Origin of the sequence: Methylocapsa sp. S129, from assembly GCF_009765995.1 — a bacterium.
GTDB lineage: Bacteria > Pseudomonadota > Alphaproteobacteria > Rhizobiales > Beijerinckiaceae > Roseiarcus.
On record NZ_LMUI01000029.1, the window covers coordinates 90,736 to 139,920 of the forward strand.

Sequence of the window (49,185 nt, forward strand, 5' to 3'; positions counted from 1 at the left end):
ACCCAACAAAGCGGTTCGCAATGAAATTGCGATCGCGATGTTGCTCACGGTCGCATTCTGCAACGGCCTATCTCCTGTTGCGTTTCGCGCCGTCGTGAACAGCATCCTGCCGCCGGGCTCGGTTCCGAGCGTCGATCAGCTGAGCCCGGAGTTACGCGACGCCTGGAACCTCAGCGATCAAGCGAACCGGAATGCGAAACGCGATCGCGAGCCCTTGCCGAGCTGGGACGACTTGATGTCCGGCCGCGCATTCGATGAAGCCATGGGACTCGCCGGCATCGTCGCCAGCGAGAAACACGTCCGTTTTGGAACGGCGTTCCGCGAAATAGACGTCCCTGCACTGCTTGCGTCGAGCCATGTCGGCCTGATTAACGCGGCCTTGAGTTCGGCCGTGCGGCGCGCGTCAATCCTCGATCCGGCGAATACGCACTTCGTTAAGACAGTGGAACTCTTCTCCCGTGTTGAGGCAAAGTATCCTGGGCGCGTCGATCGAAATAAGATGATCGAGGCGCTGACCAATACGCCGCTGGATTTGACATTCGCATTCCAGCGCCGACGAATGATGGAAGCCCACGTGGCCGTATTGAGCGCCGGCGCCGATCCTGGTCTGGCGACGGAGGCCGCAGAGGCACAAGCCGCAGAGCTGGACAGACTTGAGCAGCAGAGTCGCGACGCGCTCGACAGGGTGGCATCCGAGAGATTTGGTTCGATTATTCAGTCGCTGTTCGAAGCTTCGCCGCCTACCGCGGCAAGGGACGGGTTCGCTGACAGGATTATCGAGGAACTGACCAAATTGTGGGTGAGTGAGCGCGCTCAAGTGTTGATGAATGGCATGCTCGACGCGATGCGCCGAGCCCCAGAGGCGTTCATAGACAGAATTTGGCGTCTATTTCGTCACCTTTTCGAGCGGCTTGGCGACGGAAAGCACAGCGATTCTGAAGGAGGCCTGGGACGACGAGACGTTGTGCAGGGGTTCGAACGATTATTTCGGGAACCGAGCAACAACGACCTCGAGTTCGTTCGAACTTGGCTCATTGCATGTCGCCGCCCATGCCCTGACAATCTCACTTGGGACGCCATACAGATCCTCGCTCACGAAGGGATGGTTGAGGTCGGCATTCGCTGGGTTTCGCGGCCGTTCAAGTCCGGAAGCCGAGGCGATTTGTTGGCGAAAGTCTTGCTGAGCGACGAGGGCGACGGCGCGGACCGCAAGGAGGCCATTGACGGCTTCGTGGTGCGGTTTTTCGGCGACTTGGCGTTGGAGCGCGCACGCGCTTTGGAACGATTGGCGGCATATCGCAAGCCTTTTGGCGCGCTGTTTGAGGCGCGTCTTCGAGATGTTTTCTGGGTGCTTCTTGATGGCTCGGACTACCCTCGTTTCGACAGCTCGCACGCCCTCGTTGCGCGCCTTGTTCGAGCTTTCGAAGTCAAACTGGCCGTGCAGTGTCGCGCCCCCTGCGAGGCGGAACTGTCGGAGCTTGCCAATTTCGTCGTCGAACAAGCCGTTGAGTTCGACCAACACGTCACTCCCGCCAGTCCGACCAAGATGGCTGCGGCGACGCACATTGCGGAGTTGTTTCGCGCGGCGGCGCTTGTCCACTGGCGTTTTGAGATGGCGGGCGTCGAACGACTGGTGAAGGGCGCCCCTGTCACCGTGCGGCTCCGAATGCTGCTCGATCGGATCGCCTCGGTGCGCCGAGACCATGGATCCGGGCTCGCCGACGCGCTGGGAAGTCTCGCCGCGCTTCAGAGAGAACTTCGATATGTCGCGAAATCGGCGGGCGAAAAACGTCTTGCAGAGCTTTTCGACGATAAAGCCGACGCCATCGAGCAAATTGAATTGGCGATGCACAAACGAAGCATTTCACTGAGATCGGGATCCGACTATGCCAAGTGAACTCGATACGATTTTTTTCCAGGTTCCGTTGAGCCAAAAGGCGGCTCCTGACCGGGTAACTGTCTATGTCGATACGAAGACGCGAGTGGCGGTCGAGGCCGCAACTTTAAATATCCTTGATAAGGCGCGGTGGGCTGGCCGTGACAAGATTCGCTATGACATCTGGCCCGATCAATCAATTATTCTGAAAAAACTTCAGGAGCAGATCCCAAATTTTCTTACTTTAGAAGAGATGCCGGTCGATTATCGCATGCGCGTCTCTGTTCAGCGGACCGACATCCTGAAGCTGGCGCGAAGTCTCTATCAGCCGAATAAGCCGCCGGAAACGGTGCTGCGTCAACGAGTCGGCCAGTTCCTCGCTCAGAAACTCGAGTTGCAATCTCGCAAAAGTCGAGAGGCGATGGCGATCCATCTGAGCGCCAACGCGAAGAAGTGGGAGGACGAACTTGTCGTTTACATTTATGACGCGTTCGGCCTCAACGTCGAGCTCATATTGCAACCGACGAAGGATCTTGAGCTCGAAACTCGGGTGGCGTTTGGCCCGATTGACGTAAAGCCTCAGGATGCTCCGCGCGAGGGTGGCATGAGCGTGACGGGCGACGCCGTTATCGTCCGATCGGCGACGGTGGAGGCAGTTGAGGAGCCGCCGCTGACAGAGCAGGGATGGGCGGAGCTGGTTCGTCGTAGCGTTGAACGGACATACCGCGACCGCATAACGATGCGCGATCATCTCTATCAGGCCGAATCTGTTCGCATCGAACTATTGAATAATCTTGACGAGCGCGTCAAGAAATTCGGGCGGGAGGTGAAACGAGACAGTTTTTTTATTCGAACGCGAACCACGGGAGACAAAACGCCGGACAGTGAAACTCGGGTTGCATCCGACCATGAGTGGACAAGCAAACGCTGGGGCCGCAAAGTTCTTTTCCGGGCTGAAGCGCGTATGACCCTGGTGAGGCCAGCAAACTGGCCAACAGGGCGGGACCGTGACCTCGACGCATGGTTCAAGGCCGCGATCGGCCCCGCTATCGAAAACACCATGCATGGCCGCGATTTCGATAGCCTCGAAGTGGAGGACGATGACGCATTCAGGAGCGAGGTCGCCAAGATATTGACCCCAAAGGCCGAAGCTGTGGGCTATAGGCTCGAACTCTTGATCTTCATTAGTCAGAATGAACCTCGCGACGGGCTGAAATGGTTTTCTGTTCTGATCCCGCCAACGATAAACGACGCTTGGGTTGGCTACGATACAAAGCGGCCAGGGGTGCGGGCCAAGTTCCAGATCGAAGTCCGGATGCGTCTGAGCACGCTCAAAGGACACGCGGAACGATTCGCCGGCAATCGGGGACTTGAGACGTTAAAGGACGAAGTGGCTGCGACGTCGAGTGACAGCGCGCGTCGGTTCATGCGGCTTGTAGCGGCCGATGATTACGTGAAGAACTGGGAAGAGTGGCCCGCACATTTCGACAAGGACGAGAAGCGTCCAAAGCTTGCTTTATACGGGGAGCTTCAGGATCATATTAAAGTCGATCTCAAGGCGGATTTCAGTCCCGCAGAATTTGAGATTGGGCTATTTCGCGACCTGTCGCCAATGAGCGACTACAAGGCGAAGGCGACTCGCCTTCGCCTTCGTCCGATTGTGGTCACGCCCAAGATCCGCGACACGGACTTTGACGCTCAGGAAGCCGACTACACTTTGCGTTTCAGCGTTGCGGACATTGATCCGGACTTTGTCGTCGAAGTCATGGCGACCGGTCGCGACACTTTGGAAAGGGAGCCGATTGAACAAGATATCAGGGAAGCGTCGGAAGCGGCGTTGCGGCGACTTTCCTCGCTGGAGCTCCAGGATCTCAATTACGAAGACGTGACTCGGCCTGGGTATTCGCCGTTGGCGCAACGTGTTCTCGAGCAGGTTCAACGCGGGATTGGCGAGAAGTATGCGCTGCGCCTTCGGCTCGATGGCGTTACGCGAGACCGCAGTCGAGCGGAAAGAACTGAGCGTGGAGAATTAGGGGCCGAGATTCGCCTGCGTGAAGCGCGTATCTTCGTACTTGGTGACACAATCGACGGACTGCCAAATGAGGCCAAGAAGCGAAGAGCATTTGCCCTGGAACGGGTGGAGGCGCTTGAAAGAGCGCTACTCGCTGCGGAAACACAGACCCCGCCCGATAGCCATCTGATCGAAGAGCGGCGCTTGTTGGTCTCGCGCGCGAAGCAAGATCTCGAGGACCTTAACCGCCAATGGCGCAAAGCGATTATCGAGGCGCGCGAGGATGTATCAGAGGCCTCGCCACAGTCTCCTCGTCTTGAAGCCCCGCGCTCAGGCGAGACAAGCGCGCGTCGGGACGACGGGCCAAGAAGGAACCGTGAGCCTGACGAGCTCGACTCATGAGGCATATCCGCTTTCTGATCACGACAGCGAGCTTTTGGCTGCGCCTTTCTGCGATCTTGAGCGCTATCGCCGGCATAGCATTTGTCAGCGCCGCGGCTCTGCCATCCTTTCTGGTCGATCGCATCTCATTCCTGCGGTCCTTCGCAGCGGATATGTGGTCGGTTTGGATCACCGCCGGGGTATTCTTCGTCACTGTCGGGTTCGGGCTCCGGGAGGCCATTCATGCCGAATATATGCTCGCGCGAGAACGGCAAATTGGCGATGCGGTCGCCGAGGCGATCCATTCCGATCGCCAGGACCTAGACATCGGAAAGCCGCTTGGCTGGTCGGTGGATCGTCTTGCCACGCGATTTGTCCAAGCCGCGAAAACGGCGCCGATTGGTCGCGTCGAAGATCCCGAGTTGAGTGTTCACTCGCGAGTCTTGCGAGAGGTGCAGGATCAGGCTTCAAATTTCCGCTATGATCCAGTGCCCACGATGGTCGAGAGGTTCGCTGGCGAAATCATGCGTGGCGGCCCTCAAATCAAGGTTTGGCAGAGCGCGGCTGTCCGCCTCGGAATCTTATTCACCTTCGTCGGCCTGATCGACTCGCTCGTTCCGGTTCGAGACCTCATGAGCGGCCGTGGCACACAAACTGCCATTGACGCGGCCAGCATCCGGGGTCAAGTCGAATCGATAGTCACAGGCCTTTCCATCGCTTTCGGCGCGTCGATCGCCGGTCTCTTGTCAGCCCTCCTTCTGCAGCTTGCGCTTGGCGGGGTGTCGAGGCGGGAACAGGATCTCATGATCGCGATCGCTAACCTGATCGCAGATCTCCAGTTTGTGGTCAGCCGGGTGCGAAACGACTCGGTGCTTTCGGGGAGCATCGATGCGCTTAAGGCTGGCTTGGATGAGCACAAACGCGAAGTCTACGCCTCAGCGAAGGCTGTCAGCGAAGAGGTGATCGGTCTCGCCAGGCGTATCGCCGATATTAGGGATGCGCATGCTGGTATCAACGACGTGCTCCAGCGCCAGACCGAAGCTCAGGAGCGCGGGTTGAAACTCGCGGACACTCTGTCTACAGTTGATGCGCGACTGGCAGCGCTGTTCGACCAACGCCTTGCCGCGGCGGCGGCGGCGACCGAGTCCGTCGCCAGCCAGACCATCGACCTCGTCCGGACGCTCGGACTCGACGTCATCACTGAGATTAGAGGGGGATGGGGTCGCGATGCGCGTTCGGCCCTAGAGAAGACAATCGCCGACAAGCTCGATAAAGCGCTCGAGCGGCTGGAGGCCCGTGACGAAACACGCGTCGCCGCAACATTGCGGATCGCCGCATTGCTAGCTGTCGCCGTCGGGTTATCGCTTCTTGTTGTTGTGATCGCCGGCGCATTCTTGGTTGCGCCGACGCTTCGCATTTGGTGGGCCGGAAAGTGAGGAGAGGATATCAGCTCGCCGACGACGATGATCCTTACGGCCCGGGCACCGACCTCGTCTTATCTCTTTTCGCAATGGCGATCCTGATTGTCGGCCTCGTTGGCACCGGTGACGCCATTCAGAGCGGAAGTGATGCTGGCCGGATCGGCCAGGCGCCGACAAATACAAATATCCCAGATCGTGATCTGCTAGCGGCGAACCAACGCAATCAAGAGTTGCTGTCTCGAATAACAGCGCTTCAGAATGAAGTTCGCGACTTAGGTCGGCGCGGGCCGCCCCCTCCAAATCTCTCGCCACAGAACCCAACAGCCGACAACGTTCTGACACAAGACCCTGCGCAGAAGGCGTATGAAGAGTTCTTGAATTGCACTGCGGGTCAAAGCGGCTGTCCAGCTAAGGCGTGTGCTCAGACCTATCTCACATCTTTCCCGAGCGGCCAACACGCGGTCGAAGTCAACAAGGACGAAGAAGGGGCTGAAAAAGTTTGTCAGGTTGAAAATCTGGCGAAAACGGCCGCCGAGGATTTCTCTTCGTTCCAGGGATGCATGGCCCAACTCTCCGTTTGCGACCAGCATCTTTGCGTCGAGCGTTTTCAAGCGAGATTAGCGATTGAGCCATACGTTTCAATGCTTCGCAAACTCGGCGCAGACGCCGCCAAGACATGTGAGACGTCGCGGCAAGATGCGCTCTTCGCCTCATTTCAGCAATGCATCCAGTCCAGCGCACCATGCGACCGCGCTGCATGCGAAGAAAAGCTCAACGGCGCGTTGATGGGGCCGCGCGCCGTTGAAATCACGCGAACCCTCGACGACGCAAAGGCCATCTGCGAGGTGCAGAAACGACCTAGCCCGCAGTTCGCCGCACGCGAACTCCTGAACGAGTTTTATCGCACACTTGGCGAGAAGGGGCAGGGCCCGGATAAATCATTCGCGGAACTCTATGCGCCGAAAGTGGCGTTTTATGGCCAACCCATAACGCGTGAAGCGGCGGTCGCCGCGAAAAATGAGACGTTCAAGAAACTCAGCGGTGCCGCTGTGACTGTTCGGCAAGATTCGGTCGAAATCAACTGCGACCCCGACGGCGCGACTTGCAACGTGACGGGTTGGGCGGATGGCGAATTTACGAACTTGAACGGATCGACGCAGAACACCTCGTTCCAATTCAGATTTGTTTTTTCCAATGTGCTGACAAACCCGCAAGTCACCTCGGAGGCAGTAACGAACTTAACTAAGAAATAGCCGTGACTTCGGTGAGGCGGGTACAGGTCCCTTGACTTACGACGCAACGCTTGGACTCGACAGCATCAAAATCGGGCGCGCGGGCCGCGCACTGGATCGCGCAACGGCTTCCCGGACTGACGCGATGGCCCTAAGGCTTCGAACCGATACGAGTTAGCTGCCAACGACGATCGCGATTGAAGATCGCGGTGCCGAACTCTTGCTCGACGACGCTGGGCGGTGGTCGAAACAGATGACGCTGTTCGAGGTCGAGCCGCCGCCGCACAGTGCGGTTCGCCTTGGACCAAAAATTGTCAACACTATATCGCCCGATACGTCGATTGCCGTCAGGCGCGCGGACGGCTCATCTGCCGGCAACTTGATATGGCCGAGCGTTCGGCGTAGCGCTGGCCACAGTGAGGAACCTATTCTGCTCGGCGCGGAGATGCTTGCGGGATTTCGGCGCGCCGAGCCTGCGCCCTCGCAGTAGCTGCGACCTCTCTTGCCGCCGCGCCGTCTGGCGACAGTCCGGGAAACGCCGCCGCCACGAAACGAGCTCCGTGGCTCGCGGTCGCAGCCTTGGCGATCCTTGCCGCCGCCATCACAGGGGTCCTTCGGCAAGATTCTCGCCTTCTGCGTCGAGGCGCTTGAAGAAGCCTTGGCCAAGCACGGTCGGCCGCAGATATTCAACACCGATCAGGCAGCCAGTTGACCAGTTTCGATTTCACGGGCGTGTTGCTCAAGCTCGGGGTCGCCATTAGTATGGACGGCAAGGTGCCTGGTGTGACAACGTCTTCGTGGAGAGGCTATGGCGCAGCGTCAAATACGCCGGCCGCGTTCGAGCCTTGACGGACGCACGCCCGAAGAGGCCTACTTTGACACGTCGCCGCGCGCGGCGGCGGCTTGAATTTTTCGCCGCGCTGGACGTGACTACGGTCGGACTACGCCCTCCCTCCGTCACGCCCAGCGCGCCAAATCCCGCAGACCATCAACCCCGGCAGGACGCCACTTATCGTTCGCAGGAGACTGTTTAGACCACCGGAGCCGGCTCTCTTTTAGGGCGTCGTCGGCGTGCAGCGTAGCAAAAGTGGACTGGCGTGTATCCTTTCAGTGCTTGGTAAGTGGCAACGAAGGTCTCGTTGAAATGAAACGCATCGTATCGCTTTCGGCATTAACCCTAGGCGTCGTAATGGTCTCGTTTATTGCGTTTCGTTACATTACCGAAGAACCCCCCAATAGCGCTTGGGAAATGCACAACGCACGCAACCGCGATGCGAAGCCGGCAATAGAAACGAAGTCGAGCAATCCCGAGGTCGGCATTCTCGCCACTGCTTCGCGCGAGCAGGAAGGAAAACCCGAACGGACGCAACCGGAAAGGGTGAAGGATACGTCCGTTGTGACGAGGTTTCTAGGCGATCCAGAGCCGACCGTCGTGCCGGAGCATATCCCCGACTGGCACCCCGATGTGCCCGTCCCAGCGCCTCCGCCGTCGATTGCGCCGGCGCCGCTCTCCACAACGCCATCGCCCTCGCCAAACGCGGAAAAGCCTCTCGATATTTCGCCGACGCCCACGTCACGGCCGGAAGCGGAGAGCCCAGCCTCTTGCACTTTTTTCCCGTCGAGGACCGTGGGCCAGCAGCAAGAGACGAGGGTCAAAGACTATGTTTCGACATTCCAGTTGTGCGAGAGTAAGAACGAGGTGCCGAAAGTCGCAATTCGCAGCATGAAGATCGGCGGTGACTCCTGGTTTTTGCTTGCGAATCCGGACAGCTTGACAACGAAAATCGAAAAGGCTGCGTGCTGGAGCTGCCGTCCGGTTACCGAGGACGTTTTGAAGGAGACGCGGCTTGTTAGGGCGATCAAGCGCGCCGCAGAGATGCCGGGTCTGACGCATCGTACTTTTCTTGAAAATGCGGGCTTGGTGCGCGGGTCAGCGCCGGGCGAATTCGTCACCGGCGATCTTTGTCCCAGCGAACGCCCGCTCGACCGTCGGTTTTTCGAAACTCTTATGTCCAACGGGCCAGGAACGCCCGTCGCTCTTTCGATATCCGGTCTTTGGCTGAAAAATCATGCCGAAGATTTCCAGTGGCTCATGCGACTGGCCGCCTCCGGGGCGCTTGATATCATTTGGGTCAATCACACCTATCATCACCCCTATACTCCCAGGACGCCGTATGACGAGACTTTTATGCTGACTAAGAATTTGAATCCGGAGTATGAAATTCTTGAGACGGAGCGATTACTAATTGAGAACGGAGGCACACCATCGGTCTTCTTTCGTTTCCCTGGCCTGATTTCCTCCTCCGCATTGATGCGGACGGTGCTTCAAAATCATCTAATTTCTCTGGGTACGGACGCTTGGCTCGCTAAAGGGCAAAAGCCCCGTGCGGGATCAATTATTCTTGTCCATCCGAACGGAAATGAAGAAGTTGGTCTCGACTTATTTATTCGCTTCTACTCGAATGGAACTATTGACCGGCCATTGGAGCCTTTAGTTGCTGCACCATAAGATCAACCGGTGTTGTCACGTTAACCGACTATGAGCGATTGGGTGCGTAGTCGCTGCGGCATGATCCTACCTCCTGTCAGCTACAAGCCTCATCGTTTCCCACCGCAGATCATCGTCCATGCCGTATGGCTGTATTTTCGATTTCCCTTGAGTCTGCGTCTGGTCGAAGAAATGCTGCTTGAGCGCGGCATTGTTGGTATCCTACGAAACGATCCGACGCTGGGCGATCAAATTCGGCGCCGACTACGCGTGTCGCCTTAAGCGCAAGGCGCCAAGCCGTGATGATATCTGGTATCTCGACGAGGTCGTCATCTCCATCAATGGCGAGAAACGCTATCTCTGGCGCGCTGCCGATCAGGAGGGATATGTCCTCGATGAAATCGTGCAAATCCATCGGAATACAAAGGCCGCGCGGCGTTTGCTGGCAAGGCTTTTGCGGAAGCAAGGACGCCCGCCGAAGCGGACTATAACTGATAAGCTCGGCTCCTACGCCGCCGCCAGGCGCAAGATCATGCCGAATATCGAGCATCGCCAGCACAAGGGGTAGAACAATCGGGCGGAGAATTCTCACGTGCCCGTCCGAAAACGAGAGCGGATGATGCAAGGTTTTCGATCCTGGCCGGGATTGCAGCGGTTCGTCTCAACCTTCTCCGTCGCCCGTGAAGAACGCAGATCAGATGGCGACAGACTGATTTTGTGATGCGGCCGGTCGCGCCATCGCGAACAGGAATGCGAACAATAAGAGCGCCAACCAGGCCAACAGCAGCCGGAAGTTGTAGCCGGCGGCGGCGAGGACGGCGTTGATCGCGTCACCGGTTGGGCCGGCGAGGTAATTGCGACCCATCCGATGCTCGCCTTTGGCGTGGCCGATGACGGGTTCGACGGCGGAGCGGCGGCGCAATTCGCGTTTGATGTGCTCGGTGACGCGCCGCTTCTGGCCGGAGATATAGACCTTGAAGCGATGATCGGGCGGCGCGTTGTGACCGCGGTAACCGCGGTCGGCGATGATGCGGGTAAGATTGACGCCGATCTGCGCCTCGATCTCCGGAATGACGGCCGCCAGCGTGCGGCCATCATAGGGATTGCCCGGCAGCGCCTTGGCGTGGGCGATGAACTGGCCGCCCTTGGAATGGTGAAGGGTGGTGGCGATGCTCACCTTGACGCCGAACTCGTAAGGACGATGCGCTTTGCCCTTGCCGATGCATTCGACCTCAGGGGCATGCAGCGAATAGACTTTCGGCCCCCGCTGGTTCTTGCGCTGCTCGCGCACCCGCTGCGCCAACATCAGAGAGAGGCCGAAGATCTCCTCCAGCGCCGCGTCGCTCTTGATCCTACGCACGATGTCTCGCGTCACCCGGCCAAGATAAGTGCGAAAGGTCCGCAGCGCCCGGTTGGCCCGCTTGAACTGCTTGGCGTGGGCGTAGCGCTGATGGGCGATCAGCGCGCGCTTGCCGACGCGCTCGTAGGATTGGCGCAGAGCCACGCCGTGCTTCTTGGCCAACCTGACCAGCCGCTCGCGGGCGCGATGCATCAGCTTGGCGTCGGTCGGGAACGCCACCGCCTTGGGCTGCACCGTGGTGTCGACAATGACCTTCGAGAAGCCGGCGGGCTTGGCCGCGCCTGTGCGGGTGGCGACGTTCAGGCTTTCCTGGATCAGGGCGACGAGCTTTTCCTCGCCCATCCGCTGGCGCCAGCGCGTCAGCGACGAGCGGTCGAACACCAAGGCGTGCCGAAAGAACTCCTCGCCGCAGAACAGTTGGTAATACGGATTCTCGATCCAGCGCTCGCACAGAACCTCGTCGGAGAGGTCGTGCATATGCTTGAGGATCGCCAGCCCCGCCATCTCAAGGCGAATGCGGAGCATTCGTCCGGAGCCGCGTCGGCAAGGGCGGATGCCCAGGTTTGTCCGTGTAGGCCGCCCCGAACCGCTCCTCAAGAAAGCGCCAATCCACCGTCCGCGCCAGCTTCGCCAGCGGATGGTTCAGATCGACGATCTGATCGAGCCGCGCCTTGAACAGATCGTTCTGCCCGCTGTCCCGCCGCTCCCTTGGCCGCATCGAATCACCCTCCATCGCGCCGACAGAGGAAGAGAATCACGCCCAAAGCCGCCGTTCAATTTGCAAGAAATTAAGCCGCACAAGCCAGCTTTCTTGCAAACGCAAATACTTGCCGACCCCCGCAAACGCCCACAAAACGAGGGGGTTCAGGAGACTTCACGGGCGACTTCTCCGCCGTGAGAAACCATTTCGTCCCGCCTCGCTCCCAACGCTCCGCCCTCTCAACCCACCTTCATCGCCTGAACGCAATGACAGAGTGAAAATCCGTCACTGTCGTAGCCTGAAAATTGACCCGGTGGCGCCGTTGCGTCCGTCGTGAGTTAATGTGACATCGCTGTCCGACGCTCTAGCCTTTCGAGGGCGGCTTATCGTAAGGTAAGGCATCATCCAGGCCGAACAGAGTGCGATCGGCGGCGCGCGTGAGCGCGCCATCCATCATACGACGAAAGTCGGCCTCGTCCCAATCGCCGCAGGCGAGGCGATGCAGAACCGCTGCGCCGACAAGGCGCAGTTTACGCTCACGATCGGCCCGGCTCTCCTTGATTGTTTGACGCCGCGTCTTGGCGTCCGCTTTGCGGGCCTCCCTTAACGCCGCCAGCTTCTCGTTCGTCGCGGTCAATCGGCGGTTCAGCAGCGTCATGTTCATGCCTCCTTCGCTTTGGACAATCGCCGATCCCGCTTTGGAAGTCTATCAGCGCGCCGCGCGCTTGGACGGGATCACACGGAGAAAGATGACGCCTGCGTCAATAATCATCTTGGATTTGCTTCAAGGCGGCGAACGATTGGGGGTTCGCCATGCCGGTTAGATTACGGATGGATTGGGACGATATGACGGGCTCATGATCCTTCGCCCTGTTAGTTACACGCGCCACCGATTTCCCCCCGAGATCATCGCACCACGCAGTCCGGCTCTATTTCCGTTTTCCGTTGAGCCTGCGTCTCGTCAAGGAAATGCTGCTTGAGCGCGGAATCGTCGTCTCCTACAAGACCATTCGGCGTTGGGCGATCAAGTTCGGTACCGATTTCCGCCTGCGCAAAGTGTGCACCTAGAGCCTTCTGCATTTAGGCGCACGCATATCCTGAGTTTCTGAGGTAGTTGGTGCATTCTTGGGGCGAGATGGCGGTTAGGGCGGTTGCGATGGCGTCTGAGAGGGATTCGAGGGAGCGTGGCGCGGCCTTTCGCACAAGCGTTTTCACCTTGGCGAACGCCTGCTCGATCGGATTGAGATCGGGCGAGTATTTGGGCAGAAACAGCAGACGCGCGCCGGCGGCGCGAATGGCGCGGCGCACCGCCTTTCCTTTGTGCGATCCGAGATTGTCGAGCACGACGATGTCGTTGCGCTTGAGGGTCGGAACAAGGAACTGTTCGACATAGGCCAGGAAGTGCTCGCCGTTGATGGGGCCGTCGAACAGGCAGGGCGCGTCGATACGGTCGTTGCGCAGAGCGGCCAGGAATGTCGCCGTCTGCCAATGGCCGTGTGGGACTTTGGCGACAAGCCGCTCGCCTCGCGGCGCCCAGCCGTAGAGGCGGGTCATGTTGGTCTTGGTCCAGGTCTCGTCGATGAAGACCAGCCGCGAAGGATCGACGCTCGGCTGATGGCTTCGCCAGCGCAGCCGATGGCGCTTCACGTCCGGGTGGTCCTGCTCGCGCGCGACGAGCGTCTTTTTTTGAGCGTGACGCCCAGACGGCGCAAGAACCGGCTCATCAGCGAAGTGTCGGCCTTGACGCCGCGCTCAGCCAGCAGCCGGTCGCATAACGCCTGCAGCTGATGTCGGATTTCTCGGCTCGCAAGCCTTCGAGGAAGGCGCGGTGCGGCTCCAACTTCACGCGCTTGTAGTCGCCCATTTTCGCGGCCGTGCGCGAGCCGCTTCGCTCGAAGCGCTCCACCCATTTGATCGCCGACGATTCGCTGACCCCGAACCGCGCCGCCGCAGCACGGCGGCTCATCCCCTCAACCACGACCGTGTTGATCACCCGATCGCGCAAATCCTGCGAATAAGCTCCGGCCATCCCTGCTGGCCCCCGCCCAGCCGGCAGGTTGAATCAGATCATCCCTGATTTGGGAACCCCCTTTGATTCAGCCTAAAGGCGGAGCGCTCTAGTCGGCGTCACAGTGTCAAACTTTGGCGAAAATCAAGTGACGGCGCGCCCGAGCAGTTCGATCTCGTTCTGAGCGAGTGAGTGTCATGGATCGACACGCGTTCAAATCTCTGAATCGCATGCGCACTCTCGGGCAAGCTATTTGCGCCCGTGTGTAAGGGGGCTTGGAGCGTTTCCACAGTTTGCAGATAATTTTGGTTGAAGTAATCTGGGTCAGTGTTTCTTACTGTTGGCGAGTCGTATTCCCGATGCGGAACCCGAATTCCTGCTCGCTCTTGACACGTTCCGGCCTGCGGCCGTCGCTATGCTAACGTGTCTCGGGGTCGCTGTTTCGGAATTGCGGGCCGGCGAGTGGCCCTTTGGCGGCTGCGCCACGTCGGGTCCATACGCCTTTGTTCGTGTGGGTCGCGCGCTTTGCGCGCTCCGTTAAGCGGGGTAGGCGAGGCTCCACCATTCCGCTGCCGCCAAGCAAAACTTGCGGTCCTCCAGGTTTTCCTTTGCTCCGTTTCGCTTGTGCGGACGTTGGCGATCGCAACGTCGCCTTCCCGTTACCCCTCGGACGCGGCGACGGATTCCATTACGGCTGCCCCGGCCTCGATTCTCGCGAGCAGCAACGCGAGGGGTCGACGGCGCTCGATATCTATATTCCCGCGTCCTCCAGCGACACGACCAAGGCGACGAGAGTTTCCCGGTGATGTCGGTCCTCGCGGCGGCAACCTTCCACGTTGGCGTTGCTCGATCCAGTTGTGAGGTCCCTTCAGCGTGAAGCCCCGGCGATGTGACGAGCGATCGCTGCGGGTCCTTCGTATTTTGGCGGGACCGAGCCGGCGCGGGAGGCAGTGCGATCAAGGGGCGCGCGCTGATTTTGGCTGCCGGCTTCGTCCGGTGTCGTTGGCCTATGTGGCCGGAGGCGTCTTCTTCTTCTCGGCTGCTTCGAAGAACATCCCCTTCTCTTTGCCGCCTTTGTTCGGGTCTCGGCCGCCTAGCGCCGTCAACCCCGCAAGGGGGTTCCCCTCCGCTGCGCTCCGGTGACGGCGGCGACCGGCCCCTTCCTTGGGGCGTCATCGGGGATGTCCCCCGAGCAACCTAACGGAGAAGAGACAATGGCCACGATCGCAACGCTCACCCAGAAGGCCGACGGCAACCTTGAAGGCACGCTCACGACCCTTAGCGTCACCGCTCAAATCGCGCTGATCCCGAACGCCCGCAAGGCGAAGGAGAACGAGCCCGACTATCGCATCATCAGCCGCAAGAACGGCTTCGAGCTTGGCGCCGGCTGGAACCGGATCTCGAAGAACACCGGCGAGGAATACATCTCGGTTTCACTCTCGGCCCCCGAATTCGGAATCATCTACGGCAACGTCGCCCCGGCGCCCGGCGATGATGCGAGCAAGAAGGTCATCATCTGGAACGCCGTCAACTGAGACCAGGAGCCGGCCTCGCGGAATTCGCGAGGCCGGCTTTGTCCATCGATCTGAAAAGGAACAGCACATGTGCCGCGTCTTGAACGCAAAGCAGGTCGGGAAGACCGCGTCAGCAACCCGCGTCTATGTCGGGCGACCGTCGAAATGGGGCAATCCCTTCGTCCTCGGCCGCGATGGCTCGCGCGACGAAGTCATCGCGAAATATCGCGCTTGGATCGTAACGCAGCCGGTGCCTATGAACGCGCTGCATGAACTGCGCGGCAAAGATCTCATCTGCTGGTGCGCGCCGGAATCGTGCCACGCGGATGTTCTTGCGGAGCTGGCTAATCCGAAGCGCGAGGACTGACCTCGGTCACCCGATCAGAAGGCCTTGATCGCCGGTCCTGACGACCGGCGATAAGCCTGTTCGATTGACGGGCGCGCTCTATCTCGAGTCTGCGATCTCAGGCGTGTAGCGAGCACCGTGCGATGCGAGCATCGGAAACAGGTAGAGGATCAATTGGCTCGCCGATGCGCGCTCTATCTCAGCGCTTCTTCGCCGGCGCTCGTTTCCTGGGCTTCATACTGAGCGAGATGCCTTCGATCGTCGCCTTGCGGCGCGTTGCGCCCTCGGTCCGCTTCAGGGATTTTGCAATTTTGGCGAGCGGCTCCTTGCGAGCCATGCCTTTGAGAACGCGGAGGTCATCTTTCGACCACGGTCGCCTGACGGGCGCATTCTTGCGACGTACTATAGCCTTAGCCACATCCGCTCCTGTTCGATAAGTCTATCGTTATGAACCGCGTTATGCATGCTTTGCAGTGACTTGCAACGTTTGCAAGTCATGACGGATCTACCGGCGGTCTGCCGGACGCGCGCGACTTGAATGGTTTTTGAGGAGCAAACTTCGTCGACCCAACCATCAGTGTGCGATGGATTGCGAGTCGGACTGTGTCGAAAGACACCTGGGGGCGCGTCCGGCCGATGGCCGGTCGAGCTCTACTCGCGGCTTGTCGCCGCTCCCCGAGCCGGCATTGCCGTCTCGGCCTTCGGTGACGATCTCGCGCGCAAGCGGCGGACGCCTCGCTGTAGCTTGCGTCCTTGCCGGGGTTCTCTCGTTCATTAGATTGGCAATGGCGGCATTGCGGCATCGCCCGCGGTCCAGACCCATGCGGTCATCTCGCTCTCATTGGTGAGTTCGGCAAGCGCGGCGCGGTAGGCGTCGTCCGCGTTCGGCGGAACGATATACATCGCCACAGGCGCCCTGCCGTCTTCGCGCAGCAAGACGCTGGCGAGCGGCCGCCCTGCGGATAAGTTGTAGCGAAGGCCCTTGAGGTAGCTTGCGCGCCGACGCGTCAGCACGTCGAGCAGCATGGCGTCGTAGCTGTGCTCGAAGGGAATCCAGTTCTCGTTGACGACCATCAGCGCGATGGTCTCGACCGAGGCGACACCGGTCGCGGCCAGGCCGAACGTAGCAACGGCGATCAGATGCGCCTCGGGCGTGGCGTCCCATAGCGACAGCTCATTAGCGAACTTGACTGTCATCCGCCGATGGACGTCCTCGTTGAGCATGAACGGGAACTTGGGGAGATGCTTCACGACAATCCGATGCCCGAACCGGGCAGGGGCGAGCTCCTTCATCTCACCGATGAGCACCAATAGTGGCCGCCGGCTTCCCTCCGTCGCGGCGATTCGGTTCATGAAAGCGATGCGGCGCTGCGTGATCTCAGCTTCCCTCTCCGAATTGAACATCTCGGGGATATAGAGGACGTCGAGCAACGATCTGCCCTTCGTCGTCTTTCCCTCGGCTGCTTCGAGCAAGAACTTCCGGATCACTGCCCAATTGCGCTTACCCGCCATGCCCGGCCGCCAACGATTGAACTCGGCTTGGTCCCAGAGATAGTGGAGCAGAGACCGGAGTGAAAGTTTTGAGCCGTCCGTTGCAACGCCGCCCGCGTCACTTTCATTGGTCTGCGAAGGGGCCGATCTGGCGCCGGTCTTCGACAGGCTGAAATCGAGCTTCAAGATGGTGACGCCGTCTTCGGCATTCTCCTGGATCGCGCTCCCCGCGACATGACCAAACCCGGAGAGCTCGTAGGGCGCCTCGTAAGAATCGCAGCTCGGGTCGTGCTTCGGCCCCGTTTCCGGCATGCGCTTGAGAACATATCGGTCGCCGATCTTGGCGACATACATCGGCACACCGGGAGAGCAGCACTGGCATAGGGGGCGGAGATGTAGGGCATGGGCCTGCTCGAGCCGCTCCTTCAGCTCGGCTGCGTCGAGCGGAAGCTCTGTCTCTCCGATGCGGATGCGCTTCATATGATCCCTCGCCTCGATCGGTCAAACCTACGCGATGCACGGTCGAATATATTGCGAGGGCGCGTCTTCAAAATCGTGCGACCCCACCGTTTTAGCCCCTCCAACGCCGTGGCGTCTCGCCGCCCGGTCATTGGGCCGGCTCTCGCCGGCATTCGGACGCAGCCCCTTCGGGGCCGCGGTTCTCCTCTCTCGATGACATCTGAGCATACGGCTGCTCGGCCCGCGTCAAGGACGAATGGTTCCCCCAATTTTGCCGCAAGAGGCGACAAAATCGGCTCCCCCATTCGCCGGCTCCGCCGGTCGCTTCGCGATCTCTGACCCGGTCCTCGGGCGCTCGTGATGCGTCGACGTCATCAAGACGGAGGCGATCATCATGTTTACTGTGGATCATATCAACGAACTGCGCGCCGAACTGGCTGAATGCGTCTTCACGAAGACCGAGCGCGCCAAGCTCAAGGCCGAACTGGCTGCTCTCATCGCCCAGCGCGACATGGGGGAACAGGACGAAGCGGACGCTGCCTTGCAGGTTCTTCGCAACGAAGACGCAGGCCGCTGAAGCGAAACCGGGCGGGGAGGGCGTCTCGGCGTCCTTCCCTTCCAATTCATAGCGGCCACGGGAATGGCGTGAGCCACGTTCTCGGTTCAGCCGAAACGGTTCCACACCCGACACCGATCGCTCCTTGGCGAAGATGAAGAGTACCAAGACCCCAAGGCGCCCGCACTGCGGACGCGGCTCGCGGTGCTTTTCACCGAGCACGCCGGACACATGATTCAAGTTTCCGTGACCTCAGGCTCCCTCTTGTCGATCGGAGCGATCCTCAACGACGTTCAGGTTATTCGCCCTGAGAGCCTCCAAAACCTTCACAGCCTTGTGATCGCTTTCTGCGTTGGTCAGGACGAGCTGTTCGCGCGTTATGCCCGGCACGAGCAAGGGATCGTCAACACTGGCCTTTTGGACAGCGGAGGCAATCACCAGCAGAATTTTTCCGTCATCCATATTTCGCTCCCTGCGTTAGGCGGAGTGCATATGAACATGCATGCCGGCGCTAGCGTGACGTCACGATGGCCAAAATTCACGTTGACCCCTACGGTTCCTGTTTCCGCAGATAGGCCGCGATAATCGCTCTCATCAAATCGGGGACCGACTTGTCTTCCAGAGCCGCCTGAATCCGCAACTCCCGCAGCATCTCTGGCGGCACCGAAAAGCGAAGCGGCACCGGATCCGAATACGGCGCGTTCGCTTGCTTACTTCTCGGCGGCGCCCTGGCAGGCCCAACTTTCGTCGACGCCGCCGGTTCAGGGGCGGCCTCCTCGCCCACTGCTTCGCCAATGGGCTCGCTTGCCGGTTGCAACACCACAGTCGCTTTGGTGGCTTCGGCGGAGCGCCTCTTCAGTTCGTCAATATCAATCGTCGGCAGCGGCTTTCGGTTTTTGAGGATCGCGGCGTAATCGGGCTTATCGTCGCTCATTGTTCGGCGCCGACCGCCGCGATCGTCTCAAAAATCTCGTCGGCAAGCATTTCGCCATTGACCATCGCCTTGCGGATTTGTTCGGCATCCCCCGGCATTGTTCCGAGCGGTCCCCCGTCCATCATCATCAATTGCAGGACGGGGCGCTCGACGACGATTGTTTTCGTCACCGGGATTGCATGATCCTCGATATAGGCGGCGGCGACTTTGAACGCGGCGGTGTTCTTGGCGATGCCGCTGACCCCGTTCAGGACGCATCGCGTCAGGAAGGGCTTGGCGCCCTCATACATCGCGTCGAGCCGGGCAAGCAGGCGGACGACCTCTGGCAAGTCGGCGCCGCTGGCTCGCGCCGGGATGAGGACCATTTCGGAATGGGCCGCGGCGATGTTGAGAATTTCGTCGACCGTCCCCGGCACGTCGATCAGGATGACGTCCGCGCCGGAGGCCGCAGCGAGCGCCTTCGCCAGTTGGTCGGCTCCCTGGACGACATCCACCGCGATATTTTCAAGCTTCCGGCCAGCATCGAGGCTGCGCGCATACCATTGTATCGCGGTGGCCTGAGGGTCGGCGTCCAGAATCCGTACCGAGAATCCCTTCGCGGCGAAAACGGATGCGAGCAGGACGCAGAGGGTCGTTTTTCCGGACCCGCCCTTGGTCGTGCCGATAGTCAATAGCAGAGCCATTTCACCCCCTCAGATGAGCGCCGATCCGCCTGCGTCCGATGAGGGCGATGCAGCCAACAACAACGCGAGCCACAGCAGATATAAAACCTATATATGGCGATTTGACACACGAACAAAAAGGCACGCGCTGCCAATTGGCGCAAGTGCAAAAACGCCGCGCACGGCGAAAAGCCGTCTACGGCTAAAGGCCGTTGGAAGACAAAAGCCGTTGACGTCCAAACGCCGCGCACGGCGAAAAGCCGTCTACGGCTAAAGGCCGTTGGAAGACAAAGGCCGTTGGCGTCCAAAAGCCGCGCACAGCGAAAAGCTGCCTACGGCTAAAGGCCGTTGGAGGACAAAAGCCGTTGGCGTCTGAACGCCGCGTGCGGCGAAAAGCCGTCTACGGCTAAAGGCCGTTGGAAGACAAAAGCCGCTGGCGTCCAAAAGCCGCGCACAGCGAAAAGCCGTCTACGGCTAAACGCCATTGGAAGACAAAGGCCGTTGGTGTCTGAAGGCCGCGTGCGGCGAAAAGCTTTTGGAAGACAAAAGCCGTTGCCGTCTAAAAGCGACGCATGGCGGAATGCCCCCGCGCCGCGGCGTCATCGAACCCTCCAAGGCGTCTGGCCGCGCCCGTCAGAGCCCGCACGCGATAGTGGCTGCAAACAAGCGGAGCGGCGATTGAGCTGAAATGGATGGACGCGATCAGCAAATGGAGGTAGAGCTGTGGAGTTGTTAGGCAGGATAGCATGTTTTGTGTGACAAAACATGCTTGTGCCCTGACCGGGCGGCCGTTCGCCCAAACCGGGGCGAGGTTTTCGGCGCGGACAGTCCCCCTTCGGGGTCTCCGCGCCGCGAAGAGGCGGGCGAAAAGGACCAATGACAAAGGCGATAAGGCGCTCGGAGATCATCCACGTCCGGCTGACGGAGGAGGAGCTCGCGCTGTTTTCTTCCGTTTGCGCGCCGGACGACGCGCCGATCAGCGAAGCGGTGCGTCGGTTGATGCGGGAGGCGGCGGGGCTTGGGCCGACGTTTGACGGCGAAGTCGCGGATAAAATCGGCGCGCTGACGGACCAGCTCAAAGCGATCGGGGTCGACATCACCCAAGCGGTGCGGGCGATCAACGTCGGCAACGCGCCGGAGGCGGCGGCGATGCGCACGACATTCGAGGAGTTCGCGGAGTTGTTGTGGGAGGTGGAACGCTTCTATCGGTCGCTCTGCACGACGGCGCGAGAGCGTCGGCGGCCGGCGGCGGGCGCGTCATGAGCGGCGCGGCGAATCCATCGGCTGGGATATTCAGCACTCGCGAATTCATCGCGAGGAGGCGGACCGCTTCCTCGGACGGGGAGGGCGCCGCCGTGCCGGATGGTGGCCGCGGTACATCGGCCAATGCAGCGAGGAATTCGGCGGGAAGGGCCTTTGAGTCCCCGAGGTCAGATCTGACGCCGTCGATGACGCCCTCGACGGGTTTTATGGTGTCGAGCGGTTTTGGCGCCGTGGCGCCAGTGGAGGACGACGAGCCTTTTCGTCGCGCGCCAGGGGCAGGCGGGGCGGGCGGCGGTCGAGGCGGCCGGAAAGGGAAGGGTAGCTCCCTTACCGTCGGCGCCACTCGATCGCAGGCGACGCAACCTTCTGGAACTAGGAGCCCTAGCGACAAGACGCGGGCGCTCGCGTCGGGATCGCAAGCGGCGGTCGTCAAACTTGCGAGCTTCGCGTCGGGCCGCAGCCGGATGGGCGCATTGGTGCGATATCAGAGCCGCGAGGGGGAAATCCCGCTGGAGCGGGAGGACGGATCGAAGGTCGAGGGCATGGCCGCGCTGAACGCGCTCGTTGCCCAATGGGCCAGGGAGACACCCAGCCAGGAGCCGTCGAAGGACGTGATGTCGTTCACGGCCACGGTCGCTGAGGCGTTGGAGCCCGACGCGGTCCAAGCGGCGTTGGGTCTGGCATTGAGTGGTCATCGCTATGTCTGGCGGGTGGAGGAAGGGGAAGGGAAGACCCTTGTTCATGTCGTGACCTCGGCCGCCAGCACGCGGCGCGACGAGGACGGGCGGTCCCAGCGCATCTTCGACAACAATAAATCGGTCGGCGCCCTGCATGATCGTCTGGACGCGGCGTTCGGCTCGGACGTTGAACTCAAGGAACGAGGCTGGGGACACGGGGTGGAGGGCGTGGCGCGCCATCTTCGCCGCTTGACGCGCGATGGCGACAAGCCGGCTGCGGCGTCCGGCGGGCGGGTCCTGGACGGCCGCGAGGCCAACCTGGAGGAAGCGAATTCGTGGAAACGATCGCTTCGATCGCGGGAGCCGCGTGACACGGCGCATATCATTCTCAGCGCCAAGGCTGGAACGCCGCAAGAGACCTTCGTCGACGCAGCGCGGGCGACATTGGCGCGGGAGTTCGCCGGTCACAAATACGCCTTCGCCCTGCACACGGACAAACGCCACATTCACGTCCACGCAATCGTGCGCATGGACAATGCCGAGGGAAAACGGCTGCATCCCAATATCGCGGATTTTCGTCATTGGCGCGAGACGCTAGCCGAAGAAGCTCGGCGCCGTCACATTCCGATGGAGGAACTGCGACGGTTCGAACAGGCCAATGCGCCGGCCTATAAGCTCAAAGACGTCAGCATGACCGAGCGGGGCGAGGCGACCGAGGCGCAGCACAGACGCCTGGAGGCGGCGGGTCGCACTTGGAATCGCGCCAAGGGCGGCTGGGAGCCGGTCGAGCGTAGCGTTCACATTCCGAGCCGGGCGGAGGGACGTCGGCGCGCGCACGAAACCGCGCATCAATGGCGCGCGATGAGCGACGGTCCGCAATTTTCGCCGGAGCCGCCGTTGAGTTCGGACGCGTTACGTCTTTACCGTGCCGAGAAACCGGATCAGCCACGACGTGCCGCGCCGCTATTTACGAACGATCGGGCGAAGGCCGAGGCCATGGCGGCGTCGCGAGACGCGAAGCTGTTCTACGTCGACGTTCCGAAATCTCGGCTGGAGGAGATCAAACGGTCGCGCTCCGAACCGACAAGCGTGTTTGTCGTCAGCGCCGCCTTGGCTTCTGATGCGCGTGAATTTGTTCGAGCAAGCGACAACAAAATCCGTATTATCGCGACCGAGCGAGCACGCCGAGCAGCCATCGAAAGCACCGGCGCTGAGATAGGCAGATTGGGTCGAACTTTAAGGGATCCCGAAATGAGAACTGTCGAGAGTTTGACCGCCACCCGAGCTTCGCTTGAGGCGCTCTTCAACGAGGCGCTGCCTTTGCTTCCCGAGGCCGACCAAACGGGCTGGGTCAAGCAGAAAACCGACATGCTTGCCTCGACCGACAGGCTGATCGAGACGAACCGACGCCTTGAGGCCAATCGCGCCGACATCCGGGGTGAGACTTTCGACGAGCCGAAGCCGCGGGATGTCGGGCTTGGATTCTCCTCCGAATTGAGGGATGGCGAGGTCCGTTATATCAGGCGCGACGCGGCGACCGATCGACACGAGGTCGCTTTCGTCGACAGAGGCGATCGCGTTGACGTCCGCGACTGGACCAATCGCGAAATCGTTTTGGCGGCCTTAACGCTTGCCGCACAGAAATGGGAGACCGTCAGCGTCAACGGCGCCGAAAGCTATAGGGCGATTGTCGTCGAACTCGCGGTCGAGCACGGCTTCTCTATAGGCAATCCCGAGCTGCAGGACAGGCTTGCAACGGAGCAACAGCGCATCGCCGAGCGTCGGGAGCGCGGCGAGATATCCACCGAGGGACGCGCACCCTCTTCTCCACCCGTCCGCACGCCGGGTGAGACACAAATCGCTCTCGATGAGGTTCGCCACGCGACGGAGCGCGAGGCCGAGCGCGAAACCCGGCAGGCGATTGAAGCGCGCCACCTTGGTGAAACGACGCCGGCATCGGGGTCGGCCGAGCATCCGTATCGGTCGGCTCAGGAGGCGCGTACAGCGCGCGATGCCGCGCGCTCGATGGAGAATAATCCGGACAGGCCGACGCCAACGGAGCCTGGACAGAGTCAAAGGATTCAGGAGCTGGCGCGCGAGCAGAAGTCCTATCTTGAGCAAGCGCGTGCTTTCAACGAGGAAGAGACGGCCAGAAGCCGGCGCGAGGACAAAGACAAATCGGATGAGGAAGAGCGCTGAAAGCGAAACTTGCAGGCGGCCGAGCCATTGCCGGTGCCCAAACCGGTTGCGAATTCGCAAAGGTTGTTGAGAGAACCATGACAACGCCGGATCGATGGTGCACGTGTTTGGCCCACTGGCAATGCTGGCTCTCCCACCGATAACATCGGCCGTATCTTGACCGAGATCGGCCGACTTCGCAAAGCTCCTTAGCCTCGCTTCGTTGGCATGGACTCGCGGAGCGTGGAATGGTCGTGCCAATATGTAGCCGCGCGTTGCCATTCAACACGCGGGTCTTCGATGTCCGGTGATTCCTTCCGAGGTCCAATGCGAAGCGGCGAAGTCGTTCAAGACCCCTAACAGGCGGATTTCATATGCTCGACCTTTTTACGCCGCTCCGCCCTGAAACAACTCTTCACCCGAACTTCGTGAGCTTGCGAGATTCACATATGTCGGCGCCAGCCCGTGGCATGATGGCGAGAATTTGCGAAGACTTCGTAGACCCAGATGGCAATTTTGTTGAGCAGTTTCAGACCTTCGGTTTTGACGCGCGGACCTTCGAGATGTTTCTCTACGCGATGTTTAGAGAGAGTGGACACGTTGTAGACCGATCGCACGCGCGCCCGGATTTTGGGCTGGCTCGAGACGGCATCCGAGCGTGGGTCGAAGCCGTGACAGTCGGGCAGCCGCCGACAGGGGTGATCCAGCCATATCGCATTTTCCCGGAGCTAAGGGATACCGACCAGCAGCAGGAATATCTGCGTAACGAGACCGTCATTCGCTTCGGTAGTCCGCTCTACACGAAGCTTCGGAGGAGGTACTGGGAGTTACCGCACGTCGCAGGCCAGCCTCTCGTCCTTGCGATCCAAAGTTTCCACGGTGCTGGCTCACTTGCTATTTCGTCGTCTCCGCTCGCGACGTACTTGTTTGGACTCGACGGCAAGTGGTTCCACGATGCGGCGGGCAATCTTGTCATCACGAACGAGCCAGTGGTCGAGCATCGGTTGGGCCTCAAGAGAATACCCTCCGGCTTCTTCGCCCAACCCGACACGGAAAACATATCGGCCGTCCTCTTCTCCAACACGGGTACGCACGCCAAATTTAACCGCATGGGGCAGCAAGGAGCCTTTCGAAGTCCAGGGTTACGAATGCTCAGGTGGGGGACCTGTCACCGCCATGATCCCAATGCGACAATACCCGCACCGTTCCTGATGGAGGTTGGGGACCCCGACGAAGGTCAAGAGACATGGCGCGAAGGTACAGTCCTCATTCGCAATCCTAACGCGCTGCACCCGTTGCCCCCTGAGTGGCTTGGCGCAGGCGCTGAGGACGATCTTGACGACGGTCAAGTCGTCACTACGTTCTCCGAGCCGTTCCTCCCTTTCTTTTCAATAACTGAGAACTTCGACTCGACCGTGCCTGACACTGCGGTACGTGCGCGGGCTAGGGACATCGAGGCATCGTTGATCGAGACATTCCCGCCGTAGCGGCTTCCGTCCCTTGAAATGTCTTCGATCGCCGAAGACGCTTCGTGCAGGAGAGTTGTCGGAGCCGTTCGCGCTTGCTCTCTCACCTGGCACTAATGCGCAGTGTCAAGCGTCCAGCCAGCGTAAGAGGCGCTCGCGCGTTGAGGCTGCACGAGCTGTAGGGGCCGATGTGCCGCGAAGCAGGCGCTTGACGCGGGCACGTTGATCGGCGGACACTTGCACGCTGTCGCCGCGGTGCAGTGCCACGCGCATCAAACCAAGCCAGAGCTGGATTTCATGTGTGCCGAGTTGCCCCGCCATATCTTTTCTGACGCGGCTTGCGACGAGCCGTTCGAGCGTCTCCGACGTCGGCCAGCGCAAATTCGTGGGCGCGTCCAGGCTGGGCAGGATCTCCGCCGCGGACCCAAATAGCGCAATCGCCCGAACCGTTGGCTCGGATGCCTCGTCCATCGGGGCAGAAAGAAGTTGTCTCTGCACGCGAGAGGCTATGTCTAGGCTTGGGAGAAGTTGGAGAAGTTCATCCGTCAAATGATTGCTCAACGAAAGAAGAGCGCCGGAGAGATCGCCCACATGTGTTTCAGCTATTGCTCGGGCAAGCCATGACGAAAGCGATAGCTGCTGCATCATGAGACGAATCGCGACGGCCCGCTCCTCCTCGGCACCGATGCCGCAAGTTCGCAGGATATGCGAGAGATGCGCCATATCGGCGTGAATCCATTGACGGGCATCGGCTCGCAGAACTATCGCATCCGCCGGACCTCGCGCCAGCTCTGGGCGACCGTGACGTTCAAAATAGCGGATCGCTCCGACGGTCTGGGTTGCCCATGCAATGGGTGCGAATCGCGACTGTGTTGTATTCCAAGCGTCGGCGTCGATCGCTGCGAGTATTGCACTACCCGCGGGATGCGCCTTCAAGAAGGAAGTTGCAGTATGGCATCGCGTCGCGCCAATCATTGAAACAAGCATTCGCACGTGTTTCGGAGCTTCGGCCAGCCGCACCGTCTGGGCCGTGACGCGGGTCAGACCTCGGTTGTGCACCGTATTGAGCAGGGGCAGCCAACTATCCGCGCTTCGCGCGTCCGTGAGAAGTTGTTCGAAATAAGGACTTTCAGCGAGCGCGTCATCGACTTGCTGCGATGGTAAGGTTCTCGTCGCGACAAGCCAGCGCGCAACGGTCACAATATCCTGAAGCGAATAACATGAGACGATCCACGAGCCGTCGATCCCCAATTCCGCCACCAATCGCTCCAGTTTGGTCCGTTCAGATTTGGTCGGAGCCTGAGAAGCAAGCCGAAGTCCTAGCGCGGCGCTCTGAGATCCGGCGGTTAGCCGCTCTCCTTCGCCTCGGTCCCGCATTCCGGCCGCCGTAGTCAACAAAGCGCCAAGTGCCGGGTGAGCGAGCCTGTGCTGCTTTCGGCGCTCCATCCCGATCCAATCACTCAGGACCAAGCCTTCCAGGTTGCATACGGGAAAGCCCTTTTCAGGGTGAGGTAGACATGCGTCGGGACAGGGCACCTCGACAATCTCGGTGGCGGCAATCCTTAGGAGGTTTGCTCTTTCGCAATGATCGGCCAACACATTCAGATAGCGCGCGCGTACTCCTTCCACAGCGTCAGTCTCTCGCAGGGTCAGGTCCCCTGCAGCGAGGGGCGTCAGTCGATTTGCCACAGCAGCGCTAAACGCGATTAGGTCAGCACTTGTGTATGGTTCATCTGGAGGACCACCAAAGGTTGCGAGCCACTCGTCGGCCTGCGACTCGGAAATCGGTGGCACAGCGCGCCCAGCGCGCTCCAGCAATCGACGCACGACTCCGCGAAGCTCGGGCCCACGCGCTCGCAGCATAAGAGGTAGGATTCCACTCACTGAGGTGCCGATGTTTGATCGCCGCTCGCGCCCCAAAAGGACGAGTCGCGAGCTCATGCTTCTGCTGGTTGCCCGCCATTCTATGAACAGTTCCTCAACGAGACCCTCCGCGAGGTGGATGTTGTCGAGTGCGAAAATGACTCCCGGACCCGCCAGCGCTGCAAATTCGTTGATCACGTCGCTCCGAAAGAGATCGGAATTCTCCTCAGCCGCGATGATATCTGCGTAGAATAGTGGGAAGGGCACAATCTGAGGGTGAATCGCGAGGAGTTCGATCAGCGTTGTCTTGCCGGCAGCGCCGTGACCGCGGACGAGAGCAACACCGTCGAGCTCAAGAGCTCGTATCATGTCGAGCATAATCGCCGGCGCAAAGACGCGATTGTTCTCGAAATCCTCGAGTGTAGGCTGCCAAGCGTTGTGAGCTAGTTGCGCAGCCCCTGGCCGCAAAAGCCGAAAGCGGGTAGGCGCGCTTATGTGGAGAATGGTTTCTCGAATCCGCGCGCATTCGGCGCGCAGCAAGGCTGTGACGAGGTGAATCCCGACTAAGATGGCAATGTCTCGAGCTTCAATCCCAAGCGCTTGGAATTTCGTTTTCCAGGAAGAGAGTTCCTCATCCGTTACCGAGTGGTCCGGGTAGCCGCCGACAAAGAAATAGCCTGCAAGCTTGCGCCCGACAGCGCCGCAGCCTTTTTCATAGTCTTCTGCAATGTGGCTGGCCCAGCTTGATTTCTGTCGCGTAGCCTCGATGGCATAAATTCGGCCGTTGGGCGCCTCGGCGTACGCATCGGGCCAACCCTTTGTGGTCTGGTCCTCGATGTTTCGTCCGCGAACGACGAGAGTGGAGGCGTTGAAAATGTCGGGTCTTAGAACGAGCGCGAGTTGTTCGGCCAGTTTCTGGAGGTCCACGGCAGAAAGACGACGGAGCCCGGCTTCTATCGCTGTCTGCAAAGCTCTTTGATCTTGTGCCACCTTTGTCCTTAACCTGCGTGGCAGAGCCCTGGAGAGATTATTCAACTACAGAGCAACTACTCGTTTGCTATGCCAAAACCACGTTCCGGCGAACACCGCGATCGAAATAATCTGCGCTCGGGCAACCTGCCAGAATTCTGCGCGTCTCGAGGTGCAGAGTAGCAGTCTCCCTCAGGGAGACCAATGACGACCAGTCGCGATTCCGGGAATCAAAGGCGCTCTTCCGGCTGGAGCCCGTGAACCGGAGGAAGCGATCGATTCCGGTTTCGTGCCCTCGGGCGCTTGGCACGGCCAGGACCGCTCAGCGTATTCTCCCGGCGATCCTCATCGGAAAGGGAGGCGCGCGCCTTCGCAAAGGCTTCGCCAATCCGCGTCAGTGCGGCCTTCTTGGCCATCGAGTCGGCCGCCTTCGCTGCGGAGGCAAGCGTCATCTCGGCGGAAGCGACGATCTCAACGACGATGGATGATTCTTGCTGGTCCATTTGAATTGCCGCTCTGTGGTGGTCGGGTCCCTCCGATGCGGCCACCGAAGGTCGGTCGGCGTCGCCGTCGGTTGCGGGCGCGTCCCCCATCGACGCGAGAACCGCATTTCCGGCCGCGATGAGCTGGGCCGCAGCTCCTCGTCTCTGGAGAGCCGAACGCGTCTTACGTTCCCTGATCGCATGACGCATCGCCAAGACGTCGCGTCGCACTTCGGCGACTGCGGATAGCGCCTTGCGGCGATGGCGATCCCATCCGAACAGCCCCCGCGATCCTCTGAGCACGCCGTAGATTTCCGGGTTCGTGCGCAGATTGAAGGCGATGGTCGCCGTCTGGTCGTCGGCCTCGGCACGCATGGCTTCGTCCACCACTGTGCGAAGTCGCCAGCCGTCCTCATAGGCAAGCGCAGCGTTGCGTGCGATTCTAGAGCGATCCGCCGAGATCTCAGCGAAAGCGTCTTCCGACGCCCCGTCCTGATCGGCGCCGGCACCTTCGCTGCCTGACGCTCCGGTCAGCGACGCCGTTGGACTGAGGTCGGATTCAGGCCGGTGATCGGACCAAGCCGAATCCGGATCGCCGGACGCGGGTTTCGGCTTGAATAGCGGCCATTCGCGCGCCAGCGGCACGACAGGCACGACGAGCATTCTCTTGAAGGCTTCGCTGGCCGCGACGACCTCACGAAACCGCTTCTCCGTGTAGAAGTTCAACTTGTCGAGGACGACGCCGTAGTGACCGCGAACCAGAAGCATGGCCTTCTTGTCGTCGAGCCGCTTGGTCATATCCGCCGGCATCAATGGCACGGATTCGTAGCGACTGCTGACTGAGCGATTGCCGAACCCCGGACGGTTGCCGGTGTTCCATCCCGAACGCTCGACATAGTGCTTGCCGAAATCCCGCGACACCGAGTCGGCCGTGACGTCGTCGCCGACCGCAACGAACAGCTTCACGTCCATATTGCCAAGCAGAGCTTCCCTTGTCGTCTTGCCATAGCGCTCGTCGATCTGGGGAAAGTTCTGCGCGATAATGGCGATTCGGAAACCGAACCCGGCGACCAACGGCGCACGGTAGACGATCTCGGGCAACCGCTTGAACTGGTAGAACTCGTCGAGCATGAAGAGGACTTTGTGCGGCTCGTCCTCGCCGGGCTCCTTGCGCAATAGAACGTCATGAATCTGCTGGATCAGCAGACGGATCAGCGGCTCGACGACGCCAAAATCCGACACCGGCGCGGCGATGAATATCGAGAAGGGCCTTTTGCGCAATTGCGTGATGTCGAAATCGCTGTGGCTCGTCACATCTGCGAGAAGGCGGTTGTTCCACGCCGCGAGCGCGGTCGTGATATGAGCCTCGAAAGAGCCGCGCTGCTTGATTTCGCGACCGAGGTGCTGGCGGAACGCGTCGGCGATGAACGAGGGAAGCGTGGGTTCGTTCTGGAGGATCGTCTTCAGGACGCCGAACAGGGCTTCCCCCGGCTCTCCAGGCTCGCCGACGCTGAACATGCGCAGCACGGAGCGAAGGGTTCGCCGGCCCGCCATCATCTGGCTGTCCATGACATAGCCGACCATTCCGGCGAAGAGGCTGCGGGCCGTTTCGATCCAGTAGGCGTCGGCTCCTTCGGGCGTCGGCAACAGGGTCGCCGCCAATGTGCCGAGATCGGTGGCGCGCGCCGGCCATGGCCGGATGAAGTCGAGCGGGTTCCAGCAATGCGATTCCGGCGAGCCGGGCGCGAAGAGGAACAGCTCTTGGCCCATCCGCGCGCGGGTTGGGCCGGTCTTGAACCAGTTCTCCATCTTCACGTCGAGAACGATAACTGAGCCTCGCCATTCCAGAAGATTGGTCATCACGAAGCCGCGGCCCTTGCCGGAACGGGAGGGGCCGTTGACGAAGAAATGACTGTCGCCGCTATAGCGGACGTCTTTGCCGGCGAATGTGCCCAAAAGTATCGACATGCCGGGCTGACCATCCAGAAGACCCGCCTTCTTGATGTCGGCTAGAGTCCCCATGCGCGCGCCGTCGTTCGGCGGCTTGATCTTCCATGGCTGGACGACGACGGCGTATCCCGCGCCGGCGGCCAACGCGACCTCAATGGCGCTGGCGGTGCTGGCGATCGTCACCGCCTTGTGAATCAGCGGATGCCCCCAATTGGCGGCGGCCTGCTCGACCGGCAAGGTGAGATCGTGTTTTCCGACAAAAGCGCTCCAGGCGTCCCATCGTTTGAACACCGCGAAGAAGGCGAGGGCATAATTCCAGGACCATAAGAGCCATAGACCGGTGAGCATCGCGACAAGTACGGCGCAACTGCCAACGATGATCAACGTCAACTTCGCCGCGCGCATCATCCAGGCGGCCTTTGATACTTGCTGAAGTAGATTTCGGCGACGCCTCGCGTCGGCGTGCGGCGCAGTTGGACGACGATCGGCACGACGAATCGCGCGTAATCCATGATTTCTGCCTTGGTCAGACCGAGGCCCGCCTGCAAGGTCGCGAGCGCGATACGCTCGAAGGCGCCGCGCGGACTGTCCGCATGCAAGGTCGTCAAGGAGCCGGGATGCCCGGTGTTGATCGCCTGCAGAAACGAATAGGCCTCCGCGCCGCGAATCTCACCAAGGAGCAGTCGATCCGGTCGAAGCCGCAAGCTCGCTTCGAGCAGGTTCTGGATCGTCACGCGCGCCAATCCCTGATCACCCTTCGACGCCAGCAGCGCGAGATGGTTGGGTTGCGGCGGGCGCAGCTCGCGCGTGTCCTCGATCGAGATCACGCGCTCGCCCATCGGCACCTCCTTGAGAAGGGCGTTGAGGAAGGTCGTCTTGCCGGACGAGGTCCCGCCGGAAATCACCATGGTCATGGCGTTGCGAACGGCGAATTTCAGCGCCGTCATCCGCCCCTCCGGCGACGCGTCGCCCATCAATCGCGCAAGTTCGAGATCAAGATCGGATAGGTCGTCCTGGTCGACAAGGCGGGGGCCGCTCGCCCGCACGTCGTTTAGGGCGCCAAACCCGACGAAGTCTTCGAGCCGCAAATCGGAGATGACTTGTTTCCGGATCGAAAAAGCGCCGCCGTCAGGGGCGGCGGGCGACAGCACACCCTGGAATCTCTCTCCATTCGGCATCGCCGCGGAGAGAAGCGGCGTTTCCTCGTTGACGGATTGCTTGGTGAAGGACGCAACCTGCTCGGCAATCCTTCGAATTGCAGTCGACGTCAGCGCCTCTACAGAGAACGAGACAAGCCCCGACTGCCCCAAAGCCTCGACCCAGACGGCGCCAGGCCGATTGACCATGATTTCGATGACGTCAGGGTTTTGCAGCCAGATACGGATAGGCTCGCACGAGAGCCGGAGAAACGTCGGCAGAGCTTCCCACAAGGTTTCCCGACTGTTGCGCGGGATGGGGGTGACGGAGTTCATAGAGCGCTTCCTTCACCGGATCGGGATACCATTCGGAAAAATCGAGGTCGCGCTTTACGAAGACGATGATGCGCGTTCCCTGATCGACGTAGATAGTCGGCGGGATGTTGATCGAGTCCTTCAGAGCCTGGTTGGCGAGGTCCGAGAATGTCTGGGACGCGGTCTGCTGGGCCTGCGTCTGGGCTTGCAGTCCGACGGAGGTTCCGGTCCCCGCCGCCGCTGTCGTCGACTGTCCCGCTGAATTCAGCCCGGCGAGGAAGGCGCTGCCGCCGCCGACAATGCTGAGGAGGATCGAGGAACCGAACCGCTCGAAATAATGCTCGTCGACCTCGCCCGGAAGGCCCGATCGGCCGAGGCTATCCGTGCCATAGGACCCAAGCGATAACGAGATGCCGTCGGCGCGCAATAGTCGCGTCCAGATGACGAAGACGCGGGTCTGACCCCGCGTCAAGGCGGAGCGATATTCTCCGGTCAGCATCGTCCCACTCGGAATCAGAACGCGCCGTCCGTCGAACGAATAGACATCCTCGCGGGTGATCGCCTTGACCATTCCCGGCAGGTCCGACTGGATCGCCGTCTCCAGGGTCGCCCGGATCATCGACCCCTGCGGGACCAGCGCATCGATGCGGGCGATCTTATGAGCGTGGGCTGTCTCAACATCCTGCGCGTTGGCGAGAAAGCGCCGATTCGCGTCTTCCTCCGGCCCCTGCACTTTGACGGGGCCGGCACTCTCGTTCGCTCCGCCAAGTCCGCTCGGCGCGCCGTTTGCGACATCGAGGACCAGCATCGCCGAACGTAACCGCGCATTCTCGCGCGCCTCCGCCTCACGCCGAAGCCGTTCTTCCTCGGCTTTCCGCCTCGCTTCGCTATCATCGACCACGATCGGCATCGGCGGCGGGGCTGGCGGGGCGACGATTGGCGGGGCGACAACCGGCGCCGGCACAGGCGGCAGTTTCAGCCTATTGTCCGATTTGGCCTCTGGTGCATCGAAACCGAGCGTGACGCCGGCGCGGGCGGTGTTGAAGGCCTCATTATTGTTTTTGGGAGCATTTCGCGGGCCAAGCGTCGAAACATACCAGGCGTATCCCAACGCAGCGATGGCGCATCCCGTCAAAAGAATGCCAACCAATCGCCCCGGCCGCCCGCCGCGCGGCCGCACGACTGATTCGGCAATCCGGCTTTCATGCTCAAAATCAACGCCGGGCATTGGAGACTCCTGTTGCCGCCGCATCCGCCTGCGCAATCGTGTCAGGGTCCGTCTCGACCGGCGTCATTGCCTTGGCGGGCGGGGGAGCCTTTTGCGCATGTAGATTAAAGACGCAGGTCGCTTCATCACCATTGCGGAGCGTCCATTGCGCGGCGACCTTGTCGACGACAATGATTTCGCCTTCGCGCCGGTAGTTGATGAGTGTTTCGGCCTTGTCCGACATGACGAGAAATATCCCCGGCACGTCTCCGGTAAACCGAAAATACGTCTTCGTCCCATCGTCAAAGACGGTCTCAGGCTTGTTCAGCACAGAGCCTTTGAAGCCATAATCAAAATTGGCCAGTTCGGGATGTTCCTTGAGCGCGGCGAGATTAGGCATCGCCGCCATTTCTTTGGCCTTGGCCAGCAGCCGCGCATCCTCTTCCTTGTCGGGATAGACAAAGCGCAGCTTGTAGACCGCTCCGGGCCCACCCGGCCGTCCCGCCCGCAGCACGAAATTGTAGATGCGCTTGGTCGTCACGACGTTCATGTTGGTGACGGCATCGCGCTCAAGCGGCTTGATGAAGAGGTAATGCTTGCTCTGGTCTGGAACGGCCTGCCAGGAGAGCGAATCCCCCATGGCAACTGTTGCGATTGTTTCTTCGTCGTCGAATACGATCATGGTAGAGACGCCCATCGTCCCGGCCAGGAACACGACATTGTCCTTCTGAAAGGCGACGGTGCGAATCCGTTCGTCCGCCTTGACCGGACGAGGCGCCGTTTCCGCTTCAGCGGCGCCTGCGAAGACGCTCCATGCCAGGAGAATTGCCACCCATCTCCTCACGGCGGCGTCTCCGTTTTGGCGCCGATCGTTTCCTGGTCGCGGCGATATTCGAGGGCCTGGAATCCAAGCGGATTGTCAAAGCGCCAATCATTGCGCATCGGCTCGGACGTGTAGCGAAACCGGACGTTGGCGACCCAATCGGTCGAAACATTCTCGCGTTCGGATTTGCGCGTCGTCTGGAAACGGACAGCCGCCGTGCGCTCGTTGAGGAAGATGACGGATTTTACGAAGACGGAAATCGTCGTCTCCGGCCCATATTTCTTCATGGGATTGTCGGGGTTCGACGCCGCGAACTCGGCTTGCAGGTCTTTGCTGGCGACACCGCCGGAATAGAGCGAGGCCATATCGAAATTATCGCGTAGACCCTTGGGGTCGTAGGTTTCTCGCGCTCTGATATAGCGAACGATATTGGCTCTCGTGACGGACTCGCGCTGTGTCAGCTCGCCGCCAGCCTCAAGCGGCCGTGCAACCTCGACAAAGCCTGTCGTCTTGTCGACGAGAAGCGTCACGACCTCCACGGATTTTAGTGGGATAAGCGCATACAGCGCCGCCAGCGCCAGGATTAAGGCCAAGCCCAACAGAACCGAGATTGTGCGCCAGATATTGCGCGACCATAGGATCGAACGATAGACGGCCGTCTCCCAACGGACTCCGTCGGCGTAGTAGTTCTTATCGATATCCGGCGTTTCCGTCGGCGATTGCACGCTCATTCAGACCTCTTATTAATTTCTGGCGGCCTTGAGCGCCGCTTCGACCTGCGCGGCGCTCGCAGGCTGGCCGCCCGATGGCGATGGGGGTCCGCCGGAAAGAGAGCCGGGGCCCGAACCGCCGCGGAATGCGCTGATCGCGCGACCGGTCAGGGATCGGCTTCCGCCAAACGCAGCGCCTCCCAGAAGAAGTGCGCCCGCCGCGGCGCCGGCGCCGCCTGCCGCTGCAAGACTGTAGGCGCCCGACGTCCTCAACATGGCGCCGCCGCTGGCAATGCCGTGAACAATGTTGAGGATCTGGCTGAGCAGGAAGAATCCGATCAGGCACATCAGTAGAAATGGCGAAATCACGGTCAAAGCCGTCGTCGAATTGACGGTGGTCGCCTGGATGTTGGTGATGGTCGTCTGGATCAAGACCAGAAAGAAGCCGAGAAAGGCGTAAACGATGACGGGGATCAGCGCGTATTGCGCGCAGGAGCGCATCCAACCGTTGAACAGATGCGACGTGATCTGAAACAGCGCCATTGAGATGAAGAGGGGCGCCAACGACAACAAGACGAACAATGCGATCTTGCCGAATACGATCAGAAACGCCGCAAAGGCAATGAACAGGATCGCGATGATCAGGATGACGTAACTGAGGATCGCCAGACCGATCCCGGTGATGCCACCGGCCGACGAAACCGTGCCGGACACCGTGTTGGCCGCGGTCCAGACATTGGTCAGACCCGCCGAGACCGAGTTGCCGGCAGCATTGCAACTTTGACCGCCAACCGCCGTGCAAACGACCGTTCCCATATCGTTTGGCATGGTCGTCAACACGCTAACGATCAGCGCTGAGAAGTCGCCCCAGGTGAAGGCGAGCCAGTAGATGATCATCATACGGCCGATACGCCAGACGAATTCTCCGGCGGTCAGCGGCGCGCGGCCGAACAGCATTTCGTAACCCCAGAACGCCACGTAAATCGCCATTCCGATCGTGAACACCGGCTGCAGGGAAGTCGCCAGAGACGTGTAGATCGATTGCACAGCGGTCGTGCCGAGCGTATCGACCTGGCTGAACATCGCGCCAAAGATGTCGCTTCCCATTGCCGTCTGTTCCTCAATTGATGGGGCGCATCGGCCCGCATCCTGGTTCGTCGGCGGCGAATGCGCTGCCCCAGCCGGAGTGAGCCGTGCATGGCGCTGTCAGATCCTTGTGCGCGCAGGCGGACAGCATAAGCATTGCGCCGGCCCCCAACGCGACCGCCGCGAGCCGCCCGGTCGCCCTCAAGACCTTCATGGTCCCACCAGCGTCGCCTTGGTGGCGTCGTAGGTCATGATCTGGGTCGCCTTCGATTGACCGGCCAGTTCCTGCATCTGTTGTGCGTTAAGCGAGGCGTTGGCGCCGTTCATCACGCCGATCAGCTCGTTGATCACCAGCGCGGTTTGCACCTGCATCTGCGAGTTCTGTTCGATCGAACCTTTGATATCAGGGGCCGAGCCGATCAGCGCGCCGCTTCCCTGCAGCGCGGTCGTGCGCGCGGCCGCCGCCGTCTGGGCTCCGGCGACGACTCCTGCCAGCGCCGCCGCGGTATTGACCGCTCCCTGATAGGCGGCGTCCGTGCCGGACAACGTGCCGCCCGAGACATCGCCGCTCAAGGTTTTTACGAGGTTGAGGCCATTGACGATTGTCGCGGCGACCTGACCATAGGAGCCAAGGTTGCCCCAGGACATCTGGCCACCGCCAAGGATCGAGCTCAAACTCGGGGCGCTCGACATGGAAAAGCCACCCCCTAACGCGGCGCTCATCATGGAGCCGGTTGTGCGGGCGCCGGTGACGGCCGCCAGGGTCGCCTGCGTCTGCGTCAAGATCTGCTGATTCGTGTTCATAATGGCGGCGGTGTTCGACGCGGTGGTTGTCGCCTGGCTCAACGTCGCCTGGTCGATCACTGGCACTTGCGCCAAGGCGGCCCCTGCCCATCCGAGGGTCACGGCAACCCAGATCGCCAAAATGACGCCGTTTATGGTCTTTCCCATTGCTTCCTCCTATTGCTCCTATTGCGCAGCCGCAGGCTTCGCCTCTGCCAGACTCTGCTGAGGCGGGGCGACGCCTGCCCAAAGAGGCGTCACGGACACGCTTGGAGCTGCTGAAGCGGCCTTTTGCGCCGCGCTGAGGGCTGCGGCGACGGCGGCATAGTTCGCGGCGCCAACAACGCTTGCCGTCGAATTGTCTGGCGCCGTGGGGGCGCCATTGACGAGGACGGCAGTCGCCGCGTTGTAGGTCATCACCTGCGCCTGGCCGCTGGCTCGAGCCGTCTGTTGCAGCAGCATCAGGTTTCTGAGTTGCACCGCCAACGTGCCGATCTGGATGGCCTGTCCCCAGACGGAAGCGCCGCCGATGCGTGCGCTGGTGTTCTGATTCCACGCGGACTGTGCCGCGCTCAGAGTTCCGATCGCCAGGCCGGCGCCGACCAGGGCAGGGTTGTTCGACTGCAATGCCGAGGTGAGGCCGGAAAGAGAATTAGTGGCCTGTCCGACCGTTGCGACGGACGACTGACCGAGCGTCGATACCGAAGGGGACGCCGCGCTACTCGGCGCGCCAGTCAATGCGCTAAAGTCGATGCCGCTCACCGTGCTGCCAGTGAACGAACCAAGGCCCGCACCGGTCGTTCCGGCGGCGGGCGCGGCGCCCAGGACATTTGTGCCGCCGACCGCAGCGGAAGGCGCCGCGGGGCTTGGCGCGACCATGCTTCCCTTGAGGCCTTGGCTCGGCTGCACAGTCGCACTTTTTGCCACAGCCGCCCGAGCCATGCAGCCGGCGGTCTGGGTTTCCTTGGCTTCGCGTGCAGTATCGGCGACGGGCACCTGTGCGAGGGCCGGTGATGTTTCAGCAAGCGCGAGCAGGAGTGTTGCTGTAATCAAACATTGCCTCATCCTCAGCTCTCCGCGCAGAAGTGAGATAGCCAATGCTCCGGCGCATCGCCGTAGCGGGCGCGAAGCGCGGCGCAGCGGGCTGCGCTCTCCGGACTGCCCGAAAGCACCTTGATGACGTCGGGCATGGAGCCGAGATCGAGTTTGGCGATCACGGAATCCTGGTCGTGCTTGATCAGAAACTGTCGCGCTTCGGGGGCGGTTTCGCGCAGCCAGGTCAATTCTCGCGACGAGAGCTTGAAGCCTTCGCGATAACTGAGATCATCGGCCTTCGGATTGGGGAAGAACAGATTGGTCGGAGACTGCTCGAGGAGCGTGTGCGCCATCTTGGAGGCGACGATGTCCTTGGCCGATTGCGTGCCGAACCCGACGATCCCATTCAATTTTCGGATCGTCTTCAACTTGTCGGTGACGAAACCGGAAAACTTTTCATCATTGAGGATTTTCCAGCCTTCGTCGATGAACATCATCATCGGCGAGCCGTCCATCAACCCCTCGACGCGATGGAAGATATAACCCAGCGCGGCCGTGCGGATGTCGTCATCGTCGAGGACTTTGGTGATATCGAAACCAAAGATGCCGTTGCCGGCATCCCATTGATCGACTTCGTTGTTGAACAGCCAGCCACGTGCATTGAGCCAGACGGAAAATCTGGATGCGAGATCGCTGTGCCCGGCGCGCTCGCGTCCGCGCAGGAGGTGCTCGACGTCGGCGAAGCGACGCTCTGGGATGGGTATCCGGAATATCTGCTCGATAGCCCCCTCGATGATCTTTTCCTGTTCGGGGCCGAGATCGGAGCCATCGCGCGGCCGGACGAGAAAACGCAGCAGGTTCTGCAGGAAGTCTCGGTCCTCCGGGGAGCCCGGGAGTTGCAGCGGGTTGAATCCGGTGGGCTCTCCTGGCGCGAGGGCCTCGTATCGGCCCCCGAGGGCACGAATGAACACTTCGGCCCCGCGATCCTTGTCGAAGAATGCGCAACGTGGTGAAGGCGTAACGCGTAAAGCTTGGGACATCAGAAACGACAGGGCGACGGTCTTGCCCGACCCCGTTGGTCCGACGACCGTGAAATTGCCGACCTGCCTGCGATGGAAGTTGAAATAATACGGCGTCTGGCTCGTCGTCTGCAGCAGCGAAATCGCCGGACCCCACCGATTGCCGTCCTTCCGCCCGACGGCGAAATTATGTAGGGAGGCGAAGCCGACGAAGTTGCGAGAGGAAATCATCGCGGCCCTTGCAACATAGGAAAAGTTTCCCGGTAGCTGCGCCCAGAAGCAGGGCTCCGCGTTCATGTCCTCCCGCACGGTGGTGATGCCGAAGTTCTGGAGCTCCTTGGTCGCGTCCTGGACGCAGCGCTCCATATCGCGAACGGTCCGCCCCATCGCCAGAATGGTCAGGTGGTGCTTACCGAGAACCGTGCGCCCCGTAACCAATTCGTCGCGCGCGACCGCGATGGCCCGTTCGACCTCGGTGCCCCGTTCGTCGGAAGCCGCAATCTGACGCTCGACCTTGGCGACTTGGGCAAGCACGGGCGCGCGATCCTGGATCGCGAAGGACTGGGAGATGATGAACTCGCCGGGGATGCGGAGCAGGCCATCGAGCATACCGGGCCCGCTATAGGCGGGATATTCGCGGATCGAGACGATCGCTCCGAACCGCGTATCCGCCTCGGACGCTCCACGCCATTCCATGGACTTGCGGCCGAAGGTTACGCGCATGCGGGGGAGGTAACTGTCCAGACCCATGCGAGGCAGGAGCATTGGCATGGACAAGCCGGCATTCAGCAAAGACCCGAGGAACTCGCAGGGCTCTGAATAGATTGAGCCGTTGCGTGAAACGACTTTCAAGACTCGGGCGCCATAGGAGGAAAGGTCGTTGGCGAGATTGGCTGTTGTTTCCGCCAGCTCCTGGAGCGCCTCGCGATCCATGTCCTCGACCGGCACGCCGGCGGCTTTCCTAAAGGTTCGCGCCACGTTCTCGGCGAGCCCGATCTTGCCCTGGAAGCCTCGCCGAATGATGGTCAAATAGAGGTCGTTCACGAACATCCGCTTGTCGCGGAGCCCCTCGCGATATCTGGCGTCGATCATCGCGGCGAACGGATTCTCAAACGTCCCGCCGATCTCAGGCTGCACCTCGCGCCGGATGATATGCGAGTAAACCGCAAAGCGGCTGTCGTTCATGGCGCGAACAAGCGTGTTGCGTGTCGACAGGCGCTGGTTGATCTCGCTCTGGTCCGCAGTCTGGAAGCAGAATCCGTCGAGCTTGATCGAAGTCAGGAACAGGCCGTCCTTCGTGCGCAGCGTCTGATCGTTGACATGCCTGAGATAGGGCACATGAGTCGCGACGGATTTTTCTCGCGTGGCGATTTGACCAAAGCCTAGCGACGTTGCGACAGCAGTCTGAACCATTGGCCGATCCTCGGGTCAGGAATGTTCACGGGGCGTAGGAATCGCCACCCCAAAATCCGCGGTTGCGCGTCATCGGACACTTGCCGAGCCGGGTCAGAATGACGTCCACGAAGCGGGCGTCCCGCACGGTCAGCCAATAGGCGATCCCGTGGACGGGAACGACCAGCAGGAACATCAGGAGATTTTTCGTATTGATGAAAATAAGAATGACGATGCAGAACTCAACGACGAAAAGGACGTAGGGGATTCCCGCCATCATGGGCGGACGGGTCAATCCGCCGACCAGGGGATCGAGGTGCGGGCGTTCGTCGTCATCCATCGTGCTAGCCCCCGGTTCCCATGCCGGACGACAGAGACTGCACGATCTGGGCGCCGCCAAAGATCAAGGCGACGCCGACCACGATGGAGAAACACCATGACCACGGAATGCGTGACGTCAGCGCCATGAAGCCCGCAGCCACGACGGCGATCGTTGCCGCGGTCGTCGCGAAAGTCCCGGTCATGAAGGAGAGAACCGATGAAAAGGCGGTGTTCAAAGGCTGAAACGACGCTGTCTGCGAATAGGCCGCCTCGACGCCAATGAATGCGAACGTGGCGCCTAAGACCAATGCCGGCGCCAACCTTTTCAAACGCGCAAAGCCCATGATTCACTCCTCCTGTTCGACGTAAAGAACGGACCCGCCGATCCACTTCTGGCCGACGGAATCTGCCTGAGCCTCGGAGGGGTCGACGACGGGCGCTTTCGGAGCGCTGGCGGCGAGAGGATGAGAAGCGTTCAGAACGCTGGCGAAGCCGTAATAAGCGTTCGCGGCTGCGGAGACATATCGGACGGTCTCCGAAATGGGCGGCACGCCCTTGGCGGCATAGACGCGCTTTTCGCCCGCGTTATACGCGGCGAGAATCAGGAAGACGTTGCCGCCAAACCGGGCGCTGAGATCCCTGATGTAGGAGACGCCTCCCCGTATGTTCTCGGGCACGTCGCAGCGGTCAATGACGGCATAGCGAGCGGCGGTCTCCGCGGTGAGCTGCATGACGCCCATCGCGCCGGCCGCTGCCGCTGCCGGCGAATTGACCAAGGCGCCGAAATTGGATTCCTGGGCGGCAATCGTCACCGCGAGCTTGACGTCGACGTTCTGTCCGGCCGCCTCGCGCTCAATCATTTTGCGGACGACATCAGACGCCACTGCGCCATCTTTGCAGAGCTTGGGCGCCGACGTTTCCACGACCGACGGCGCGACTGCGCTTGATCGCGGGGAGCCGCCAGGCACGGCGCGCGTCATGGCGGCTCCAAGGCGGGCCAATCCTGCCGCCAATGACTCGGCGTCGGGCGCGGCAGACTCCGTCGTGGGCGCGCCCTCAATCGGCGCGGCCCAAAGCGGTCCCACGCCCAGCCCGGCCAATTCGATCATTCCGATTGCAATGACAGCCGTTCGGTTCATCGCGCCCCTCCGATTGCAATTCCGTGTATAACGCGATATGAGAGGACGTCAAATAGCAATATATAAAGATTTTGATCATGACCCGAAAATCACGCCTTGCACTGATCGCCCTCGCGCCGTTCCTCCTCAGCCACCCGGCGCGAGCGCAGGACGCCTCCTTCGGATGCAAGGTCTTGCTGTGCGCGGCTGCTACCGCGCCTTCGTGGAGCGGGATTCCCTATTGTGTGCCTGTGATGCAGCAGCTGTTCACTCAGCTCGCCAAAGGAGGCGGTTGGCCAACCTGCGCGCAAGGCGATGCCTCACCGGTTGGCTATCAGCCTTACAGCGCCTGCCCGGCGGGTTCGGTCGCCATTGCCGCGACGCAAGCCAGCGCTTCGGGACGCGGTGGCGGCGATACGACGACGACCTACGGCCAAAATGCCGATGGTGGGCAGTGTGGCGCCCCAACGCCCGTACAGACGGGAAGCTCCGACGGATGTAACGGCGCCTATGTCGGGGGCGTCGAGACCATCACAAACACGCGCACGGACACGACAACGCTGACCGGCGGACAGTGCTACGCGCTCACACCAAGGCCCGCGAATCCTACGCCCTACTACGTCGACATAACCACCGCCAACGGCACATCGACATTCTCCTTCAGCCTCGCCGGCTATTGAGGGTGACGTCAATGTCGAGCGTCACGATCGGGAGTGGGACGAGATGAACCTGCAGCAATCGGACTATGAACTCAGGCTCCAGATGCAGCAGATAGCAGCCGCGGAATCGGATCGCGGAAGCCGTGCGTCGAACCCCTTAGCCGCGGTGCTCGGGATTGGTTCAATCGTGCTGCTGGTTTGGCTCCTCTTCGCGCTCGCGCCGATCTTCGGGCAGCTTCTCTCGTTCGCGCGTGGGGTAGTCGACTTCGCGGTTTCCGTGCTCGGTTCGGTTCATTCCGCTGACCGGCCCCACCAGGCGTCGCTTGGGTTGGTCGTCAGTACCGGTTTTCGCTTCACGATGGGCCCTTCGATCTCTGCGCGCGCCGTTTCGACTGGGCGCGCGCCCGACGAGCGTTTTGTCGACCGGGCATCCGAGAGTCTGGAATGAGCAGATTGCCTCACCACAGTACGCTCCCGTTAGGTGTGGTCGCGGCGCTCGGCCTAGTCGCCGCGCCGGCGGCGCAGGAACTGACGCCAAACCCGGGAGCATGGCGCCCGATTGCTCACGCCGATCTCAAGTCGGAGCTACCGGACAATCTGACTTATATCGACATATGGAAGGACGCCATCGCGGCGAACAACCAAGCCTATGACTCCAAGGGTATGGCCCGCGCCGACGGCCGGAATGCGCCGGCGAGCGATGCCCATGTCGTCGTGCGTAGCCCTGAGCGGACTGTCGTTCTGACCACACTGGACACAGAGACCGCGTGCAAACCGACAGGGCTTAACCGAGGCGCGCTCGTCGCGGTCAAAATGTGCCCGACGCGGCTGGTGATTTTCGAAGGCGCCATCAGCAGCACAAGAGAACTGCCCGCAAGCTGCTATCTCGAAATCGACCCTGCGGCCCCGTCGGACCCCAACAAAGATGGGTCATTCGCAGCTTACGACACCGTTTCGAAGACCATCAAGATGGGCCTGATCGTCAATCATGACGTCGTCGACGAATGCTCACGTTTCATCCCAACCGTCCCATAACAGGCACGAGGAGACTGACCATGCGCGTTCTTGGCGCTCTTGTCACCGCCGGACTTGTCGCCCACCCGTTGTACGCGGCTGCGCAAAGCGGCGTTCAGACGCAGCGTTTCATGGCGACAACGATCTCGCTTGATGCTGGGCCTGCCTCGTCAGCCCTGGCGGCCGTATGGCAGGACAGGTTGCAGGCCGAGCGAAACAAGCTCGCCGCGCTCTCAAAGGCATCGCCTCCCACCGCCAAACCGACGCCGGACGTTGCGGTCCCTATCTTCCAGGCAACCTTCAAGGACGGTGACAAGACCATCATTATTTCCGCACTCTTCACGACGCCCGAATGCCGGAATTTCTCCGGCGTCGCCGCTCAAAACCTCAACAACTGTCCGATGCGCGTTGCCGTGCTCCGGAACGGTCAGGTCAAGGTCGTCAAGTCCGAGGGCGATTTCCCATTTGTCGCGGCGTTCAAAGAAACTTCCGACGAGGAGCCAAGCGAATACGACAACAAATCGCAACGCGACAAGACCGTGGTGGTGTTCAACCCGGCGGCCCACGAAATCACGACGGCTTTGACCCTGAACGGCACGCTCGACAGCGAAAAGGCCGCGCCAATTGAAATCGCCTATTGACGGGGGTCCTCATGTCGGGAAGATATCTTGTGGGCCTCGTGTTCCGCGCGGCGCTCGCGCTCGCGGCTTCCATGCAATTGGCGCAGGCTCAGACCTGCACGCCAACCAGTTACTCCGCGGGCGACATCGCCGCGGCCGTCGCAGCGTCTCCAAACGCAAATTCAATCCTGAAGAGCAGCTCATGCACGTGGGGCGGCGCGGGTCGGTCCGAATCAGCGGGAAATCTGTGCGCATCGAACGGCAATAACTTCGGCGTCCTGCAGCTCAATCGAAGCAACTTGCCGCCGGGAGTGACGCCCGCCGCCTACGAGGCGGAGCCTCTGCAGCAACAGGTCGACACCTGGGCCGCACAGGTCGGTAACAGTAACACTTCGTCGACGGGCTACCAGACGCTTGCCACGGCGCAATCGTCCGGTCAGCCCATTGGGTCGACGCCCGTGACATCCGGCATGATGGCCGCGTGCTTCCAGTTCGGTCCTGCCATCTGTAACAATGATGTGGCCGCCCTACAGAGCGGGCAACCATGCGGCGGCTCCAATCCCATCAACATCAATAGCGTGCCCCGCAATCAAGGTTCGGCGACGACCGACGGCAACGGCCAGACCATTTGCTCCTGGGGTGGCAATATTCAAGCCAACATCAACGCCGCGGCGGCGACCTGCAAGAACGGCACTGGCGACTGCGCCCCGTCCAACATGACCGACTTTCCAACGCCACCAGCATCATCCCCTTCCGACATCGTCGTTTCCTGAAGCAGGATTCCAAATGGCGCGAGCTACCCGCAAGCGTCTGATTTCTTTTGTCCTTGGGACCATCATCGCGACCGCAATCGCGCCGCCGCCGCGCGCGCAAGCCCCATCCACGGCCGTATTCGATATCCCTCAAACCGGCGTCAGCTTTTCGACCGGAGACACCTGGACGCAAAACGGCCAGACCATGCGGCTCTACGGCGTCCAGTCGTGCATTCGGGGGACGAGTTTCACAAATCAAGCGGGCGTGAAGACCGACTGCGGCGAAGCGTCGCTGGCTTATCTCGCTGCTCTGGTTCGAGATGCCAGGCCTCAATGCGCGCAGGTCGCGCAAGTCGGCCAACAGCCTGCTATTCTTGTGGTCTGCTCAGCCCATATTGGCGCGGCGACGCTTGACTTGGGGACGATTCTCATCGCAGAAGGATTCGCATTCGCCGCCTTCAATAACGACGCCAAGCCGGTCTATATGCCCTATCTGGTTGCCGAACTCGTCGCTAGAAATAACAAGGCGGGACTGTGGGCCGCCCCTGACATGCCGCACCCCAATCTGATTCTCTTCGGCGCCCTCAAAGGCCAGAAATAATGGCCGCCGCAGGCAATGCGGCCTGGCGAGCCCGTTGGCGCAAAGGCGCTCTCGCAGAGGGCTTGCGCGAGACCAAAGTGTTTCTGAGCCAACCCGCCTATCAACGAGCGATCGCTATTGCCGAGCGGCAACGCGAGCGTCTTCCCGTCACCCTTGGTCATCTGGTAGAGTTCGCGGTCGCGGCTATCGACGCGACCAAGGCGCCTGTCATGGAAACGCCCTCACCAGCCCCTCCTTCGTCGATCGATCTTGTCGGTCTGACGCAAGCTATTCTTGCATCGCGCTTTCCCGAAGACACGGGTAGCGCGAGGTTTCGTCAGCTCGCTTTCGCGCACCTTGTAGCTGCGGAAACGATGCGCGGCAATCGTCCCACCGCCACAACTCTGGCTCATATTTCTGGCTCGCATAAGTCGCAAATGGACTTGCTGGCCAAAGTTCTTGCCTCCAGAGGCGTCATTGCAAAGACCCATGCGCCTGGTCTCAAAGGTGCTCCTACGGCCAAGATCTTGACGATCGCTGCGGACGCTGTCGACGCGTTGCAAAATTCGCATGTTGCTGCGACCGGGGCTGAGATTGCGTTCTAATTGCCTCAGACTGTCGTGGCGATTGGGTCAGTGCAGGTTCGCCACATCACTGTAGGGATCGCTGGAGAAACTTTTCAACTGACGTTTCAGCGCCACAATCTCCCCGACGTCCATGCCAACAAGCGTTTGACCCCACTTGTCGATCAAGTCATTCAGTTCTGTTTGCGAGCGCGTGTCCGGCGACTCTGCAAGATATAGTTCGACGCGCGCGATCGCCTCCAATGCGTCAGGATTTTCGCGCGAGGCTATCAGGGCGGCCAGGAGCGCCTTCTTGTTCATGGCGCGTTCCTTGCCTCGCGCGCACGCATGGAAGCGACCGTGCAGTCTGCGGAACGCCACAAGCCGAAGCCGACGATTGCTCGAGGTGACAAACTCCGAGCGGTCCACCGCGCGTGGCCGTTGTCGAACTTAGAAAGCAAAGCAAGAACCTCATTTTGCGACGGAAGGCGTCGGGGATGGGTGCCCTCAACTGAACTGTCCATCCACTTGGAACGCTCGTGGCATGTTCAACCCAAACGCAAGGTCGTCTTCCGCAGGGTTTCACAGCCAATTTGTAAACAATTCGGCACGCGCTCGAAATTTACCGCAGCCTAACGGTTTTGCGAGCGCGCTGCTGAAACTGCGGGGTAGCCATTCCAGAATCCGCCATGAGCCGGTTTCGATTTTGGTCACGGCTGCTATGCCGAATCTCGGCGGCTCGGTTCGGCCCAGGTCGTGCATGCTGGTTCCGTCATGCGCGACGCTCAAGACGTGGGACAACGAATCGCTCGATTGCCGAGCGCTCTTCTCGGCCTTAGCGTCTGCGAGGCCGCTCGCTGTATGATCGGTCAATCGGTCGGCCCCCCATCTTTGGTCACGAGTGAATTTTTTACGCAGTGCCTGGCGACGTTACAGCATACGGCATCGTTCACACTATCCTCGTCATCGCCGTTTGGGCGGCTCATGCTGGCGCTCCTGATTCCAACTGAATTCTTCCCAACCATAAGCACATCGGGGCGCATATTCGAAGCGGTCGATTTGAACCATCGATGTTCAAATTTGTTCATCATTTGCCAATAGCGGCCTGGCAATTTAGCGCTCGTCGCATTGCAGGCGGTCAACGTAACCTATGACGACACTTTGCGGCTTTGTTGCACCGATACCGCAATAGTGTCTCCCAGCATTACAGTTGCATAGTTTCTCGATGTCTGAATCCATGGGTCACCATGGATTCAAAGATCATGGATGATAGGCGCATCGATCGAAGCGACGCTTGAGCTTTGGGCGTCGTCGCTGCGAGACGTGAAGGATCGGATGCGGCCTTTGTTCACGCAGGAGCGTGTGGCGGCGTCAGCCGGGTTGTTCCTTGATGGACTTGTTGGCGGCGAGCAGCGCAAGACCGGCTGGATGCGAGCGGAAGCGGCGGGCGATCCGGGCCCCTGGCGCCAGCAGGCGATCCTGGGCCGAGGACGATGGGATGCCGATGGGTTGCGCGACATTGTGCGCGACTATGCGCTGGAGACCCTGGCCGATCCGGACGCTGTGTTGGTTCTTGATGAGACGGGCTTTCTGAAGCAGAGCAAGGCGTCCTGCGGCGTGGGGGGCCAATACACAGGCTCGGCCGGCAAGATCACGAACTGCCAGATCGGCGTGTTCGCCGCCTATGTGTCGCGCCATGGCCATGCCTTCATCGACCGGGCGCTCTATCTGCCCAAGGCCTGGACGGACGATCCGGCGCGGATGGCGGCGACCCATGTGCCGGCGGGCGCCCGCTTTGCGACCAAGCCCCGCCTTGCTCTTGCGATGATCGCCCGGGCGATCGCGGCAAACGCGCCATTCGCCTGGGTTGCGGCCGACACCGTCTACGGTGTTGGCGAGATCGAAAAGGCGCTACGGCGCGCCGGCAAAGGCTATGTTCTTGGCGTGCCGGGCAACCACCTGTTTCGATCATGGGGCAAACGACCGCCGATCGCCGGGATGGCGTCAGAAATCGCGCACGCGCTTGATCCTTCGTCATGGAAATGCTTATCGGCTGGCGAGGGAACCAAAGGCGCAAGACTGCACGACTGGGCTTATTGCGAACTGGCTGATCTCGACGCGGCCGAATATGACGACCAACGAACCGGTCTATGGACGCGGGGTCTGCTGATCCGCCGCAACATCGCCGACGGCGACATAGCCTTCTTCTCCACTTGGTGTCCGATCGGAACCAGTATCGAAGCTTTGGTCAAGGTCGAGGGACATCGCTGGGCGATCGAGGATGGTTTCGAGACGACCAAGAACGAACTCGGGCTCGACCACAATGAAACGCGCTCCTGGCACGGCTGGCATCGCCACGTCTCGCTCGTCATGCTCGCCTTCGCCATGATGGCCGCAATCCGTCATCATGCGAATGCCACGCCGCCCCCAAAAACGAACCGCCGAAACACGACGTCAAAGACCGCAAAGCCTCATCGCTATTGATCCGCTGGTCGGTCCAGGAAATCCGCCGCATCGCCATCCGCCTTGCGCAAAGACGGATCAACCCCGCTCACGTCATTGCATGGTCCGTTTGGCGACGCGCACATCAAGCCATCGCTCGAAAAGCTCACATCAAACAGAATTTGCAACTGTAATGCTTAACCGCCCGGCAGATTTATGGGTTCAAGGCCTTTGTGTCGTCCGCGCCGAGGAAATCGCTCGCATAGGCGTAGAGGCCAGGGCTCCCGCCGGTCATGATGAAGAGGATGTTGTCGCCGGCCGCATATCGTCCGACCGAGATGTCCGCCAGCAAGCCTGCGAACGCTTTCCCGCCGTAGACGGGGTCAAGCAGCAAGCCCTCCTGGCTCGCCATCAGCCGGACCGCCTTGACCATCGCCGGCGTCGAAACGCCATAGCCGGCGCCCAACTGGCTCCCCGAGACCTTGACGTCATCCAAGCCCACAGACGCCCCAAAGCCCAGGAGTGTCAGCACAGCATTGGCCTTTTCGACCGTCGCGGCAATGGCGCTGGCAGCGGGTGCAAGCACCGTGTGAGATCTCACCCGCGTCGCATCAAGCCCGAGCGCCCGATAGCCCGCGACCAGGCCCGCCTGTGTTCCTGAACTTCCATTCGGGACCACGACCGCGGCGAAGTCGATATCGAGACTATTGGACTGCGCCTGTATTTCGAGCGCGCAGGCCGCGTAGCCCACGCTCCAAACCGGAGAGGACCCGCCGAGCGTGGCCCGATAGGCGATGTGGCCGACCAGACGCAGTTCCCCGGCTCGCTCCTCCGCGAAACGCGTCGAATCGACTCCGGAGGACAGATCGTGGATGCGAGCGCCGAAAAGATCATCGAGAAGAACGTTGCCATTTCGATCATATTCGTCCCCGCAACGCGGCACCATGCGGGAGAGGACAAGCTCGCACGCCAGACCCAATCTGGCGGCCGCGGCGGCCGTCAGGCGAGCGAAGTTCGATTGCCGGCCGCCGGTGGCGATGATCGTGTCCGCGCCCGCCGCGGCGGCGTCGCCGAGCAGGAACTCGAGCTTCCGCAGCTTGTTGCCGCCGCCGCCCAGCGACATGAGATCGTCGCGCTTGGCATAGATACGAACGCCGTTCAATGACGAACCCAAAGCGTCCTCGACACGCTGAAGGCGCTGAATGGGGGTCGGCCCCTCCAACAGATCGCGACGCGGCAATGCCGAAGGTCGAACACCGCTCCCACAAAGGGGTTGAACAATCGGGCGGAGAATTTTCACGTGCCAGTCAGAAAACGGGAGCG

At 60.8% G+C, this 49,185-nt stretch carries 39 protein-coding genes and 6 pseudogenes (1 of these 45 only partly in view); 23 read left to right on the forward strand and 22 right to left on the reverse strand.

Features of this window, described 5'->3' with window-relative positions; all coding sequences use genetic code 11:
- The 7 genes and pseudogenes from GSQ90_RS17160 to GSQ90_RS17190 all read left to right on the forward strand — a co-directional run.
- A protein-coding gene (locus tag GSQ90_RS17160; protein ID WP_158816078.1) for a hypothetical protein crosses the window boundary here: on the forward strand, positions 1 to 1,897 show its 3' portion. It extends 1,085 nt beyond the left edge of the window; only the last 1,897 of its 2,982 coding nucleotides appear in the window; its start codon lies beyond the left edge, outside the window; it ends in the stop codon at positions 1,895 to 1,897.
- Positions 1,887 to 4,289, forward strand: a complete 2,403-nt coding sequence (locus GSQ90_RS17165) for a hypothetical protein (RefSeq protein ID WP_158816079.1) — start codon at positions 1,887 to 1,889, stop codon at positions 4,287 to 4,289. Before GSQ90_RS17160 ends, GSQ90_RS17165 begins: the two co-directional genes overlap by 11 nt.
- Before the next feature lie 152 nt (positions 4,290 to 4,441).
- Positions 4,442 to 5,704: a hypothetical protein gene (locus GSQ90_RS17170; RefSeq protein WP_158816080.1), complete on the forward strand. Its 1,263-nt coding sequence runs from the start codon at positions 4,442 to 4,444 to the stop codon at positions 5,702 to 5,704.
- Positions 5,701 to 6,942: a hypothetical protein gene (locus GSQ90_RS17175; RefSeq protein WP_158816081.1), complete on the forward strand. Its 1,242-nt coding sequence runs from the start codon at positions 5,701 to 5,703 to the stop codon at positions 6,940 to 6,942. Before GSQ90_RS17170 ends, GSQ90_RS17175 begins: the two co-directional genes overlap by 4 nt.
- 610 nt (positions 6,943 to 7,552) lie before the next feature.
- A pseudogene (locus tag GSQ90_RS17180) lies at positions 7,553 to 7,828 on the forward strand (IS3 family transposase); the annotation flags it as partial.
- A 237-nt stretch (positions 7,829 to 8,065) separates the two neighbouring features.
- Positions 8,066 to 9,430: a polysaccharide deacetylase gene (locus GSQ90_RS17185; protein ID WP_158816082.1), complete on the forward strand. Its 1,365-nt coding sequence runs from the start codon at positions 8,066 to 8,068 to the stop codon at positions 9,428 to 9,430.
- A gap of 60 nt (positions 9,431 to 9,490) precedes the next feature.
- Positions 9,491 to 10,091, forward strand: a pseudogene (locus tag GSQ90_RS17190) (IS6 family transposase); the annotation flags it as partial.
- Positions 10,092 to 10,103: 12 nt separating this feature from the next.
- Here the strand turns inward: GSQ90_RS17190 and GSQ90_RS17195 are convergent.
- Together GSQ90_RS17195 and GSQ90_RS17200 are read right to left on the reverse strand one after the other, a co-directional pair.
- Positions 10,104 to 11,487 (reverse strand): annotated as a pseudogene (locus GSQ90_RS17195) (IS5 family transposase).
- Between the two features lie 346 nt (positions 11,488 to 11,833).
- On the reverse strand, positions 11,834 to 12,127 hold the full coding sequence (locus tag GSQ90_RS17200) for a hypothetical protein (protein WP_158816083.1): 294 nt from the start codon (positions 12,125 to 12,127) through the stop codon (positions 11,834 to 11,836).
- Positions 12,128 to 12,326: 199 nt separating this feature from the next.
- Here GSQ90_RS17200 and GSQ90_RS17205 point away from each other — a divergent pair.
- Positions 12,327 to 12,513: pseudogene (locus GSQ90_RS17205) on the forward strand (IS6 family transposase); the annotation flags it as partial.
- 36 nt (positions 12,514 to 12,549) lie between these two features.
- Here the strand turns inward: GSQ90_RS17205 and GSQ90_RS17210 are convergent.
- A pseudogene (locus GSQ90_RS17210) lies at positions 12,550 to 13,498 on the reverse strand (IS630 family transposase).
- 1,193 nt (positions 13,499 to 14,691) lie between these two features.
- On the opposite strand from GSQ90_RS17210, the gene GSQ90_RS17215 reads away from it, so the two are divergent.
- A complete protein-coding gene (locus GSQ90_RS17215; RefSeq protein WP_158816084.1) occupies positions 14,692 to 15,012 on the forward strand; it encodes a DUF736 family protein in 321 nt (106 codons plus the stop codon).
- A 67-nt stretch (positions 15,013 to 15,079) separates the two neighbouring features.
- Entirely contained in the window at positions 15,080 to 15,358 is a 279-nt protein-coding gene (locus GSQ90_RS17220; protein WP_158816085.1) for a DUF4326 domain-containing protein, read from the forward strand.
- 753 nt (positions 15,359 to 16,111) lie between these two features.
- Here GSQ90_RS17220 and GSQ90_RS17225 read toward each other — a convergent pair.
- The gene (locus GSQ90_RS17225; RefSeq protein WP_158816086.1) at positions 16,112 to 17,308 is read right to left on the reverse strand and encodes a DUF1173 domain-containing protein; all 1,197 of its coding nucleotides are present in this window, start codon (positions 17,306 to 17,308) and stop codon (positions 16,112 to 16,114) included.
- 373 nt (positions 17,309 to 17,681) lie between these two features.
- Here GSQ90_RS17225 and GSQ90_RS17230 point away from each other — a divergent pair, with 373 nt between their 5' ends.
- A complete protein-coding gene (locus tag GSQ90_RS17230) occupies positions 17,682 to 17,864 on the forward strand; it encodes a hypothetical protein (RefSeq protein ID WP_158816087.1) in 183 nt (60 codons plus the stop codon).
- Positions 17,865 to 18,095: 231 nt separating this feature from the next.
- Here the strand turns inward: GSQ90_RS17230 and GSQ90_RS17235 are convergent, their stop codons facing one another.
- The 3 genes from GSQ90_RS17235 to GSQ90_RS17245 all read right to left on the reverse strand — a co-directional run bounded on the left by GSQ90_RS17235 (position 18,096) and on the right by GSQ90_RS17245 (position 19,460).
- Positions 18,096 to 18,305: a hypothetical protein gene (locus GSQ90_RS17235; RefSeq protein WP_158816088.1), complete on the reverse strand. Its 210-nt coding sequence runs from the start codon at positions 18,303 to 18,305 to the stop codon at positions 18,096 to 18,098.
- Between the two features lie 88 nt (positions 18,306 to 18,393).
- Positions 18,394 to 18,777, reverse strand: a complete 384-nt coding sequence (locus GSQ90_RS17240) for a hypothetical protein (protein ID WP_158816089.1) — start codon at positions 18,775 to 18,777, stop codon at positions 18,394 to 18,396.
- Complete coding sequence (locus GSQ90_RS17245; RefSeq protein ID WP_158816090.1) at positions 18,774 to 19,460, reverse strand: ParA family protein; 687 nt, start codon at positions 19,458 to 19,460, stop codon at positions 18,774 to 18,776. Before GSQ90_RS17245 ends, GSQ90_RS17240 begins: the two co-directional genes overlap by 4 nt.
- A gap of 855 nt (positions 19,461 to 20,315) precedes the next feature.
- Between GSQ90_RS17245 and GSQ90_RS17250 the strand changes: the two genes are divergently transcribed.
- From GSQ90_RS17250 to GSQ90_RS17260, 3 genes are all read left to right on the forward strand, one after another.
- Positions 20,316 to 20,702 (forward strand): hypothetical protein, encoded by a 387-nt coding sequence (locus GSQ90_RS17250; protein WP_158816091.1) that lies wholly within the window; start codon positions 20,316 to 20,318, stop codon positions 20,700 to 20,702.
- A gap of 185 nt (positions 20,703 to 20,887) precedes the next feature.
- Positions 20,888 to 23,578: an LPD7 domain-containing protein gene (locus tag GSQ90_RS17255; protein ID WP_158816092.1), complete on the forward strand. Its 2,691-nt coding sequence runs from the start codon at positions 20,888 to 20,890 to the stop codon at positions 23,576 to 23,578.
- A 353-nt stretch (positions 23,579 to 23,931) separates the two neighbouring features.
- Positions 23,932 to 25,044: a hypothetical protein gene (locus tag GSQ90_RS17260; protein ID WP_158816093.1), complete on the forward strand. Its 1,113-nt coding sequence runs from the start codon at positions 23,932 to 23,934 to the stop codon at positions 25,042 to 25,044.
- 105 nt (positions 25,045 to 25,149) lie between these two features.
- Here GSQ90_RS17260 and GSQ90_RS17265 read toward each other — a convergent pair whose 3' ends face one another.
- From GSQ90_RS17265 to GSQ90_RS17325, 13 genes are all read right to left on the reverse strand, one after another.
- On the reverse strand, positions 25,150 to 27,855 hold the full coding sequence (locus GSQ90_RS17265) for a hypothetical protein (protein ID WP_158816094.1): 2,706 nt from the start codon (positions 27,853 to 27,855) through the stop codon (positions 25,150 to 25,152).
- A 230-nt stretch (positions 27,856 to 28,085) separates the two neighbouring features.
- Complete coding sequence (locus tag GSQ90_RS17270) at positions 28,086 to 30,695, reverse strand: type IV secretory system conjugative DNA transfer family protein (RefSeq protein ID WP_158816095.1); 2,610 nt, start codon at positions 30,693 to 30,695, stop codon at positions 28,086 to 28,088.
- The gene (virB11, locus tag GSQ90_RS17275; RefSeq protein ID WP_158816096.1) at positions 30,692 to 31,759 is read right to left on the reverse strand and encodes a P-type DNA transfer ATPase VirB11; all 1,068 of its coding nucleotides are present in this window, start codon (positions 31,757 to 31,759) and stop codon (positions 30,692 to 30,694) included. Before virB11 ends, GSQ90_RS17270 begins: the two co-directional genes overlap by 4 nt.
- Entirely contained in the window at positions 31,647 to 32,966 is a 1,320-nt protein-coding gene (gene virB10, locus GSQ90_RS17280) for a type IV secretion system protein VirB10 (RefSeq protein ID WP_158816097.1), read from the reverse strand. Before virB10 ends, virB11 begins: the two co-directional genes overlap by 113 nt.
- Positions 32,953 to 33,777, reverse strand: coding sequence for a P-type conjugative transfer protein VirB9 (gene virB9 / locus GSQ90_RS17285; RefSeq protein ID WP_246731652.1), 825 nt, complete (start codon positions 33,775 to 33,777; stop codon positions 32,953 to 32,955). Before virB9 ends, virB10 begins: the two co-directional genes overlap by 14 nt.
- Before the next feature lie 8 nt (positions 33,778 to 33,785).
- Entirely contained in the window at positions 33,786 to 34,499 is a 714-nt protein-coding gene (locus GSQ90_RS17290; RefSeq protein ID WP_158816099.1) for a virB8 family protein, read from the reverse strand.
- A gap of 12 nt (positions 34,500 to 34,511) precedes the next feature.
- Positions 34,512 to 35,585, reverse strand: coding sequence for a type IV secretion system protein (locus GSQ90_RS17295; protein WP_158816100.1), 1,074 nt, complete (start codon positions 35,583 to 35,585; stop codon positions 34,512 to 34,514).
- A gap of 189 nt (positions 35,586 to 35,774) precedes the next feature.
- Complete coding sequence (locus GSQ90_RS17300; protein ID WP_158816101.1) at positions 35,775 to 36,515, reverse strand: type IV secretion system protein; 741 nt, start codon at positions 36,513 to 36,515, stop codon at positions 35,775 to 35,777.
- A gap of 18 nt (positions 36,516 to 36,533) precedes the next feature.
- Positions 36,534 to 37,412: a hypothetical protein gene (locus tag GSQ90_RS17305; protein ID WP_158816102.1), complete on the reverse strand. Its 879-nt coding sequence runs from the start codon at positions 37,410 to 37,412 to the stop codon at positions 36,534 to 36,536.
- Between the two features lie 2 nt (positions 37,413 to 37,414).
- Complete coding sequence (locus GSQ90_RS17310; RefSeq protein WP_158816103.1) at positions 37,415 to 39,814, reverse strand: VirB4 family type IV secretion/conjugal transfer ATPase; 2,400 nt, start codon at positions 39,812 to 39,814, stop codon at positions 37,415 to 37,417.
- Between the two features lie 25 nt (positions 39,815 to 39,839).
- Complete coding sequence (locus GSQ90_RS17315; protein ID WP_158816104.1) at positions 39,840 to 40,133, reverse strand: type IV secretion system protein VirB3; 294 nt, start codon at positions 40,131 to 40,133, stop codon at positions 39,840 to 39,842.
- Between the two features lie 4 nt (positions 40,134 to 40,137).
- Complete coding sequence (locus GSQ90_RS17320) at positions 40,138 to 40,458, reverse strand: TrbC/VirB2 family protein (RefSeq protein ID WP_158816105.1); 321 nt, start codon at positions 40,456 to 40,458, stop codon at positions 40,138 to 40,140.
- Positions 40,459 to 40,461: 3 nt separating this feature from the next.
- Entirely contained in the window at positions 40,462 to 41,253 is a 792-nt protein-coding gene (locus GSQ90_RS17325; protein ID WP_158816106.1) for a lytic transglycosylase domain-containing protein, read from the reverse strand.
- A 77-nt stretch (positions 41,254 to 41,330) separates the two neighbouring features.
- Between GSQ90_RS17325 and GSQ90_RS17330 the strand changes: the two genes are divergently transcribed.
- The 7 genes from GSQ90_RS17330 to GSQ90_RS17360 are packed head-to-tail and all read left to right on the forward strand — an operon-like array spanning position 41,331 to position 45,462.
- Positions 41,331 to 41,912: a hypothetical protein gene (locus GSQ90_RS17330; RefSeq protein ID WP_158816107.1), complete on the forward strand. Its 582-nt coding sequence runs from the start codon at positions 41,331 to 41,333 to the stop codon at positions 41,910 to 41,912.
- A 43-nt stretch (positions 41,913 to 41,955) separates the two neighbouring features.
- Positions 41,956 to 42,339, forward strand: a complete 384-nt coding sequence (locus GSQ90_RS17335) for a hypothetical protein (protein WP_158816108.1) — start codon at positions 41,956 to 41,958, stop codon at positions 42,337 to 42,339.
- Complete coding sequence (locus tag GSQ90_RS17340; protein ID WP_158816109.1) at positions 42,336 to 42,926, forward strand: hypothetical protein; 591 nt, start codon at positions 42,336 to 42,338, stop codon at positions 42,924 to 42,926. The genes GSQ90_RS17335 and GSQ90_RS17340 overlap by 4 nt, the downstream gene beginning before the upstream one ends.
- Positions 42,927 to 42,946: 20 nt before the next feature.
- Positions 42,947 to 43,546, forward strand: coding sequence for a hypothetical protein (locus tag GSQ90_RS17345; protein ID WP_158816110.1), 600 nt, complete (start codon positions 42,947 to 42,949; stop codon positions 43,544 to 43,546).
- Positions 43,547 to 43,575: 29 nt separating this feature from the next.
- Entirely contained in the window at positions 43,576 to 44,298 is a 723-nt protein-coding gene (locus tag GSQ90_RS17350) for a hypothetical protein (protein WP_158816111.1), read from the forward strand.
- A gap of 13 nt (positions 44,299 to 44,311) precedes the next feature.
- On the forward strand, positions 44,312 to 44,878 hold the full coding sequence (locus GSQ90_RS17355) for a thermonuclease family protein (protein WP_158816112.1): 567 nt from the start codon (positions 44,312 to 44,314) through the stop codon (positions 44,876 to 44,878).
- A complete protein-coding gene (locus GSQ90_RS17360; protein WP_158816113.1) occupies positions 44,878 to 45,462 on the forward strand; it encodes a hypothetical protein in 585 nt (194 codons plus the stop codon). Before GSQ90_RS17355 ends, GSQ90_RS17360 begins: the two co-directional genes overlap by 1 nt.
- 27 nt (positions 45,463 to 45,489) lie before the next feature.
- On the opposite strand, the gene GSQ90_RS17365 is transcribed toward GSQ90_RS17360, so the two are convergent.
- The gene (locus GSQ90_RS17365) at positions 45,490 to 45,741 is read right to left on the reverse strand and encodes a hypothetical protein (RefSeq protein ID WP_158816114.1); all 252 of its coding nucleotides are present in this window, start codon (positions 45,739 to 45,741) and stop codon (positions 45,490 to 45,492) included.
- A gap of 945 nt (positions 45,742 to 46,686) precedes the next feature.
- On the opposite strand from GSQ90_RS17365, the gene GSQ90_RS17370 reads away from it, so the two are divergent.
- Complete coding sequence (locus GSQ90_RS17370; RefSeq protein WP_158816115.1) at positions 46,687 to 47,904, forward strand: IS701 family transposase; 1,218 nt, start codon at positions 46,687 to 46,689, stop codon at positions 47,902 to 47,904.
- A 172-nt stretch (positions 47,905 to 48,076) separates the two neighbouring features.
- Here the strand turns inward: GSQ90_RS17370 and GSQ90_RS17375 are convergent, their stop codons facing one another.
- A complete protein-coding gene (locus GSQ90_RS17375) occupies positions 48,077 to 49,102 on the reverse strand; it encodes a D-cysteine desulfhydrase family protein (RefSeq protein WP_210254918.1) in 1,026 nt (341 codons plus the stop codon).
- On the opposite strand from GSQ90_RS17375, the pseudogene GSQ90_RS32880 reads away from it, so the two are divergent.
- Positions 49,096 to 49,185 (forward strand): annotated as a pseudogene (locus GSQ90_RS32880) (IS6 family transposase); the annotation flags it as partial. The gene GSQ90_RS17375 and the pseudogene GSQ90_RS32880 sit on opposite strands and share 7 nt — an antisense overlap.

What these genes read in the sequence shown, in the direction of transcription:
- GSQ90_RS17165 (WP_158816079.1), top strand. Translation starts at nt 1,887, where the DNA reads ATGCCAAGTGAACTCGATACGATTTTTTTCCAGGTTCCGTTGAGCCAA.
- GSQ90_RS17170 (WP_158816080.1), top strand. Translation starts at nt 4,442, where the DNA reads ATGTGGTCGGTTTGGATCACCGCCGGGGTATTCTTCGTCACTGTCGGG.
- GSQ90_RS17185 (WP_158816082.1), top strand. Translation starts at nt 8,066, where the DNA reads ATGAAACGCATCGTATCGCTTTCGGCATTAACCCTAGGCGTCGTAATG.
- GSQ90_RS17200 (WP_158816083.1), bottom strand. Translation starts at nt 12,127, where the DNA reads ATGACGCTGCTGAACCGCCGATTGACCGCGACGAACGAGAAGCTGGCG.
- GSQ90_RS17215 (WP_158816084.1), top strand. Translation starts at nt 14,692, where the DNA reads ATGGCCACGATCGCAACGCTCACCCAGAAGGCCGACGGCAACCTTGAA.
- GSQ90_RS17220 (WP_158816085.1), top strand. Translation starts at nt 15,080, where the DNA reads ATGTGCCGCGTCTTGAACGCAAAGCAGGTCGGGAAGACCGCGTCAGCA.
- GSQ90_RS17225 (WP_158816086.1), bottom strand. Translation starts at nt 17,308, where the DNA reads ATGAAGCGCATCCGCATCGGAGAGACAGAGCTTCCGCTCGACGCAGCC.
- GSQ90_RS17230 (WP_158816087.1), top strand. Translation starts at nt 17,682, where the DNA reads ATGTTTACTGTGGATCATATCAACGAACTGCGCGCCGAACTGGCTGAA.
- GSQ90_RS17235 (WP_158816088.1), bottom strand. Translation starts at nt 18,305, where the DNA reads ATGGATGACGGAAAAATTCTGCTGGTGATTGCCTCCGCTGTCCAAAAG.
- GSQ90_RS17240 (WP_158816089.1), bottom strand. Translation starts at nt 18,777, where the DNA reads ATGAGCGACGATAAGCCCGATTACGCCGCGATCCTCAAAAACCGAAAG.
- GSQ90_RS17245 (WP_158816090.1), bottom strand. Translation starts at nt 19,460, where the DNA reads ATGGCTCTGCTATTGACTATCGGCACGACCAAGGGCGGGTCCGGAAAA.
- GSQ90_RS17250 (WP_158816091.1), top strand. Translation starts at nt 20,316, where the DNA reads ATGACAAAGGCGATAAGGCGCTCGGAGATCATCCACGTCCGGCTGACG.
- GSQ90_RS17255 (WP_158816092.1), top strand. Translation starts at nt 20,888, where the DNA reads ATGACGCCCTCGACGGGTTTTATGGTGTCGAGCGGTTTTGGCGCCGTG.
- GSQ90_RS17260 (WP_158816093.1), top strand. Translation starts at nt 23,932, where the DNA reads ATGCTCGACCTTTTTACGCCGCTCCGCCCTGAAACAACTCTTCACCCG.
- GSQ90_RS17270 (WP_158816095.1), bottom strand. Translation starts at nt 30,695, where the DNA reads ATGATGCGCGCGGCGAAGTTGACGTTGATCATCGTTGGCAGTTGCGCC.
- virB11 (WP_158816096.1), bottom strand. Translation starts at nt 31,759, where the DNA reads ATGAACTCCGTCACCCCCATCCCGCGCAACAGTCGGGAAACCTTGTGG.
- virB10 (WP_158816097.1), bottom strand. Translation starts at nt 32,966, where the DNA reads ATGCCCGGCGTTGATTTTGAGCATGAAAGCCGGATTGCCGAATCAGTC.
- GSQ90_RS17290 (WP_158816099.1), bottom strand. Translation starts at nt 34,499, where the DNA reads ATGAGCGTGCAATCGCCGACGGAAACGCCGGATATCGATAAGAACTAC.
- GSQ90_RS17295 (WP_158816100.1), bottom strand. Translation starts at nt 35,585, where the DNA reads ATGGGAAGCGACATCTTTGGCGCGATGTTCAGCCAGGTCGATACGCTC.
- GSQ90_RS17300 (WP_158816101.1), bottom strand. Translation starts at nt 36,515, where the DNA reads ATGGGAAAGACCATAAACGGCGTCATTTTGGCGATCTGGGTTGCCGTG.
- GSQ90_RS17305 (WP_158816102.1), bottom strand. Translation starts at nt 37,412, where the DNA reads ATGAGGCAATGTTTGATTACAGCAACACTCCTGCTCGCGCTTGCTGAA.
- GSQ90_RS17310 (WP_158816103.1), bottom strand. Translation starts at nt 39,814, where the DNA reads ATGGTTCAGACTGCTGTCGCAACGTCGCTAGGCTTTGGTCAAATCGCC.
- GSQ90_RS17315 (WP_158816104.1), bottom strand. Translation starts at nt 40,133, where the DNA reads ATGGATGACGACGAACGCCCGCACCTCGATCCCCTGGTCGGCGGATTG.
- GSQ90_RS17320 (WP_158816105.1), bottom strand. Translation starts at nt 40,458, where the DNA reads ATGGGCTTTGCGCGTTTGAAAAGGTTGGCGCCGGCATTGGTCTTAGGC.
- GSQ90_RS17325 (WP_158816106.1), bottom strand. Translation starts at nt 41,253, where the DNA reads ATGAACCGAACGGCTGTCATTGCAATCGGAATGATCGAATTGGCCGGG.
- GSQ90_RS17330 (WP_158816107.1), top strand. Translation starts at nt 41,331, where the DNA reads ATGACCCGAAAATCACGCCTTGCACTGATCGCCCTCGCGCCGTTCCTC.
- GSQ90_RS17335 (WP_158816108.1), top strand. Translation starts at nt 41,956, where the DNA reads ATGAACCTGCAGCAATCGGACTATGAACTCAGGCTCCAGATGCAGCAG.
- GSQ90_RS17340 (WP_158816109.1), top strand. Translation starts at nt 42,336, where the DNA reads ATGAGCAGATTGCCTCACCACAGTACGCTCCCGTTAGGTGTGGTCGCG.
- GSQ90_RS17345 (WP_158816110.1), top strand. Translation starts at nt 42,947, where the DNA reads ATGCGCGTTCTTGGCGCTCTTGTCACCGCCGGACTTGTCGCCCACCCG.
- GSQ90_RS17355 (WP_158816112.1), top strand. Translation starts at nt 44,312, where the DNA reads ATGGCGCGAGCTACCCGCAAGCGTCTGATTTCTTTTGTCCTTGGGACC.
- GSQ90_RS17360 (WP_158816113.1), top strand. Translation starts at nt 44,878, where the DNA reads ATGGCCGCCGCAGGCAATGCGGCCTGGCGAGCCCGTTGGCGCAAAGGC.
- GSQ90_RS17365 (WP_158816114.1), bottom strand. Translation starts at nt 45,741, where the DNA reads ATGAACAAGAAGGCGCTCCTGGCCGCCCTGATAGCCTCGCGCGAAAAT.
- GSQ90_RS17370 (WP_158816115.1), top strand. Translation starts at nt 46,687, where the DNA reads ATGATAGGCGCATCGATCGAAGCGACGCTTGAGCTTTGGGCGTCGTCG.